Annotated in this window: 45 protein-coding genes (2 of these 45 only partly in view); 40 read left to right on the top strand and 5 right to left on the bottom strand. The window is 41.4% G+C overall.

The features are described from left to right. The 3 genes in view from BN6559_RS07750 to BN6559_RS07740 are tightly spaced (at most 1 nt apart) and all read left to right on the top strand, a layout consistent with a single transcriptional unit that may run on beyond the window. A protein-coding gene (locus BN6559_RS07750; protein WP_110954182.1) for a CpaF family protein crosses the window boundary here: on the top strand, positions 1 to 1,329 show its 3' portion. Its footprint begins 66 nt before the window's first position; only the last 1,329 of its 1,395 coding nucleotides appear in the window; the start codon falls outside the window, past its left edge; its stop codon occupies positions 1,327 to 1,329. A 1-nt stretch (position 1,330) separates the two neighbouring features. Further along, positions 1,331 to 2,278, top strand: coding sequence for a type II secretion system F family protein (locus BN6559_RS07745; RefSeq protein ID WP_110954181.1), 948 nt, complete (start codon positions 1,331 to 1,333; stop codon positions 2,276 to 2,278). Then, complete coding sequence (locus BN6559_RS07740; RefSeq protein ID WP_110954180.1) at positions 2,275 to 2,625, top strand: DUF192 domain-containing protein; 351 nt, start codon at positions 2,275 to 2,277, stop codon at positions 2,623 to 2,625. Before BN6559_RS07745 ends, BN6559_RS07740 begins: the two co-directional genes overlap by 4 nt. 294 nt (positions 2,626 to 2,919) lie before the next feature. Here the strand turns inward: BN6559_RS07740 and BN6559_RS07735 are convergent, their stop codons facing one another. Then, positions 2,920 to 4,044, bottom strand: a complete 1,125-nt coding sequence (locus tag BN6559_RS07735; RefSeq protein WP_110954179.1) for a Tad domain-containing protein — start codon at positions 4,042 to 4,044, stop codon at positions 2,920 to 2,922. A 354-nt stretch (positions 4,045 to 4,398) separates the two neighbouring features. On the opposite strand from BN6559_RS07735, the gene BN6559_RS07730 reads away from it, so the two are divergent. From BN6559_RS07730 to BN6559_RS07670, 13 genes are all read left to right on the top strand, one after another. Further along, positions 4,399 to 6,321 carry a BglG family transcription antiterminator gene (locus BN6559_RS07730; protein ID WP_110954178.1) on the top strand — a complete coding sequence of 641 codons (1,923 nt, stop codon included), beginning with the start codon at positions 4,399 to 4,401 and terminating at the stop codon, positions 6,319 to 6,321. Between the two features lie 21 nt (positions 6,322 to 6,342). After that, complete coding sequence (locus BN6559_RS07725; protein ID WP_110954177.1) at positions 6,343 to 6,999, top strand: class II aldolase/adducin family protein; 657 nt, start codon at positions 6,343 to 6,345, stop codon at positions 6,997 to 6,999. A 48-nt stretch (positions 7,000 to 7,047) separates the two neighbouring features. Further along, a complete protein-coding gene (locus BN6559_RS19810; RefSeq protein ID WP_199883839.1) occupies positions 7,048 to 8,127 on the top strand; it encodes a zinc-binding dehydrogenase in 1,080 nt (359 codons plus the stop codon). Between the two features lie 120 nt (positions 8,128 to 8,247). After that, positions 8,248 to 8,550: a PTS sugar transporter subunit IIB gene (locus BN6559_RS07715; protein WP_110954176.1), complete on the top strand. Its 303-nt coding sequence runs from the start codon at positions 8,248 to 8,250 to the stop codon at positions 8,548 to 8,550. 6 nt (positions 8,551 to 8,556) lie between these two features. After that, on the top strand, positions 8,557 to 9,813 hold the full coding sequence (locus BN6559_RS07710) for a PTS transporter subunit IIC (RefSeq protein WP_110954175.1): 1,257 nt from the start codon (positions 8,557 to 8,559) through the stop codon (positions 9,811 to 9,813). Positions 9,814 to 9,849: 36 nt separating this feature from the next. Then, positions 9,850 to 10,299: a PTS sugar transporter subunit IIA gene (locus BN6559_RS07705; protein ID WP_110954174.1), complete on the top strand. Its 450-nt coding sequence runs from the start codon at positions 9,850 to 9,852 to the stop codon at positions 10,297 to 10,299. Positions 10,300 to 10,377: 78 nt separating this feature from the next. Continuing rightward, a complete protein-coding gene (rpe, locus tag BN6559_RS07700) occupies positions 10,378 to 11,049 on the top strand; it encodes a ribulose-phosphate 3-epimerase (protein ID WP_110954173.1) in 672 nt (223 codons plus the stop codon). Then, positions 11,046 to 11,588 (top strand): 6-phospho-3-hexuloisomerase, encoded by a 543-nt coding sequence (gene hxlB / locus BN6559_RS07695; protein WP_199883838.1) that lies wholly within the window; start codon positions 11,046 to 11,048, stop codon positions 11,586 to 11,588. The genes rpe and hxlB overlap by 4 nt, the downstream gene beginning before the upstream one ends. A 23-nt stretch (positions 11,589 to 11,611) precedes the next feature. Next, positions 11,612 to 12,661 carry a galactitol-1-phosphate 5-dehydrogenase gene (locus BN6559_RS07690; RefSeq protein WP_110954172.1) on the top strand — a complete coding sequence of 350 codons (1,050 nt, stop codon included), beginning with the start codon at positions 11,612 to 11,614 and terminating at the stop codon, positions 12,659 to 12,661. Positions 12,662 to 12,667: 6 nt separating this feature from the next. Next, on the top strand, positions 12,668 to 13,342 hold the full coding sequence (locus tag BN6559_RS07685; RefSeq protein WP_199883837.1) for a ribulose-phosphate 3-epimerase: 675 nt from the start codon (positions 12,668 to 12,670) through the stop codon (positions 13,340 to 13,342). A 17-nt stretch (positions 13,343 to 13,359) separates the two neighbouring features. Next, a complete protein-coding gene (rpiB, locus tag BN6559_RS07680) occupies positions 13,360 to 13,821 on the top strand; it encodes a ribose 5-phosphate isomerase B (protein WP_110954171.1) in 462 nt (153 codons plus the stop codon). Positions 13,822 to 13,830: 9 nt separating this feature from the next. Next, on the top strand, positions 13,831 to 14,514 hold the full coding sequence (locus BN6559_RS07675; protein WP_110954170.1) for a ribulose-phosphate 3-epimerase: 684 nt from the start codon (positions 13,831 to 13,833) through the stop codon (positions 14,512 to 14,514). Between the two features lie 622 nt (positions 14,515 to 15,136). Continuing rightward, positions 15,137 to 16,210, top strand: a complete 1,074-nt coding sequence (locus BN6559_RS07670) for an iron-containing alcohol dehydrogenase family protein (RefSeq protein ID WP_110954169.1) — start codon at positions 15,137 to 15,139, stop codon at positions 16,208 to 16,210. 302 nt (positions 16,211 to 16,512) lie between these two features. Here BN6559_RS07670 and BN6559_RS07665 read toward each other — a convergent pair whose 3' ends face one another. After that, positions 16,513 to 17,562 carry a glycosyltransferase family 9 protein gene (locus tag BN6559_RS07665; protein WP_110954168.1) on the bottom strand — a complete coding sequence of 350 codons (1,050 nt, stop codon included), beginning with the start codon at positions 17,560 to 17,562 and terminating at the stop codon, positions 16,513 to 16,515. Positions 17,563 to 18,206: 644 nt separating this feature from the next. Here BN6559_RS07665 and sucC point away from each other — a divergent pair. After that, positions 18,207 to 19,367, top strand: coding sequence for an ADP-forming succinate--CoA ligase subunit beta (sucC, locus tag BN6559_RS07660; protein WP_110954167.1), 1,161 nt, complete (start codon positions 18,207 to 18,209; stop codon positions 19,365 to 19,367). Between the two features lie 18 nt (positions 19,368 to 19,385). Beyond that, complete coding sequence (gene sucD, locus BN6559_RS07655) at positions 19,386 to 20,288, top strand: succinate--CoA ligase subunit alpha (protein WP_110954166.1); 903 nt, start codon at positions 19,386 to 19,388, stop codon at positions 20,286 to 20,288. Between the two features lie 108 nt (positions 20,289 to 20,396). On the opposite strand, the gene BN6559_RS07650 is transcribed toward sucD, so the two are convergent. Further along, positions 20,397 to 21,269 (bottom strand): LysR family transcriptional regulator, encoded by an 873-nt coding sequence (locus BN6559_RS07650; protein ID WP_199883836.1) that lies wholly within the window; start codon positions 21,267 to 21,269, stop codon positions 20,397 to 20,399. Positions 21,270 to 21,410: 141 nt separating this feature from the next. On the opposite strand from BN6559_RS07650, the gene BN6559_RS07645 reads away from it, so the two are divergent. From BN6559_RS07645 to BN6559_RS07560, 17 genes are all read left to right on the top strand, one after another. Beyond that, a complete protein-coding gene (locus BN6559_RS07645; RefSeq protein WP_110954164.1) occupies positions 21,411 to 22,421 on the top strand; it encodes an HlyD family secretion protein in 1,011 nt (336 codons plus the stop codon). Between the two features lie 9 nt (positions 22,422 to 22,430). After that, complete coding sequence (locus BN6559_RS07640; RefSeq protein ID WP_110954163.1) at positions 22,431 to 23,597, top strand: ABC transporter permease; 1,167 nt, start codon at positions 22,431 to 22,433, stop codon at positions 23,595 to 23,597. Continuing rightward, the gene (locus tag BN6559_RS07635) at positions 23,594 to 24,739 is read left to right on the top strand and encodes an ABC transporter permease (RefSeq protein ID WP_110954162.1); all 1,146 of its coding nucleotides are present in this window, start codon (positions 23,594 to 23,596) and stop codon (positions 24,737 to 24,739) included. The genes BN6559_RS07640 and BN6559_RS07635 overlap by 4 nt, the downstream gene beginning before the upstream one ends. A gap of 557 nt (positions 24,740 to 25,296) precedes the next feature. Then, complete coding sequence (gene ltrA, locus BN6559_RS07630) at positions 25,297 to 26,577, top strand: group II intron reverse transcriptase/maturase (RefSeq protein WP_199883835.1); 1,281 nt, start codon at positions 25,297 to 25,299, stop codon at positions 26,575 to 26,577. Positions 26,578 to 26,901: 324 nt separating this feature from the next. Next, entirely contained in the window at positions 26,902 to 28,302 is a 1,401-nt protein-coding gene (locus BN6559_RS07625; protein ID WP_110954160.1) for a short-chain fatty acid transporter, read from the top strand. A gap of 74 nt (positions 28,303 to 28,376) precedes the next feature. Next, positions 28,377 to 29,330, top strand: a complete 954-nt coding sequence (locus BN6559_RS07620) for a 3-hydroxyacyl-CoA dehydrogenase family protein (RefSeq protein WP_110954159.1) — start codon at positions 28,377 to 28,379, stop codon at positions 29,328 to 29,330. Between the two features lie 237 nt (positions 29,331 to 29,567). Then, the gene (locus BN6559_RS07615) at positions 29,568 to 31,622 is read left to right on the top strand and encodes a sigma 54-interacting transcriptional regulator (RefSeq protein ID WP_110954158.1); all 2,055 of its coding nucleotides are present in this window, start codon (positions 29,568 to 29,570) and stop codon (positions 31,620 to 31,622) included. A 358-nt stretch (positions 31,623 to 31,980) separates the two neighbouring features. Continuing rightward, positions 31,981 to 33,120 (top strand): acyl-CoA dehydrogenase, encoded by a 1,140-nt coding sequence (locus BN6559_RS07610; protein ID WP_110956320.1) that lies wholly within the window; start codon positions 31,981 to 31,983, stop codon positions 33,118 to 33,120. 31 nt (positions 33,121 to 33,151) lie between these two features. Next, complete coding sequence (locus tag BN6559_RS07605) at positions 33,152 to 34,711, top strand: acyl CoA:acetate/3-ketoacid CoA transferase (protein WP_234407818.1); 1,560 nt, start codon at positions 33,152 to 33,154, stop codon at positions 34,709 to 34,711. 17 nt (positions 34,712 to 34,728) lie between these two features. Then, positions 34,729 to 35,526: a short-chain-enoyl-CoA hydratase gene (locus BN6559_RS07600; protein ID WP_110954156.1), complete on the top strand. Its 798-nt coding sequence runs from the start codon at positions 34,729 to 34,731 to the stop codon at positions 35,524 to 35,526. 58 nt (positions 35,527 to 35,584) lie between these two features. Beyond that, positions 35,585 to 36,361: an electron transfer flavoprotein subunit beta/FixA family protein gene (locus BN6559_RS07595; protein ID WP_110954155.1), complete on the top strand. Its 777-nt coding sequence runs from the start codon at positions 35,585 to 35,587 to the stop codon at positions 36,359 to 36,361. A gap of 20 nt (positions 36,362 to 36,381) precedes the next feature. Continuing rightward, positions 36,382 to 37,311 (top strand): electron transfer flavoprotein subunit alpha/FixB family protein, encoded by a 930-nt coding sequence (locus tag BN6559_RS07590; protein WP_110954154.1) that lies wholly within the window; start codon positions 36,382 to 36,384, stop codon positions 37,309 to 37,311. Between the two features lie 27 nt (positions 37,312 to 37,338). After that, positions 37,339 to 38,625: an FAD-dependent oxidoreductase gene (locus BN6559_RS07585; RefSeq protein WP_110954153.1), complete on the top strand. Its 1,287-nt coding sequence runs from the start codon at positions 37,339 to 37,341 to the stop codon at positions 38,623 to 38,625. Next, the gene (locus BN6559_RS07580) at positions 38,622 to 38,915 is read left to right on the top strand and encodes a ferredoxin family protein (protein WP_110954152.1); all 294 of its coding nucleotides are present in this window, start codon (positions 38,622 to 38,624) and stop codon (positions 38,913 to 38,915) included. Before BN6559_RS07585 ends, BN6559_RS07580 begins: the two co-directional genes overlap by 4 nt. 355 nt (positions 38,916 to 39,270) lie before the next feature. After that, positions 39,271 to 41,058 carry a methyl-accepting chemotaxis protein gene (locus BN6559_RS07575; RefSeq protein WP_199883834.1) on the top strand — a complete coding sequence of 596 codons (1,788 nt, stop codon included), beginning with the start codon at positions 39,271 to 39,273 and terminating at the stop codon, positions 41,056 to 41,058. Positions 41,059 to 41,437: 379 nt separating this feature from the next. Continuing rightward, positions 41,438 to 43,153, top strand: coding sequence for a methyl-accepting chemotaxis protein (locus BN6559_RS07565; RefSeq protein WP_110956318.1), 1,716 nt, complete (start codon positions 41,438 to 41,440; stop codon positions 43,151 to 43,153). A gap of 22 nt (positions 43,154 to 43,175) precedes the next feature. Continuing rightward, a complete protein-coding gene (locus BN6559_RS07560; RefSeq protein ID WP_110954150.1) occupies positions 43,176 to 43,613 on the top strand; it encodes a chemotaxis protein CheW in 438 nt (145 codons plus the stop codon). A 93-nt stretch (positions 43,614 to 43,706) separates the two neighbouring features. Here the strand turns inward: BN6559_RS07560 and BN6559_RS07555 are convergent, their stop codons facing one another. Further along, a complete protein-coding gene (locus BN6559_RS07555; protein ID WP_110954149.1) occupies positions 43,707 to 45,680 on the bottom strand; it encodes a methyl-accepting chemotaxis protein in 1,974 nt (657 codons plus the stop codon). Between the two features lie 959 nt (positions 45,681 to 46,639). After that, positions 46,640 to 47,065: a helix-turn-helix domain-containing protein gene (locus BN6559_RS07550; RefSeq protein ID WP_110954148.1), complete on the bottom strand. Its 426-nt coding sequence runs from the start codon at positions 47,063 to 47,065 to the stop codon at positions 46,640 to 46,642. 657 nt (positions 47,066 to 47,722) lie between these two features. Between BN6559_RS07550 and BN6559_RS07545 the strand changes: the two genes are divergently transcribed. The 5 genes from BN6559_RS07545 to BN6559_RS07515 all read left to right on the top strand — a co-directional run. Continuing rightward, complete coding sequence (locus BN6559_RS07545) at positions 47,723 to 49,291, top strand: PAS domain S-box protein (RefSeq protein WP_110954147.1); 1,569 nt, start codon at positions 47,723 to 47,725, stop codon at positions 49,289 to 49,291. 287 nt (positions 49,292 to 49,578) lie between these two features. Next, the gene (locus tag BN6559_RS07535; protein WP_110954145.1) at positions 49,579 to 52,380 is read left to right on the top strand and encodes an EAL domain-containing protein; all 2,802 of its coding nucleotides are present in this window, start codon (positions 49,579 to 49,581) and stop codon (positions 52,378 to 52,380) included. 458 nt (positions 52,381 to 52,838) lie between these two features. Further along, positions 52,839 to 54,833 (top strand): methyl-accepting chemotaxis protein, encoded by a 1,995-nt coding sequence (locus tag BN6559_RS07525; protein WP_110954143.1) that lies wholly within the window; start codon positions 52,839 to 52,841, stop codon positions 54,831 to 54,833. 208 nt (positions 54,834 to 55,041) lie between these two features. Then, positions 55,042 to 56,592 (top strand): spore germination protein, encoded by a 1,551-nt coding sequence (locus tag BN6559_RS07520; protein ID WP_199883832.1) that lies wholly within the window; start codon positions 55,042 to 55,044, stop codon positions 56,590 to 56,592. Then, a protein-coding gene (locus BN6559_RS07515; protein ID WP_110954142.1) for a Ger(x)C family spore germination protein crosses the window boundary here: on the top strand, positions 56,589 to 57,671 show its 5' portion. It continues 72 nt past the right edge of the window; 1,083 of the gene's 1,155 nt are visible here — the first part of the coding sequence; it begins with the start codon at positions 56,589 to 56,591; the stop codon falls past the right edge of the window. Before BN6559_RS07520 ends, BN6559_RS07515 begins: the two co-directional genes overlap by 4 nt.

Genomic DNA, 57,671 nt, shown 5'->3' with positions numbered 1-57,671 from the left:
AGAAAAAATAAGGCGACAGAGGATCAGTATCAGGAATTGAAGCTGGATATTCACCGTCGCATTGTGGATGAGATGAATCTGGAGCAACAGCAAATTTTAACGAATGGACAGCAAGATCGCCGAGAAGTGGAATTGATCATCACGGAATACTGTAACCGAGTGCTAGATGAAAATCCGTTTGCAGTGCCGCGCGGTGAGAGAAGTGCGATCGTCGCGGATGTGCTGGATGAAATGCTCGGTTTGGGACCGATTGAACCACTGTTGAAAGATGAAACAATTACAGAAATTATGGTGAATGGCCCTAAACATGTATTTGTTGAACGCATGGGGAAATTGCATCTTAGCAAAGTACAATTTCATGATGACGGACATTTGATGAATATCATTGAGCGCATTATTGCACCGATGGGCAGGCGGATTGATGAGAGTTCTCCATTGGTGGATGCACGTTTAGAGGATGGATCGCGTGTAAATATCATCATCCCCCCCCTTTCCTTGGTGGGGCCTTGTGTAACGATTCGCAAATTTACACGAGAACCGCTTACGGTAGAAAATTTGATTGGATTTGGCTCACTCAGTGAAGATATGGCGACTTTTTTACGAGCTTGTGTGGCAGCACGTGTCAATATACTTGTATCCGGTGGGACGGGTTCAGGGAAAACAACAACTTTGAATGTTTTATCTTCCTTTATTCCAACTGATGAGCGAATTGTTACGATTGAGGATGCGGCAGAGCTTAGACTGATGCAGGACCATGTGGTTACTTTAGAAAGTCGTCCGGCGAACATTGAAGGTACAGGAAGGATTACAATTCGTGATTTGGTACGCAATGCGCTTCGGATGCGGCCGGATCGAATTTTAGTCGGAGAAGTGCGTTCAGGTGAAGCACTGGATATGCTGCAGGCAATGAATACCGGACATGACGGATCGTTGACAACGGCACATGCCAATACGCCGCGGGATGCTTTAAGTCGTTTGGAGACGATGGTATTGATGGCTGGTATGGATCTGCCGGTCAGAGCAATTCGAGAACAGATCTCTTCGGCGGTGGATTTGATTATTCAACAGGCTAGACTGCGGGATGGCAGTCGAAAAATTACACATATCACTGAGGTACAGAATATGGAAGGTGATGTGATTATTTTGCAGGATATTTTCCAGTTCGTCCAAAGTGGTGTCGATGAAAAGGGTAAAATCATCGGACAGTTTAAGGCGTCCGGTATACAGCCAAAGTTTATCGAAAAATTTCAAACGAATGGAATTCATATTCCGATTCAATTGTTTGAACTTGGCGGCGAAGCTATGTTAAATGATGAATGGGGGCGTTAATATGGCATTATGGATTGCGCTTGCCTGCGGATTTTTCATATTTTTATTTTTCTATCTATTTATCATTACCAAGATTGCACCGAGAACGCAAGTGAAAGAGCGTGTACAACGTATGCAACGGGCGGCTTCATTAGATGAACAAGTACGGTTTGAAAGTGATAAATTGGATAAACCTTTTACAGAACGCATTGTCCTGCCGTTTTTTCATGGTATAGAGGAAAAGCTGATTCGCTTGGCGCCAAGCCGTATTTCTGAAATGTTGGCAGCTCGTATCCTACGTGCTGGAAAACAGCATATCTGGAGCGTGAATGCATTTGTCTGCTTCTGGATGTTGTCCTCTATTGCTTGTATGATCATCGCGGTATTTTTTGCTTTTTATGTGAAACATATGATTTTTATTCAGGGGTTTGCGATTACAGTTGCGGCTATTGTGATTGGTGCGGCACTGCCTCTTGTATTTTTGGATTCATTGATAGCTAAACGACGCAAGCTCATTCTGCGGCAACTGCCGGAGGTATTGGATTTGCTCTGTGTGAGTGTACAGGCTGGGTTATCTTTTGATGGTGCGATGTCAAAAGTTACCGATAAAATGAAAGGACCGCTGATTGATGAGTGCAGTAAAATGTTGCGTGATATTCGCATGGGGATGACAAGACGGATTGCGCTTACGAATATGGCAGAGCGTTGCCGGTTACAGGAAATGCATTTGTTTACCGCAGCAGTGATCCAATCAGATCGGCTTGGTGTGAGTATGGGAAAGACCTTGTTGGTGCAGTCTGAAAATATGCGCGAACGTCGTCGCCAGTCGATTAAGGAAGAAGCCTTGAAAGCACCGGTAAAAATGCTGTTTCCCTTGGTTTTATTTATTTTCCCAGCCTTATTTATCGTCGTACTCGTTCCCGTAATTCTCAGCTTGGCACGTAATTTAGGAGGCGTATTGGGTAAATGAAAATGCATTGTCTTGCTGTGGAATTGGAACGTAGACCCGTTGAGCTAAAAATCACGATCGCTGATACTTTTTGGACCCGTTTCATAGGCTTATTGGGAACCTCGGCTTTGGAGAATATTGAAGGGCTATTGCTTTGCAATTGCAATAGTGTACATATGATAGGTATGCGGTATGCCTTGGATATTGTGTATTTAGACAGAGATGGAAGGATTCTAAAAATTATTGAAAATTTACGGCCTTGGCAAGTGAGCTGGTGCTGGAAAGCCAAGGATACGTTGGAGATAAAGAGTGGAATGGTGAAACAGTTTAATTGGAAAGTGGGAGAACAATTAAATTTTCATAGATAAAGAGACCAGTGCATTAAAATTTTGTTTGTGAAAATCTTGATGTATTACTAAGCACGTAGATGTCCTTTTAGCATTGCCCAAAAGAACGAAAAGGCTAGGCCTAGAACCTCCAAAACACTTGAAAAAATGCCAACTTGCTAAAATCTGTAAACTCACTTCGTTCAAACAAACAGATTTTTTAACGCAAGTTGGCATTTTTTCATACTGCGGAACGTGTTTTTCCGGAAAAGGCCAGGAACGAAAATAATAGTGGTGTCGCATTTTAATGCGATACCACTATTGTTTATGTCTATTTTATTCGGTAAGACTGACTTTGGTTGTGCCGCCACTACCAGTGCCAATATCGAACGATTTACCATTTATCGTAGTATTTCCATAGCCTAAATCTAAGGTTTTACCAACGATACTTCCGTTAAAGGTACTTCCGCCCATATTTAAATTGATTTTACCGTTTGGCGCATATAGGATTCCATAGAATGATCCGTTGAAGGTAAAGTTGATATCACCGTTAAGCGAGCAAAAGATAATATGGTTATTAGAACTCATGGTTTTACCGTTATTGCCTGGAAAGACAATATCGCCTTCGGCGATTACGATTGTTGTTGTATCTAAACTTCCATCCCATTTTACATAGCCTGGTTTGAAATCGCCGGTTACATAGATTCCTTGACCGAATGAAGATAAATCTAAACCGTCTGTGTAGTCCTTCTTGTTGTAAGTATTTTTACTTTTTATTTCATTAATGCGCGAAGATAAGCCGGAGTTAGCAACAGAAATATCAATTGCGGCAGCACTTCCTGTAGCGGTTCCGTTTAGATGAAATGAATTTTGGGAGGTACTGGACCAGATATCTTTGTTTACAGCAGTGATTGTGCCTGTGGCAGTATTGTTTCCACCGCCTTGACTAATTTTGTAGTTGGAGTGAATCAAACCATTATATATATTTCCACCACCGGGTCCTAAGTTTAAAATACCATTATCAGAGCCAGAAATAATTGTGTAATCGAAGATGTTTTTTCCGCCTCCCTGATATGATGCCGTTGCATGTACTGCAAGATTCACAGTATTAAAATCAAAATACTTAAAAAAGAACAATGGAATATCTTTAGAGATATCAACGCGAAGTTTTTTTAAGGAATCCTCTGTAGGAAAAGAATAAGTCACCGTTTGATTTATATCAGTGTCATCTTTATTTTTATCAATATAGGTATTGGCAAAATTCTGTGCAGCGACATTACTTGTTCCAAGTTTGGAAGCACCTGCCAGGGCCGCTGCGTCGGCTACGTTTTGCATATGGGCGTGCTGTACATAGACATAGCCGATATCTACGGCGAGTCCAGTAAAGGCAAGAAAAATTGGTAATAGAACGGCTGTGAATACGAGTATTGAACCACGTTGGAACAGGTTGGTTTTACGCATTATAGTGTCTCCTTATCGGGTAAAATCCTTTACTATTATTATATAATAAATGGTAATTTTCTTTCAAGGAAAAAGAAGCATGTTATGTTAAAAGTTCGTAAAATTCCGTTCTGAAAACAAAGTTGGTCTGCATAAAATAGAGGCTGTTTTAAAAATAAAATGCGTGGAAGATAAGAAGTATTTAAGATATAATTTTCCAATGTGAAGTTATATGCGGAAAATAGTTTTAAATAATTATCGGAAGATTTCCTCAATTCAGGAAACTATATTGTCTATGCGCATGAAAAAAAGTCTGTTACAATGATATCAATTTAAGAAATGGAATGCACAGCGAGGGAAAAGGAGCTGGATTTAATGTGCAGGTTAAATCAACGATGTAGAAAAATATTTGAAATGTTGATACGATATCCGCAGGGCATTACGGGCGAAGAGCTTGCACAATTGTTACAGGTATCTTCCCGAACGATTCGTTCCGATATGAAAAAAATGCAAAGTGTACTTTCAGAAAGAAAAAGCAAAATTATCTCTGCACCCAATAAGGGATATAAACTTTGCTCTGCAGAAGAAGGAGAGGATCTTTTATCAGTATTATTTGATGAAAGCGGCAGTAGTTTGGATGACAGCGGAGGAAGAACTGAATTTATCATTTGCCGTTTACTTGCATGTACGTTTTCTGATGAAACGATTACGCAGATGGATTTGGCAGAAGAAATGTTTTTGGGACTTTCTACGTTTAAAATACAGTTGAATGATGTGAGGGAACAATTAAAAAGGTATGGTTTACATATTGTCCAGTACAAAACAGAGGGAATTTGTTTACAAGGGACAGAAGGAAATTTACGATATTGTATTTCTGAATTTTTGGCAAAAAATCAAGAGGGGATTTTATATCGAAAAGTTTTTTCTGATGTAAGTATGGACGATATGGATCGGATGCTGCAGCGTGTTTTAAATATGAGAAACCTTCAATTGACAGATTCAGCTAAGACGAATTTGTGCATACATGCAGCGCTTGCACTGCAGCGTTCTAAGTTAAATAAGATTGTATCGTATTCGGTAAGCGCGGCAAAAAATTTAGAGAGTAATTTTGAATATAGTATTGCCAAAGATATGATAGAAGAAATTTTCCATCAAACAGGAGTAGATGTATCCTTTAGTGAAGTCTATTACATTGCCCAATGTTTGTTGACCAGTAAACGAATTGCCAATGAAGGGAATTTTGTAAACAAAGCGCATGTGCGAGATCTGGTCAAAAAGATATTACAGGAAGTAAAAGATAAGATGTCTTTAGATTTTACAGAGGATAAATATTTAATTGATGGACTGTCTTTGCATTTAAGTATTGCGATGGCGCGTGTCGAATTTCATATGAATATAAGAAATGAACTTCTAAACACAATAAAGAAAGACTATCCGTTGGCTTTTCAGATGGGGATTTTGGCAGGAAAAGTGGTAAGAGAAATAGATCATATTGAATTTAATGAAAGTGAGATAGGATATATTGCGCTTCACTTTGGAGCCGCCATTAGCCGCAGTGGAATCAAAGAGGGAATACAACCGAAAAATGTGGTGATTGTTTGTTCAGCGGGTCTTGGCGTTGCTGTTTTGTTAAAGGCGAAGATTGAGGAATATTTTCATGAAAGAATTCAGGTGATGAAGATCATTCCTAAATATGAAGTGACACAGACTTTGCTTAATGAAGTAGATTTTGTTTTTACGACGGTTCCTTTGGAAAATATGAATTCTTTAAAGATCATACGCATCAATCATATGCTTAAACAAAATGACATTTCGAGAATCGAAGAGGTTGTATTTAGAAAGCCGACAATTCAAGTCGATGATATTAAACAATTTTTTGATGCCAGTAACTTTTACACCGGAAAATCCTTTGATACAAAAGAAATATGTTTGAATTTTTTAACCGATGCAGCGATACAAAAAGGGTTAATGAGTGAAGAAACCAAAAAATCTGTTTTTGAAAGGGAGAAGCTTTCTGCTACCGCAATCGGAGAATGGACGGCGATTCCCCATCCGATTTATAATGATATTGCTGTATCCTCTATTTCGATATTAATTTTGGATCGTCCAGTGAAATGGGATGAAACAAGTATGGTGCAGGTGGTTTTTCTTTTAAATATAGAAAAAGAAAAAGGCTCGCTTTGGGAAACTGTTTTTTTGAAATTATATCATTATATAAAAGAGCAGAATGGAATTCAGTCGCTGCTCCAGAAAAAATCGTATGAAAAGTTTTTAAATGAATTTTTAAAAACCTTTTAAATATAACAGTCATAGGAGGCCATGATGGATAAAGATTTGGAATTTAAGAAAGAGATTGTGTTTTATGCAAAGCTGTTGGATGAAAAGGGATTGGTGAATCCCTTGGAAGGAAATATTTCTATTTTCGATAGAGAATCAGGCAAATTATATATTACGCCTTCTGGGATGAGAAAATCATTGCTGACACCGGACATGATTGCGGTTATGAAGGATGGAGAGCAGATCGATGGAACAAAGAAGCGCTCTAGTGAGTACCTGCTGCATGAGGCTGCACTTCGTTCACGGCCAGATTGTAATGCCGTTGTTCATACACATGCACCGCATTTAACGGCGTTTGCTTATTGTAATAAACCGATTCAGCTTCGCTGTTCTGCAACCTTCGGATTATTATTTGAAGATATTCCATGCTTGCCATTTGGCCAGCCGTCAACAAAAGATATTGCCAATGGGCTGGAAGATGCGATGAAAGATCATGATATGGTTTTATTGGGAAATCATGGCTGTGTATGTGTTGGCAGTGAGTTAGAAAAAGCGGTTGCCTTTTTGGAAGCAGGCGAAGAAGTGATGAAGATTTATACGATTGCTAAATCTATCGGTGAGATTCATGATATTCCAGAAGAGGAATGGGAAAAAATGTGTAATACACATGCAGGAAGTAAAAGAAATCGTTATAAATAAGAACTTTGCTGTTTGTTACGCCCGCCCTAAAAGAGGGCGGGGTAATAGATGGACTATTCCAAAGGAAAAAAATATAGATGGGGTGAAAAAATGCAAGCAGCAATTATGTATGGACCCGATGACATTAGAGTTGAAGAGATACCAAAACCAACTTGTCCCTCAGGCGGTCTGATTTTAAAGGTTATGGCAGTCGGTTTGTGTGGTTCAGATATCCGCAATATGGGGACGGATTCTCGTATGGGACAGTATCCGCATATTTTTGGACATGAAATTGTCGGTGTAGTTGATGAGGTGGATGCAGACGTTGAAATTTACGCACTTGGTGATCGGCTTTATATTTATCCAGAGGATCATTGCTTAAAATGTGAACCTTGTCGCGGCGGGCATAGTGAAAATTGTCTGCATCCCGGCGATTATATCACAAGACAAGGAGGGTTTGCCGATTATGTGTCGGTGAGCAAGGCGCAGTTGGAAAGGGATGCTGTATTCAAGCTTCCGGCTGATGTAAGCTTTGAAAGTGCAACCTTAAGTGAGCCATTGTCTTCCGTATTCGCTTGTCAAGAAAATATCGGGATTACATTAGGTGATACAGTCGTTATTATTGGTGCAGGTCCGATTGGCTGTTTTCATGCACAACTGGCAAAATTGCGGGGGGCCCAGCAGGTGATCATGGTTGAAATTAATGACAACCGTCTGGAGATGACAAAACAGTTTGGTGCTGATTTTATTATCAATAGTATAAAGGAAGATCCAATTCAGCGCATAAAAGAAATTACCAAAGGTAAAGGGGCAGATAAAGTAATTTCCGCAAATCCATCGGTAAAGGCGCAGGCACAAAGTATTTATATGGCAAGACAGGGAGGTATTATTGTTTTCTTCGGTGGTGTTCCAAAAGGGAGTTTATGTGAATTGGATACGAATTATATCCACTATAACAATCTTTGGATTTATGGACATTTTGGTGCAAATAGTTTGCAAGTGCAAAAGGCCTTTGAACTCGCAATCTCAGAAAAGTTTCCAGCGAAAAAGTTTATTACACATATACTTCCACTTAAGGAGATTCAACAAGGGATTGATCTATCTCGTAATGGAACAGCGATTAAAGTTGTGTTACAGCCCAATTTATAAAAAAATCAATCTAATGCATTAGATATTACAATACAAAACTGAATATTAAAAATATTCTATATATTTATCTAGACAATAGAAGTATAGAGCTGAACATTAAATTTTGGGAGGGTTTATAAAATGATTAAAGGATTAGTTGCATGTGGGAGTGGGATTGCTACGTCAACCGTGGCGCAAGAGGCGGTTAAAAAAATTCTGGCAGAGGCAAATATTCAGGCGACGATTACCAAAGGAAACCTTACAGAAATTCCGGTGAAACAAGATGGCGTAGATATTATTTTTGTTACTTCAAACTACAATGAACCGACGAAAAAGCCGATTATTAAAGTATTTGGTTTGATTTCAGGGATAAATAAGGAAGGCATAAAAAAAGAAATTATTGAGACTTGCAGAAGCATTGAAAATCAAAAAGTAGAGGAGTGATAACTTATGGATATGCTGTTAAATATCGTACAAACGGTTTTAGGTATGGGCGCGGTTGTTATTCTGCCTATTATGATTTTTATTTTGGGATTGATTTTCAGAATGAAAGTTGGTGCATCCTTGCAGGCCGGTCTGATGATCGGTATTGGTTTCCAAGGTCTACTTTTGGTAATTGGTCTTTTGATGTCTGCGATTCAGCCAGTTGTTGCATATTATCAAGGAATGGGCAGTGGTTTTACTACAGTAGATATTGGCTGGGCAGCTTTGGGAGCTGCCTCCTGGACGGTTCCGTTTGCTCCAATTGCAGTTCCTTTGATTATTTTAGCGAACGTTATTTTGATTAAACTGGGCTGGACAAAAGTAATGAATGTGGATATGTGGAATTTTATCCATTTTCTGATTCCGGGTGCACTTGCTTATGTACTTTTTGATAGCGTAGTGCTTGGTATTGTCGTTACGGTTGGTCTTTCGATTGTCGCGTTGTTTATTTCGGAAAAAGTAGCACCTTACTGGGAAAAAACATATGGGCTAGAAGGTACCACGTGTACGTGTCTGTCTTTTATCAGCTATATGTGGCCATTGGCAATTATCGTCAATAAGATTATTGATTATATTCCCGGGCTGAACAAGATGGAAGTAGACTTAGGCAATTTGCAAGCAAAAGTTGGTTTCTTTGGCAATCCGGCCTTCATTGGTCTCGTGGTTGGTGTATTATTAGGTTTGATTACCCAACAGCCGTTTACGGTTGTTACAATGATCGGTATGGGGCTTGCCAGCGTACTATTATTAATTCCTCGTATGGTTGCCATTATGATGGAAGGTTTGACGCCGATTGGCAATGCGGCAAATGATTTTATGAAAAAACAAGTGGGTGAGGATACAAATATATACATCGGAATGGATGTTTGTCTTGGTTTAGGTCATCCAGCATGTATTGTTTGTACGGCGCTTTGTATTCCGTTCACAATACTGTTGGCATTTGTGATTCCTGGTATGTCTTACTTCCCGATAGGATTGCTCACATCTGTTTGCTATATTACGGTTATGTGTGTCATGGCAAGTGAAGGAAAATTGGTAAGATCTCTGATCTGCTGTATGGTAAGTATGGTGTTGATTACTTGGGGCGCGAATTTATTTGCTGTAGAAGCGACGGCGCTTGTTAATTCAACACAGATGCAGGTAAATGGTCTTGTTACAGATGGTTATTTCGGATTTAATCTGCCAGCGATTATTATCAGCTTATTATCAAGAGTGATGGGATAACGTTGCAATGAAAAAATTGTTCAAGGGGTTTTTATTATGAGTGAAAAAGAGCGGGCTTATATTGCCATTGAAGGTCATGCTGAGGATTGGGAAGAAGCCCTTCGGCTTTGCAGCGCGGAGTTGATGAAAAACGCTTGTATAGGCGGTGATTTTGCAAAAGCATGTGTGGAAAGAGAAAAAAAGTTTCCCACCGGTCTGCCGACTGCTATTCCGGTAGCAATACCACATGCGGCGTCTGAAGAGGTCTATAAGACAGCGGTCTGCGTACTGAAATTAGATAAGCCTGTAAAGTTTTATCGTATGGATGCAGCAGAAGAAGCCGTTGAAGTAAAACTCGTTTTTAATTTAGCAATTCAAGGGCGAGATGCGCATTTAGATTTCTTGCAGAAACTGATTGGTTTTGTGATGGATGAAAAGCAGTTAAAGAAATGCACAGAGTTGTCAGTGAAGGATATCCCGTCGTATTTGGCATCTGTGATCATTTAAAAAGATAAGATCGGTTATGCTGGCTGCAGAAGCATGCAGTTTGGGGTCAGTGTCACGGTTGAAGGGAGAATAATTACTATGAAAGAAGTAAAATTGTCACCGTCGATTTTTGCAGCGGATATTGTGAATTTAAAACAGCAGCTTGCTATATTAGAAAGAAATGATGTTGAGCTTTTGCATGTAGATGTGATGGATGGCATGTTTGTAAATCGTATCGCTTTTGGCGCAGATCACATTCGTATGCTGAAGCAGAGTACGCAAATTCCATTAGATGTGCATTTGATGGTAGTTCGCCCGGAACGTTATATTGAATCCGTAATTGATGCGGGAGCAGATATTGTTACTGTACATCAAGAATCTACAACGATGTTGTATCATTGTTTGGAACTGATCAAAAGAAGGGGGAAGAAAGCCGGTGTTGTCTTGAGCCCGGCAACTTCTCCTACGACGATTCAGTATGTAATGGATATAGTGGATATGGTTCTCGTGATGACAGTAAATCCGGGAGAGGGAAAGCAATGTTTTTTAAAAGATATGCTGCCGAAAATCCATGCTGTGAAAGATATGACCGAGGGCAAGTGTATTGATATTGAAGTTGACGGCAGCATTGATGATCATACGGCAATGCTTTGCCAACAGGCAGGCGCAAATATTTTTGTATCAGGTGGGTATATATTTGGTGATGAGATAGAAAAACGAATTCAAAGATTACAGCAAGTTTTAGGTGTGCAGCGAGGCGATTTATTGTGAAAGAGCTAAATTGCATTTTTGAGGAATTACACCAAGCGACAAAAAAACTTGAAGCAGTGAAAGCAGCGGATCTTGTTTTAAATATGAAAACGGCCAAAAGAATTTTTGTTTATGGAACCGGGCGAAGTGGTTTGATGCTAAAAGCCTTTGCAATGCGGCTTATGCAGCTTGGTTACGAAGTATATGTGATCGGTGAAACAATCACGCCCTCCGTGGGTGAAGGCGATTTATTGATTGTGGCATCGGCATCTGGAGAGACAGAAAGTGTTTGCAGTGCAGTGGAGGCGGCTCAAAAAAGTGGAGCCAGTGTAGTTACATTGACGGCGGAGCCGAAATCCAGGCTGGCAAACCTTCAAAGCCCATGGGTTGTCATTGCATCGGCTACAAAATTTTCTACATCTGATGCAAGTCTACAGCCACTTGGAAGTTTGTTTGAGCAAATGCTGTTGTTATTGTTGGATGGAATCAGTTTGTATATCAGTGAGCAAAATTATGCGGGAAGTGCTGGCATGGCAAAGCGACATGCCAGTATTGAGTAATGAAGAACAAGGGGATGGAGAAAATGAAAGCATTAAAGCTTTATGGAATAAGAGATATTCGGTTTGAAACGGCAGAAGATCCTGTGATTCAGAATCCCAAAGAGGTGAAAATTAAGGTAAAAGCGGTGGGAATCTGTGGATCTGATATTTCGCGTTATGCAAAACTGGGACCGTATGTTCCGGGAATGGTATGGGGGCATGAGTTTTCTGGCGAAGTTGTGGAGATCGGCAGTGAGGTAACAAAAGTAAAATTGGGACAAAAAGTAACTGCCTGTCCAGCACTTTACTGTGGCGTGTGTGATTCTTGTAAAAAGGCAAAATTCGCACAATGCGAGGAACTGGATGTGATTGGTGCGCATCGATATGGTGCATTTGCAGAATATATCGTAATGCCGGAAGAAAACATTGTTCCGGTACCGGATTCGGTAAGTTATGATCATGCCGCTGTGGTTGAACCATCTTGTGTAGTGGTGCATGGGTATTATAAAACCGGAATTCAGGCGGGGGATACGGTAGCGGTTATCGGCTGCGGGACGATTGGGCTCTTAGCGATTCAGTGGGCTAAGATTTTCGGTGCAAAATCGGTAATTGCCATTGATATTGATGATGCAAAACTTGGTATGGCGAAAGATGTTGGTGCTGATATCGTTATCAATTCTATGGGAAAAGAGCCTTCAGAAGAAGTTTATAAAGTTACCGGGAATAAAGGCGTAGATATCTCAGTCGAATCCGCTGGGACACCGATTACTTCGGCACAGGCATTTTCACTAACAGGGAAAGGCGGCAAGGTGTTATTTGTAGGAATCCCTTATGGTGATGTCATGGTAAAACGCCTTTATTTTGAAAAAATTGTTCGTAATGAATTAAAAATATTTGGTTCTTGGAATGCAATATCTGCACCGTTCCCGGGAAAGGAATGGGAGACCAGTGTACATTTTATAGAAAATGGTCAATTGAAAATTGAACCGTTTATTACGCATCGATATCCACTTCGCCAAGGTACGGAGGCCTTTGAAATGGTCGCCAATCGAAAAGAACATTTTGGTAAAATTATGTTTCATCCCGAGGAATAGGATGAAATGAAATCTGTTGGAGGGATTGTTGTGAAGCGACTGCTATGTCCATCGATGATGTGTGCTAAGTATGAAAATCTGGCAGATGAAGTACGTGAATTAGAAGCGGCAGGTATCGATATTTTTCATATTGATATTATGGATGGAAATTTTGTCCCCAATTTCGGTATGGGCCTGCAGGATACAAAATTAATATGTGAATTGGCAACGAAACCTGTGGATGTGCATTTGATGATTCAAGAACCTGCCCGCTATATTGATCAATTTGCACAACTTGGTGTATCGATTTTGTATATCCATCCGGAATCGGATAAGCAGCCAGTGCGGACGTTGCAACGTATACGTGAATTGGGCGTAAAGCCTGGCATTGCTGTGAGCCCTCAAATTCCGATAGAGTTTGTAAAACCGTTTTTCTCGTTGGTTGACTATATGATGATTATGACAGTGAATCCGGGATTTGCCGGACAAGCTTACTTGCCTTTTATTGATGAAAAAATCATACAATTTGCCGCGAAAAAAGAAAAATATCATTATCAATTGCTTGTGGATGGTGCATGTTCGCCGGAGCGTATAAAGTGCTTGAGCAGCCACGGAGTCGATGGTTTTATTTTGGGTACGTCAGCATTGTTTCATCAACCGGAATCGTATAAAGACATTGTTGCCAAACTACGTATAATATAAGAGAGGGGGGATTTACATTGAAACCAATTATTGTTATTGGATCTGATCACGCTGGATATGCAATGAAACAGTTCCTCATAAAAAATTTGGAGGAAGAAGGTTACCTTATAGAAGATAAGGGACCCTTTAGTGGTGAGGCTGTTGATTCAGGCAGTTATGCCGTGGCTGTCAGCGAAGAAGTGGCAGCGCATGCTGAAGAAAAGAAGGGAATTTTGATTTGCGGGACAGGCATCGGCATGTCTATGATGGCGAATAAAATTAAAGGAATTCGGGCATCACTTGTAGCAGATCTTTTTTCTGCAAAGATGACACGGGCGCATAATGACGCAAACGTTCTTTGCTTAGGAGCACGTATTATTTCAGAGTATATGGCATGGGAAATTGCAAAAATATGGCTTACCACTGCACCTCTAGGAGGAAAATACGCGAAACGTGTGCAATATATGATGGAGTATGAAATCAAAAAGGATGAAACATAGGAGGGTATTATGCGTATTGACTTTCCGCCTTTAGCGGTATCTGCATCAGTTTCTTGTATGGATCTAGGGTTTATGAAACATGACATAGAAAGAGTGGAGGCATCAGAAACAGCTTTTTTTCATTACGATGTAGTGGATGGAAAATTCAATCACTGTTATATACTGGGAGATGCAATGTTTCAATATATAAAAAAACACAGCAATCTGCCGGTGGAGGTTCATCTGGGGGTTGTGGAACCGGAACCTTATATTGATGTATTTGCAGCTTATGGTGCAGATTATATTGCCGTACATTATGAGTCACTTAAAGATCCTTGGAAGGTTTTTGAACAGATTAAAGCAAAAGGATCAGTTCCGGTATTGGCTTATCGGGCAGAAACAGCACCGGGTGAAGATTTTGTAGAATTGGCTGAAGCCTGTGCATGGGTATTAAAGCTCACGGTAAATCCGGGCTTTGCCGGACAGAAAATTCAACCGGCAGCTGTAGAACATATTCGTCAAATGCATGCGATGCTGCAAAAGAAAAACAGCTCGGTGCGGATTCAGGCTGACGGCAATGTGAATTGCCAAACCGTAAAAATGTTGAAAGACGCAGGTGCAACGATTTTTACGGGCGGAACTTCCGGGCTCTTTTTAAAAGAGCAAAGTGTACAAGAAAATCTGAAAAAGCTACTTGCGGCGGCTACTGTGTGAGGACAAACTAGGGACAGATAGGCCGCGGGCTGGCGATAAGCGCCCATCTGCGTCGTTGCAGCAAGGGGCTGCTCGTCGACGTACACGAGTACGACTCCTTCACATCCCCTTGCCGCGCCTAGCATCTAGGCACTTCTCGCCAACCGGCAACCTATCTTCGTACTAGTTAATAAGTGGAACGTATTTCAGCAACTCGTATTCACCTATGCGAATACGAGTTGCTTTTTTTATAGCTTGACTGTCGCATTTTAATGCGGCAGTTTTTTTCGTTCTCTGGCCTTTTCCGGAAAAATACGTTCCGAAGGATGAAAAAATAGTGGTTTGCGTGAAGAAATCCGTTTGTCTGAGCGAAGCGAGTTGAGGATTTTAGCAAGCCACTATTTTTTCAAGTATTTTGGAGGACGCAGGCCTAGACTTTTTGGTCCTTTTGTGTCGATGACAAAAGGACATCTATGTGTTTCATGCTGTATTAAGAATTTTATAAGTAAAATCTTAATGCGATAGTTGCTTTTCCAAACACATTGTAAACTTGTAAAGTTAAAACCTTGCTATTCGTTTTCGTCAATGGTAAACTTAAAAGATAATTCAGTAAAATAAAGTTGAAATAGGTGGGAGCTTTTAAATGAGTGAATATAGCGTGATTTTTCCTAGTTATACAATTGGCGAAGAGGCTTATGATAAGGTGAAAGATGTATGCCCGCGGTATGGTACAAAAGTCGTTGCAATTGGTGGTAAAACAGCAATTTCGAAGGTGAAGAATTTGATACTGCAGGCAATTGAAGGAACTTCACTTGATATTAGCGAGTTTCTTTGGTTTGGTGGCGAAGCTTCTTACGAAAATGTTGAGAAATTAAAAGCGCATACAAGTGTACAAGATGCAGATATGATTTTCGCGATTGGTGGCGGAAAAGCGATTGATACTTGTAAAATTTTGGCGCATGCATTGGGAAAACCATTTTTTACTTTTCCTACGATTTCCAGTAACTGTGCTTGTCTGACCAGCCTTGGTGTCGTATATCATCCAAATGGTACATATAGAGAGTTATCGTTTTCAAAAATTCCGCCAGTACATGCATTTATTTGCACAAAAATCGCTGCGGAGGCACCTAAACAGTTTTTATGGGCTGGTATGGGGGATACGGTTGCGAAGTTTTATGAGGCTGGTATTTCTGCGAGAAATGTAGAATTAGATCACTCCAATGCAATTGGTGTTGTACTGAGTCAAATGTGTGCTGACCCAATTGTAAAATATGGGGAAAAAGCTTTAAAAGATAATGAAGCAAAACATGTAAGTTATGAATTGGAACAAGTTATGCTTGCTATTGTTGTCAGCACTGGCATGGTTTCGAATTTTGTTGTGCAGGATTATAATGGGCACATTGCACATGCGTTGTTTGCAGCGATTACAATGTTGCCGCAGATTGAAGAAAAACACTTGCATGGTGAGGTTGTTGCTTATGGTGTGTTGGTTCTTTTAATGTGTGATAAACAGAAGGAAGAGCTTAAAAGAATTTTTGATTTCTTTAAGAGTGTTGGTCTGCCTACGAAGTTAGCTGATCTTGACGTTAGTTTGGATGAAATGGATGCTGTTCTTGCTAAGACAGAACAAAGTCCGGAACTTGTTAGGACTCCATATAAAGTGACGAAGCAAATGCTGCATGATGCAGTTGTGGCTTTGGAAGAGTATAATCATTGATTGCATTTGTAAAATCTTAATTTATTGATAAATATGTGGATGGACTTTTGGCATTACTCCAAAATATTTGAAAAAAGACCGACTTACTAAAATCCTCAGCTTGCTTCGCTCAAACAAATGGATTTTTTACGTAAGTCGGTTTTTCTTCATCCTTCGGAACGTATTTGCGTGCTTACTGTTAGCCTACGGTCTTTTGTCTATAGGTTGTCTATAAAGGTTCTATATGTAGTTACTTAATATATTGAGTGGATGATTTCGTTGCTTTTGTCAGCAACGGAAAATCATCCTTGAGAGATTTAATTTTATGCCCAGATTTTTCTTTGCATGTTCAATACATAGTTTGCTGCTTTTATCACTTCATCAGCTGTAATTTGTGTCATGCAACTATGGTCTTTGCACTCGAAATTGCAGTAGTTTTTGTAGAGTTGCCAACATGGTGCGCATGGGCATCTAAGAGAACGAAGGACGATGTCATAGCGATTACGAGGTCCCCAAACTCTTGAATGCGTGGGCCCCATTAAAACAATAACGGGTGTGTCAAAAGCTTGTGCGATATGCATAGGCCCAGTGTCTACTGTAATGAACAGGTTTGCAGCTTTGATTAAGGCTGCAGATTCACCTAAGGTTAACTTGCCTGCGGCAATGATTCCGGCATTGCCAGTCGCAGCATGAATTTTCTCTATTTCCGGTAGTTCTTTTTCGCTGCCAATCAAGATGCATTGTGCCTTTTTTGACAAGTAGTTTATGATGGCAATCCAATTTTCTGATGTCCAGTTTTTATGCTTATGGCTGCTGAAAGGACAAAGGACAATAAGCGGCTTTGTTGAAGATAAATCTAGTTTGTGATATAGATGCACCCTTTCACTTTCAAAAACTTTAAATTCAATACTGGAATCTTGTTCAATTCGTCCAAGTGGTTTTAGAATTTCTAAATATTTTTCCGATTGGTGTAAAAGCTTTGTTGGTGGTTTTACAGTGTGGGTGAAGAGGTTGGGTTGTAATTTATTTTCAAACCCGAGACGATAACGGGCACAACTTAGGCCAGTTAACATTGCTCCAATCAGATCATCATTTAGGGATAACGCAAGATCGTAAGTTTTATTCTGCAATTCTTGAATGAGTGGTCGTAATGCGGAGCTTTGTAAGTTATCCAGATCGTAGATAATTTGATGATCGACATATGGATTATGCATGGCGGCTTCTTTGGCAATCGGACTGATTAATAAATCAATTTCAGCTCCGGGAAAACGCCGTTTCAGTGCTCTTGTCAAGGGGGTCGCTAAGATTACATCTCCCATATGGGCAATCACAACAATTAATATTTTATGGATATTTTCAACGGGGGTATTCATAAATCACACTCCAGATTTAAAATTTTGCGGTTGTCGGTTAAAGCATATAAGGTAGGAACCCTGATACGTTCCTAATTTTGATATGCAAAATTGCCGCGGTATTCATACCTGACTAGAATAGTCTATTAGCAATGGACATTGGGTATGCCTAATTTATTCATATTAATACCCAAATTAATGCCCAAAAAAGAAATGACGATATAGCATATGATTTATGGATCAATGTGTTACTGAATGCCCAATTAAAAAAATTTGATAAAACTCAAAATAAGTACAAATTTCACTTTTATTTTTATCTATTTGCATATATTATATTAATATATGGAGCTTTAATCATAAATGATAATGAAGAAACGGAGGCGGAAGAGTTTTGACCAAATTACGAAGCGCATAAAAAACTTTTTAGAAGGCAACAATTTAATTGTAAAATTGTGTTTGTCAAAGCGGCAACGAAGAACTGTTTTTCTTATCAATTTGGCTGTATTTTATTTTAGGTTTTATTGGGTGAATTGCTAGACAAATATTTTGCTTGCATTGTACAATATAAGAGAAATGTGTTACGTTGCATAGGTTTTATTTAAGAAATATTTTAAAAATTTTGTCAATTGAACTCAAAAGATACAATTTTGATAGGGGGTTTAACTATGAATATCCATGAATATCAAGGCAAAGAAATCCTCAGAAAATATGGTGTAGAGGTGCCGAATGGCAAGCCAGCTTTTTCAGTGGAGGAAGCAGTAAAAGCAGCGCAAGAATTATCGACAAGTGTTTATGTTGTTAAGGCGCAAATCCATGCTGGCGGTCGTGGCAAGGCCGGTGGAGTGAAAGTTGCTAAAAGTCTCGATGAGGTTCGTCAATATGCCAGTGAAATCTTAGGAAAGACTTTAGTTACACACCAAACGGGGCCGCAAGGAAAAGTTGTAAAGCGTTTACTTATTGAAGAAGGTTGCGATATAAAGAAAGAATATTATGTTGGTTTCGTAATTGATCGAAGCACGTCTAAGGTTGTTTTGATGGCATCCGCGGAAGGTGGAACGGAGATTGAAACGGTAGCTGCAAATACACCGGAGAAGATTTTTAAAGAGTATATTGATCCTGTTGTTGGACTTTCGCCTTATCAAGCGAGACGGATTGCGTTTAAACTTCAGATACCTGCTGAACTGATTGGTAAAGCTGTGAGTTTTATGATCGGTCTTTATCGAGTCTTTATCGAAAATGACTGTTCAATTGCAGAAATTAATCCGCTAGTTGTAACTGGCGATGGGAAAGTTATGGCATTAGATGCAAAACTCAATTTCGATTCGAGTGGGCTTTATCGTCATCCAGACCTTTTAGCATATCGTGATGTGGATGAGGAAGATGCCAATGAGCTTGAAGGGGCAAAATATGGCTTGAATTACGTGACTTTAGACGGGGACATTGCTTGTATGGTAAACGGGGCAGGACTTGCGATGGCGACAGTGGATATTATTAAGCACTATGGTGGTGAGCCAGCAAACTTCTTGGATGTTGGTGGCAGCAGTACGGTTGAAACGGTGAAAGGTGCATTTGATATTATTCTTTCAGACAAAAAGGTAAAAGGTATCTTCGTCAATATTTTTGGCGGAATTAATAAATGTGATGTGATTGCCAAAGGAATCGTCGGTGCGGCACAGCAAGTGGGGATTCACGTACCCCTTGTGGTTCGGTTAGAGGGCACGAATGTAGAAGAAGGCAAGGCTATTCTAAAGGAATCAGGGATTAATATCGTAGTGGCGGATTCATTAGACACTGGTGCTAAACAAATTGTTTCTTTAGTAGGTTAATTGTGGGGAGGAAGAAAAATGAGTATTTTAGTGAATAAAGATACTAAAGTTGTTGTGCAGGGTATTACAGGATCGACAGCAAAATTTCATACGAAGCAAATGATCGAATATGGAACAAAAATAGTTGGCGGTGTTACTCCTGGTAAGGGTGGAACGGAAGTTGAAGGTGTTCCGGTATTTAATACGTTGAGTGAAGCTATTGAAACAACTGGTGCTACAGTTTCGGTTATTTATGTACCGGCGAAGTTTGCCGCGGATGCGATTTTAGAAGCGGTCGATGCAGAACTGGAATTGGTAATTTGTATTTCAGAGCATATTCCTGTAATGGACATGGTTAAAGTGAAACGTTATATGGAAGGTAAGAAAACTCGCTTGATTGGTCCAAATTGTCCGGGGATTACGACAGCAAAAGAATGTAAAATTGGTTTGATGCCAGGATACATTCATGAAAAGGGACATGTTGGCGTTGTGTCGCGTTCCGGAACTTTGACGTATGAAGCAGTGTATCAATTATCACAAGCAGGCATAGGACAAAGTTCTGCTGTCGGTATTGGTGGTGATCCAATTAAAGGGATGGATTTTATTGATGTATTAAAAGCATTTAATGAAGATGAGGATACTTATGCAGTCATTATGATCGGTGAAATCGGCGGTACGGCTGAAGAAGAAGCTGCTGTTTGGGTAAAAGAACATATGAAGAAGCCTGTAGTCGGCTTCATCAGCGGGCGTATGGCACCTCCCGGGAAACGTATGGGACACGCCGGAGCGATTATCTCTGGCGGTAAAGGTACGGCGGCAGAAAAAATTCGGACCATGAATGCCTGCGGTATTGAAGTGGCAGAAACGCCTGCGGGTATGGGAGACGTGCTGATTAAAGTACTGAAAGAAAAAGGCTTGTACGATGCTTGCCATACACATTGAGATAATTTCATAGGGTAAGAATATAAAACTGATATAAATTGAACAAGTTATAGTTCAATTTATATCAGTTTTTTTTTATTGAAAGATAAAAGTATTTTGTAAATTAATTTATAAAGTTGTGTTAAACATTTCTAGAAAGTTACGGGCGATTGTTGATAGATAATGATTACGTTTCCAAATGATCATAGCAGATAAAGGTAATTGTGGTTCTGTAATTTCCTTATAGATTAAGGTGCTGTCCTGTCTTAGCGAAGCGCTTGATTTCGATACAATCGTTACGCCAAGCCCTGTACTTGCTAAGGCAAGCATGGAGCGAATATCTGTATGAATGCAGATAATATTAGGGGTTATATTTTCTTCCTGGTAATAGGCTTTAATGCGTTCGTGCAATCGGTGTAAAATCAGCGGCTTACTGCTCAACTCTTTAAGACCAATCGAGCTTTTTTCCGGATGATCATCCCATTTTGGATGCATTGCGGCAAACATAGGTTCATTCGGCAGGCGGATGGATTCATAGAGTGAGGTATCGATGGGGAAAAATATGACACCCACTTCGATAACTCCATTGCTTAGAAGATTTGTGATCTTGTGATTATCGCCCTCATAAATACGAAAGCGTATTTTGGGGTATTGCAAGCTGTAATTATAAATTTGATCAGGTAAGACGGTGGCGCCCCAAGTAGTTACTGAACCAATGGATAAAGTGCCGGTTTCACCTTGGTCGATATCTTTCAGTTCTTTTTGTGCTTTATTCACTAACTCCAGTATTTGTTCGCCGCGGTCACGCAATGCGTAGCCGGCAGAGGTCAATTGTATATTACGGCCGACTTTTTTGATTAATTGTACACCGAGCTCCGCTTCTAAAGTTTTTAATTGATGCGTTAATGGGGGTTGCGCAATGCATAATTTTTTAGCGGCGCGGGTAATTTGTCCTTCTTCAGCTACAGTGAGAAAATATTGTAATTTTTTTAAGTTGATCAATTGAAACCCTCCACAAGAATTCAATCTATACATTTTTTGTATTAATCATTATTTTTTTATGTATTATACATATGAATTATTTTTTATTATAATATTGCAATGGTTTAAAAACAAGAAAAGTATTCACTAGGGGGAAAGTTTGTGTTTGTTCAGTATCAGAAATATCGATGTTTGCAGGGGATAGTGGCATTGGTCATTATACTAATTGGTATAGTATTAGATGGTTGTAGTTTCAAGCAATCACAAACTGAAGTATGGGGGAGAACCGAGGCAAAAGAAGTTGATATCAATTCTAAAATTGCAGGACGAGTTGTTGAGCTGTTGGTTAAAGAAGGTGATGTCGTAAAAAAAGGACAAGTATTAGCGCGTATAGATAATCGTTCTATCATTGCTGAAGTAAATCAAGCGAAGGCAGGAGAACAATCGCTTATCGCGCAGTTAAATCAGGCGGCCACAACGACAAAGCAGCAAGATCAGACTGTCCAAGCGGCACTTGCTGTAGCGCAAGCCAATTTGGTAAAGGCGCAAGCCGATCTAGAATTAGCAAAGTCGGATTTTGCTAGATTTTCAAAGTTAGTAGATTCAGGAGCTGTTTCTCAGCAAACGTTTGAAAGTTATAAATCTAAATATCAGGTGGCAATGGCCGCGTGTGAAGAAGCGAAAGCTTCGGTGGATTCAGCGGAAGCAAATCTTCTGCAAATGGAATCGAACCGTGAAAATGAAACAGTGCTGCGTAGTAAAATCGCGCAGTCTGCGGCACAGTTAGAGCAAACACAAGTCAGTTTAGATGAGACAGAGATTAGAGCCCCTTTTGATGGGATTATCACAGCAAAATATGTTGAAATTGGGGCAATGATTTCCACAGGGATTCCAATTGTAAGTATTCAGGATCCGCAAGATAATTGGATAAATATAAAAGTAGCGGAGACGGAGCTATCAAACTATCAAATTGGGCAGCATGTTGCTTTAGAAGGAAGAGATAAACAATTAAAAGTAGAGGGCGATATCATTGATATCAGTAAAAAAGCGGAGTATGCAACATATCGGGCAACGAATGAACGTGATAAACAAGATATTATTACCTTCAACGTCAAGATCCAAGTGAATTCAGAGAAACTTCGTCCGGGCATGCGATTTCGGTTGATTGGATGATGCTGACAAATGAGAGATAGTTATTTTATTTTCATGCAAGAATTAAACTTTATTTTCCGCAAGAGTAAAGCCGCATGTTTTTTATTTGGACTTCCGTTTGTGTTTACATTATTATGTGGTTTTGTGTATAGTCAGAATACTTTAAAGGCGATTCCAACCGTGTTTTATGATCAAGATCAAAGTTCGGCTAGTCGATCACTCCTCATGGCATTCGCTGACTCGGAACGTTTTGAGATTGTTGGAGTGGTTGATACAGAAGAAGATATGGAAAAATATTTGCAGAATGAACAGGCACTTGTTGCGATTGGTGTTCCAGTAGATTTTGCGGCAAATATTAAGAAAGGATTGGGTACGGAGGTTCTACTGAGCGTGAATGCGGAAAATCTAATGTATCCAAATTCAGCGATAAATTTTGCCAGAGAAATTCTTACGACCTATAATATTGGTTTAGGAAAAAAATTAGTGGAAGCAATCGGGCAAGTACCAAATCAAGCCATATATACCGTACAACCAATTGCAACGAGAATGCGTATTCTTTATAATCCAACGGATTCTTATAACCCTTTTATGCTGCCAGGACTAGCAACCAATGGTTTGCAAATCGGTATTATTTTATCTATTTGTTTAGCAATTGTTAGGGAGTATAAACAGCAAGTATTGTGGCAGAAGTATTCGACATTATGTATCGTTGCAGGAAAGCTTGCAGCTTACTGGGTTTGCACTGTTTTTGCCGCTGTTTTAGCATGCGGTATGTATATTTATTTTTATGCAGTGCCGTTTCATGGAGAGTGGGGCGGTTTATTGTTAATTTATGGTGCGTTTACATTTGCAGTTACGAGCTTAGGTCTGTTGTTTTCTGCGGCTGCCACCAGTGAAATCATACCATTTCATCCAATCGAATTTCTTTATTTTATGCCAGCTTTTTTATATAGTGGTTACTCGTGGCCGCATATTGCAAAAAATAGTTTTACTTATTTGTACTCCTATATTTTACCGATGAATTATGCTGTGGATACGATTCGAGATCTTTTGCTTATTGGCTATTCAGCGGATTTATGGCAAAACGTCGTAATTTTAGGAACTGGCGGAGTGAGTGTTTTCATTGCTACAGTCGGTGTGTGCAGATATAGAGTCGCAAAAATGAACGCAGCTAACGCAATGGAGGCTAAGGGATGACATGTGTAGAAATCGCAATGCGTGAATTTAAAGGTATACTTAAAAATCGTCCTAAATTGTTATTAAGTATGTTTGTAATTCCGTTACTGTATTTGTTCTTATTTGGTAATTTATTCAGTCAAAATTCAATTGGCAATATTCCATTGGTGGTTTGTGATGAAAGCCAGACGTATTTTAGTCGGCAGCTTGTACAAAAATTTGAGGATTCTGATCGGTTTTCTTTGATTGCGTTTGTAGATTCAGAAGAAAAACTGGCAGAATGTCTGAATAAAAAAGAAGCAGCTATTGGTATTGGGATACCTGCAGATTTTAACCAAAATATAAAAATAGGGCAGGCAAGTGAGGTTTTAATTGAAGTAAGTGGAATAAATTTAATGTTGGTCAATGTCGTTATTACGGCGGCAGAAGAAATATTAGAAGATTTTTCAAAGCAGGTAGCAGTAACACGGCTGGAAAATCAAGAAGGATATTTGCAGACAGCAGCAATTCATAAAATCTTCCCAGTTAACTTACAAACAAGAATTTTGCATAATCCCATGCTGGATTATCAATTATTTTTCTTGTTCGGTTTATTAGCAACTTCTTTCCAGATGTCTCTTTTTATTCCGAATGCAATTTCAATGATGATTGAGTATAAAAGCGGTCAATATATCAAATGTAAACCATGGCAGGTGGTGCTAGGAAAAATACTGCCTTTTTGGTTGACGGGTACCTTAGCGTATGGAATACTCTTGACAATCGCAGTTCAGACTTTCAACTTGCCGGCACGCGGTAATTTTTTTGAAGTCATAGTATTGGGTTGTGGATTTGTTTTTGCAATGGTAGGCTTGGGCAGTTTTTTAATTTCTTTTTTTGGAAAACTGCTTGTATTTTATCAGTTGGCGCTTGCAAGTTCAGTGCCGATTTTTATTCTTTCGGGGTTTACTTGGCCATTGCATGCGATGCCTTTACTTGCCCAAGGTATTGCTGGGGTATTGCCATTGACTTATCTGGTTACGAATTTACGCAGTTTAATGCTTGCAGGGTATGCAGTGAATTTGTATAAAGATATTACAATTCTTTTTCTTTATGGAATTGTAATGCTGTGTTTAGCGATATATCGTTATAAAAAAATGCGTTTTGTACGGTTGGTTAAATCGTAGGCCGGATCATAAGATTTTTGGTGAAAATTCATAATCTAGACAGGATGAAAAAGCATCCTGTCTTTTTTGTTCGCCCGACATGGGCGAACTCTTGAGGGTGAAAGTCCCTAATACGCCCGGATAGTGGGAAGTGTATAGCTGAACAGCAAGGGTGACAATCGTGAGGTTGAATCTGAAGGAAGCTGTAGGCAAACCTTTGGTCCGACGGACAGAAATCGCATAGAAGGCTGGGTTCCGAGAGATAAGCTTGCAAGACAAAGCGAAGTCTAATTACTATCACATTTGTAGGAACGAAGTAAATGCGGCGGATATATGAAGGGAAAGAGTTCGCACCTTAATCGGGGAGATCTCACAGCGGTTCCATTAACCGAGTAACAACAAACTGTGAGAAGTCAGCATAAGCCGTAGTAGTGAAGAAATTTCTGTAATGGAAATGGAGCAAAGGGCTGAACAATCAATCAGTTGAAGTAGAGTCCCCACTGTAAATGAGACAACATCTGCCGTAACCAATCGGGATAAGGATGGTCAAAACTAACGGGACGGAAAGGAAACAACGCATGAACACAAATAGCCTAATGGAACAAATATTAAGCAAAGATAATCTCAATCAGGCATATCTGCAAGTCATACAAAATAAAGGTGCAGAAGGAATGGATGGAATGAAGTACACCGAACTTGGAAAACACCTTGAAAAGAATGGCGAAATCATCCAAGAACAACTGCGAACAAGAGCTTACAAACCGCAACCAGTAAAAAGGGTTGAAATACCAAAAGCAGACGGAGGAATAAGAAATCTTGGAGTACCAACAGTCACAGACCGATTTGTACAACAGGCAGTGGCGCAGGTGCTAACACCGATATTTGAGAAACAGTTTCATGAACACAGCTATGGATTCCGACCAAATCGATGTGCACAACAGGCAATTGTAAAGGCATTAGAAATGATGAATGAAGGAAATGACTGGATTGTGGATATAGATCTTGAAAAGTTCTTTGACACAGTAAATCATGACAAGCTGATGACGATAATAGGAAGAACGATTAAAGATGGGGAGGTAAGCTCTATTGTAAGAAAGTTTTTAGCCAGCGGAATCATGATTGATGATGAATATAAGAAATCGGTAATCGGAACACCACAGGGGGGAAATATCTCTCCCCTGCTAGCAAATATCGTGCTCAATGAATTGGACAAGGAAATGGAAAAGCGAGGATTGAATTTTGTGAGATACGCAGATGACTGTATTATTATGGTTGGAAGCGAAATGGCGGCAAGACGAGTGATGAGAAATCTCACAGCATTTATAGAAGAAAAGCTCGGACTAAAAGTCAATATGACAAAAAGCAAGACAGACAAACCAAAAGGAATAAAATATTTGGGATTTGGCTTTTACTTCGATATATATGCTAAACAATACAAAGCAAAGCCCCATACAAAATCGGTAGAAAAGTTCAAGAAGAAAATGAAAACACTAACAAGCCGGAGTTGGGGAGTTAGTAATAAGGTGAAAGTAGAAAAGCTGAATCAGTTGATAAGAGGATGGATTAATTATTTCCGAATAGGCAATATGAAATATCTGTGTCGAGAGACAGATAAAGCGATACGATACCGACTTCGAATGTGCATTTGGAAACATTGGAAAACACCGAAAAATAAAATCAAGAATCTTAGAAAATTGGGGATTAACAAAGAGCTTGCTAGAGCCACGGCGTATAGCCGAAAAGGGTACGCCAGAGTGTGTGGGGGATATACATTACACTTTGCAATAACCAAGAAGAGACTAACTCAGTTCGGGTTAATCTCCATGCTAGACTACCACACAAAACAGTGTACTTGTTAAGTTGATTGAACCGCCGCTTGCGGAACCGCTTGAGCGGTGGTGTGAGAGGTCGAAAGTTTTCGTAACTTATGAAAACTTTCTCCTACTCGATTATCTATTGTTATGTATGACGTTTTTGGCATTGTATCGTAGGCTTGGAAAAAGGTGTAGGAGCGTCTGGAAAAAGTGTCGGATACTACACTTCATATTTCAATATATTTAAGTACACCCTTGAATTTATTGTATTGAAGGGTTGGCATGGATTTTGCAATTATATTTTACAGTTATATTAAAATAATTTAAAATTATTAAATATGACAAATAATTTAAGAAAGGGGATTTTTCATGAGTGCAAATATAGGTGCAAATGTAGTAAAAAATCCTAAGGAAAGAAAGCGGTTAACTGATTACTTTACGGAATTTGCAGAACGTTGGGTGCCCGATTCCTATGTTATTTCACTGGTATTGAGTGTTTGTGCATTCTTACTAGCAGCTGTTTTTACGCCGTCAAATCCTTATGAAATTGTGCAGGCATGGGGAAAGGGATTTTGGATTTTGCTTGAATTTTCAATGCAAATGGCGTTAATTGTAGTAACTGGTTATGCATTGGCAACGACTCCGCTTTGTAAAAGTCTAATGAGAAATATCTGTAGTAAGCCGCAGACGGCTCCACAAGTATATGTATGGGGGGTGATTATTTCAGCTATTGGCTATTACTTAAATTGGGGATTTGGATTGGTATTTGCTGCTTTGATTACAAAAGAACTGGCGATACAGGCTGGCAATAAGGGCATTAAAGTGGATTATCGGTTACTTTGTGGTGCAACTTGGACAACTTTTTATATCTGGCATATGGGATTGTCTGGGTCAGCGCCGTTATTGGTTGCAACTGCTAATCATTTTATGGTAAAAGAAATTGGTGTTATTCCTGTTTCACAAACATTGTTTCATCCTTATAATTTAATTCTGACGGCCATTTCTATGCTTGCGATTATCGTTTTATTTTGGAAGGTATTTCCCAATAACGATGAATCAAAAATAAAAACGCTGGCGGATTTAAGACCAGATTTAGCTACGCCGGTCAATACAGAAGATACAAATAAGAAAATAGTAATTACAACCCCGAGCGAATGGTTTACTTATACGCCTTGGTTTTCCTATTTTATAGGAGCGATGTTTATGATTTATTTGTATTATCATTTTGTACAGGCAGGTAAATCATTGGATATCAATGTACTTAACTTTATTTTTCTAATGTTAATTATTCTGCTATATAAAACACCAGCAAACTTATTAAAGGCAGTAAAATCGTCTACTTCGGCTTCATGGGGGATTATTTTACAGTTTCCATTTTATGCTGGTATCTTTGGTATTATGAAATTTACAGGTTTGGTAGACATTTTGGCACAATGGGTGATTAGTTTTAGTACACAGACTACTTTTCCGGCAATTGCAGCAATCCTTAGCAGTATTATTGGTTATTTTATTCCATCCGGTGGAAGCAAATGGGCAATTGAGGCACCATTTCTTATTCCGGCAGGTCAGGCTTTGGGTGTTCCCGATGCAAAAACGATTATTGCCTACATCTTTGGGTGTGACTTAGTCTGTTTGATTCAACCATTTTTTGCAGTGCCATTCATTGCTGTAGCAGGTTTGGAATTTAAAGATTTTGTTGGCTATACATTTATTGCCTTTCTTGTTTTGGGCGTAATTATGATTGCTGGGCTTACGTGGATTCCATTTTAAATTTAAAGTAATTTTTATGAGTTGTACGGAGAATTTAGTCGCTATTCTAATTAAGATATGAGGAGTGGATTTTTGTGAAGGTCGAAGAAATCAAAAATATTTGTAATTTAGGTACAGGAACTATGGGATTTGGGACAGCTTTATTCTTTGCAATGAAGGGATATAACGTTCGTATGTATGGGCGTTCAGAAGCCAGTATAGAACGTGGTTTTAATAGTATAAAACAAGCTTTAGAGACTTATAAAGAAAACAACTTGGTTACGGATAAAGAAATTCCAGAGACTTTGTCAAAAATTATTGGCTGTACAACTTTGGAAGATGCAGCGAAAGATGCCGATTTTGTGATTGAATCAATTGCAGAAGATTTAGAAATAAAAAAAGAGGTTTGGGCCAAAATTGAAAGATTGACAAAACCAGAAACTATTTTTGCAACCAATTCTTCAGGATTGAGTCCTACTGCAATTGCTGAAGCATTGACTAGAAAAGAAAAATTCGTTGTTGCGCATTTTTGGAATCCGCCACATTTAGTTCCTTTGGTAGAAGTCGTTCCTGGTAAATTTACTTCAGAAGAAACCGTTAAGATCACATGGGAATTAATTGAAAAAATCGGTAAAAAGCCAGTGGCGCTGAAGCGTGAAGCATTAGGCTTTATAGGAAACCGTCTGCAATTAGCCTTATTAAGGGAAGCTTTATACATCGTTGAATCCGGCATTGCTACTCAAGAAGCCGTAGATACAGCGGTAAAATATAGCATTGGTCGTCGATTGTCAACAACAGGACCTTTAGAGACGGCGGATTTAGGTGGACTTGATATTTTTCATAACATTGCGGCGTATCTTTATGAAGATCTTTGTGATCGTAAAGATCCATCCGATGTATTGAAAAAAGCAGTGGCGGAGGGAAATCTAGGTTCAAAAACTGGTACAGGACTTTATCAATGGACGCCAGATGCTTTAGCAAAAATAAAAAAGACCAGAGAGAATATTTTAATCGAATGGCTGCAGAAGGATGTAACCACCAAATTTTAAAGTGCAAATTTAATTTTTAGTATTAAAAATTTATGAGAAAGGGGAGAGCAAAATGCGGGAAGTTATTTTTGTTCTCCCCTTCTTTTTGTGTATTGGTGTAAATTACCTAATGGGAGGAATGTAGATTTAAATGTCGAAATATACAGAAAAATGCGGTTTTAATATTCACCTCTTGAAGGATGGTTCGTTTACTTAGAATAAATTGAAAATTTTTGCTATGAAACGGGAGGGAATACTTTGCTGGTTCGTGATTTTATGTCGTATAATCCCAAAACGCTAAAGGTAAGTGACACCATAAAAGATGTTGCAAATTTGTTTTATAAATATAAAGTAGATGTTGCTCCAGTAGTGGATGAGATGGATGCATTGTGTGGCTTAGTTACACGAACTAATATACTTGAAGCACTGGTGAATGATCTAGCCATGTCTTGCAGTATTGATAAAATTATGACGAAGGGTGTTATTTTGATTCATCCTGATAACACATTGGATGAAGCGTGGCAAATACCAGTGAATCATTTACCTGTTGTTGATTATCAAAATAAGATTGTTGGTATGCTGAATCGATGTATTTTTACTGATATTTTTTATCATAGAATGTGTAAAACTGCGAATCATGCAAGTGAGCTGATTAAGACTTCGTATGATGGAATTATCATTGTGAATTGGTATGGGATCATCAAGGAAATAAATCAAATTGCTGGAAGATTGATCGGGATTAAACCAGAGGAAGCAAAAGGCAGATTTATTTATGATATTGTACCGAATAGTAAGTTAATGCAGGTGATAGAAAAGGGCGAAAAAGATCTTAATAATTCTATTGAAATAAACGGTCAAAGGTTAAGCGTAAATCGTTCTCCGATTTGTGAGGATTATAAAGTTGTAGGTGCAGTTTCGGTACTTAAAGATGTTTCTTTGCAGGATGATCTTGTTGAGCGAGTAAAGGTAAATGAGCGTAAGGTCGAAGCTTTGGAATGTATTCTTGAAAGCTTAAAACAAGGAATTATTGTGGTTGATACAAACAATGTTATCAATTTCGTGAATCATTCTTATGAAGATGTGATGGGCATCGCTCGTGAGGATCTTATTGGGCATACTGCAGACAGTACAATTGAAAATTCTCGGATGCATATTGTTTTAAAAACTGGTGTACCTGAATTGGCAGAACTGCAGCGCGTAAAAGGACGGCAAGTTGTAGTTAACCGGGTTCCGATGTTTAAAGATGGAACGATTATTGGAGCAATTGGCGAAGCTGTTTTTAAAGATATTAGAGAAGTAGATATGCTGATAGAACGCGGTAAAAATATGACGCGCGGTTTTTCTTTAGAGAGAGTAAGAAATAATAAAAGTGCTGAGAAACGAATTACGTTTGAAAATATTATTGGTCGGTCAAGGAATATTGTCCATGTAAAAAATTTAGCAGCAAAGGTTGCATTAACGGATACAACTGTACTGATTCAAGGCGAAAGTGGGACAGGTAAGGACTTGTTTGCGCAAGCAATTCATAACAATAGCAATCGCCGGAATAAAAGCTTAGTCTCAATTAACTGTGCAGCTATACCAAGTGATTTATTGGAGGCAGAACTTTTTGGCTATGATGAAGGTGCTTTCACCGGTGCTAAAAAGGGTGGGAAAAAAGGAAAGTTTGAAATTGCTGAAGGCGGTACTCTATTTTTGGATGAAATCGGTGATATGCCGCTTCCCATGCAGGCGAAGCTGTTGCGTGTTATGCAAAATAAAACCTTTGAACATGTGGGCGGCGAACAACAGATTTATTGTGATGTCAGGATTATTGCTGCTACAAATAAAAATTTACAAGATATGGTGAGGCGTGGCTTGTTTAGAGAAGATCTATATTATCGGTTAAATGTTGTTTGTTTAGAAGTACCGGCTTTGCGAGAACGGCAAGAAGATATTGGAGAATTAGTAGAGATGTTGATGCCGGGAATATGCCATACGCTGGGGGTGCCAGTCAAACATTTTTCTCCTGAAGCTTTGGCATTATTGCGTTCCTGCCATTGGCAAGGAAATGTACGGGAACTTATTAATGTTTTAGAACAAATTGGGGCGACCGTCAACAGTATGCTGATTACGCCCAAACAATTGCCTGGCTCTGTAGTTAAGCAGACCGTCTATTGTGCTAAGACTGCGGTAAAGGATGTTGGCGATGAAGCAAAACATATAGAGGATGTTTTGCGTGAAACAAGAGGGAATAAAGTTTTAGCCGCTAAAATTTTAGGGATACATCGTTCAACCCTATATGAAAAAATTAAAAAATATAATTTAAGATAAGAATTCGAATCGAAGTGTCGGTATGTAGGAATTAGATGTGCATACCGACACTTTTTTTTTGCTTTTTCAGAAAGAATCTGTAGGATCTGTTACTGAATTTATGATTTAATAATTTATTTTTATTTTAATATTTACCTTACATATAAACTCTGTGTGTGAGATAGGTGCGCTTTAATTTAATAAATTTCAGCGGGGGTTGGCATAGAAAATGCAATATGATACTTGCGTATATAGAAAACCAATCCGACACGTTTGAGAAGAAGTGCCGATGATTATATTGTTTGGTTGGCTTTCGATAGAAAAGTTATTTTGGTAAATCACTTTTCTATAAATAAAGATGAAGGGGATGTTTGAAGCGATGAATTTTAATTTAACAGAAGAACAACAGTTGATACAACAAAGTGCGCATGAATTTGCATTGGAGCATGTTGCCCCATTGGCAGCAGAACTGGATCAAACGGGACGCTATCCGGAGGAAACAATAAAAAAATTGACTGCATTAGATTTTATGGGAATGCCATATCCTGCGGAATACGGTGGTGCAGGTGCGGATTATATGACCTATATTTTGGTTGTAGAAGAGTTATCAAAATATTGTGCTTCCACCGGAATTATTTATTCGGCACATTGTTCTTTGGCAGCATGGCCGATTTTTAAATGGGGTAGTGAAGAGTTGAAACAAAAGTATTTAGTGCCAATGTGTAAAGGTGAAAAACTAGGAGCCTTTGCGTTAACAGAACCAGGTGCAGGTACGGATGCTGCCGCAGGGCAGTGTACAGCAGTGCTGGATGGGGACCAATATGTACTCAATGGAACGAAATGTTTCATCACCAATGGTGGGGTGGCTGAAGTATATATTATTTTCGCGCTTACAGATCCTTCGTTAGGTACAAAAGGAATAAGTGCCTTCGTTGTTGATGGTGGATTGCCTGGTTTTGAAATTGGCAAACATGAAGATAAAATGGGCATTCGCGGTTCGCAAACTACGGAACTGATTTTCAAAAATTGTCGTATACCAAAGGAAAATTTAATAGGTAAAGAGGGAAAAGGATTTGGAATTGCGATGGGGACTCTGGATGGCGGACGCATTGGTGTAGCAGCGCAGGCGCTAGGGATTGCCCAAGCAGCATTAGAAGAAGCAATTGAATTTGCTAAAGAAAGAGTACAATTTCATAAACCGATTGCGACAAAACAAGCGATTCAGTGGATGCTTGCAGATATGGAGACAAGGATTCAGGCGGCTCGGTTGTTGACATATCAGGCAGCGTCAGCAAAAGATCAAGGACAAGTTTTTAGTAAAGAAGCTGCGATGGCGAAATTATTTGCTTCAGAAACAGCGGATTACGTATGCAATAAAGCGATTCAGATTCACGGTGGTTATGGATATATTAAAGATTTTAAAGTAGAACGTTTATATCGCGATGCAAAAATTTGCACGCTTTATGAAGGTACCAATGAAGTGCAGCGTATGGTGATAGCAGGAAATTTGCTGCGTTAAAGTATTTAACATCGTAAAGGAGTAAATGCAAATGAAAGTGATTACAAAAGAAGAAGCCATTGCATTGATTCAGGATGGTTCTTTTGTGGGGCTCGGTGGCTTTGTTGGCTGCAATCATCCAGAGACGCTTACAGCTGCTTGCGAAGAAAGTTTTTTAGCGAGTGGACACCCCAAAGATTTAACCATTCAGTTCAGTGCAGGCATTGGTGATAATAAATCCAAAGGTTCAAACCATTTTGGTAATGTTGGCATGTTAAAACGTATTATTGGTGGTCATTATGGGCTGGCACCACGGTTGGGTGCGTTGGTTACGAACAATCAAGTGGAAGCTTATAATCTTCCACAAGGCATCGTGTCGCATTTATATCGGGCAGCTGCCGGTAAAAAACCAGGTGTAATCAGTAAAGTCGGTTTAAGAACTTTTATTGACCCAAGATTAGAAGGCGGTAAATTAAATCCAAAGACGACAGAAGATATTGTTAAATTGATGAAAATTGAGAATGAAGAGTATTTATTTTATAGAGCGCATCCACTTGATGTAGCGTTAATACGTGCTAGTTCAGCGGATGAAAATGGTAATCTGACAATGGAAAGAGAAGCTGTTTATGGTGAAACGATTGCGATTGCTGGTGCGGCTAAGGCAAATGATGGCATTGTCATCGCAGAGGTAGAAAGAATTGCAGCTAAAGGCAGTTTAGACCCTAGAGAGATTAAAATACCAGGTGTTTTGGTGGATTATGTTGTGATTGGCGATCACGATAAATTTAACCAAACTTATGGAGAATATTATAACCCGGCGTATAATGGGGAACTCAAAATACCGTTGGATGCAGTAAAACCATTGCCGTTAAATGAGCGCAAAGTTATTGCACGGCGTACAGCGATGGAACTTGTTCCACACTGCAAAGCGAATTTAGGGATTGGTATGCCGGAAGGTGTGGCCTCTGTAGCGGCGGAGGAAGGGTTTGGTGATACGCTTACACTGACCGTAGAATCTGGCGGCATTGGTGGGGTACCGGCTGCAGGCTTGAGTTTTGGCGCAACGATTAATCCGGAGGCGATCATTGGGCAGGCTGAAATGTTTGATTTTTACGATGGCGGAAATTTAGATATCACTTGTTTGGGAATCGCGCAAGTCGACAGTGAAGGTAATTTGAATGTAAGCAAATTTGGACCTAAAATTCCGGGCTGCGGTGGCTTTATTAATATTTCTCAAAATGCAAAAAAAATTGTTTTTTGCGGAACGTTGACTGCTGGTGGATTAAAAACCAAAGTGATAGATGGAAAATTGGTCATTGAACAAGAGGGGCGGGCAAAGAAGTTTATACAAAAGGTCGAACAGGTTACATTTAGTGCTGCGTATGCTAAATCGATCAATCAGCCGGTATTATATATTACGGAGAGAGCGGTATTTACGTTAGATAAAGAAGCAGGGTTGGTTCTTACTGAAATCGCGCCAGGCGTAGAGTTGGAACGAGATGTACTTGCACAAATTGATGCGAAAGTTACGGTTTCTTCTGATCTTAAATTTATGGATGCCAGAATCTTTCAAGATGAACCGATGGGATTGGCATCGGATATATTCAAATAAAAAGGAGCTGTTGAAAAATGACAATGTATAACAATCTATTGTTGACAGAAGAAAGTGGACTGGCAATTGTGACGATGAATCGTCCTAAAGCATTGAATGCTTTAAATTCGGAGTTGCTGGACGAGATTTCTCAGGTCTTTGAGGTGCTAAGTGCAAAAGAAAGTGTAAAAGTGATCATTGTTACTGGGGCAGGTGAAAAATCTTTTATTGCCGGAGCGGATATTACGGAAATGCAAAATATGAATATTGCAGAAGGGAAAAAATTTGCTGAAAAAGGGCAAGCTGTATTTTTGCAAATTGAACAATGTCCAAAACCAGTCATAGCAGCTGTCAACGGGTTTGCTTTAGGTGGGGGATGTGAACTGGCTATGGCTTGTGATTTTAGAATTGCCTCTGAGACTGCAAGATTTGGACAGCCTGAAGTGGGATTAGGAATAGTTCCGGGGTTTGGCGGCACGCAACGCTTGGCGAGGTTAATTGGTCGAGGCATGGCAAAATATCTCATTTATTCAGCAGATATGGTCAAGGCACCAGAGGCACTGCGCATTGGTTTAGTACAAAGAGTAGTGCCTTTGGAAGGTTTGCTTGAAGAAGCAAAGAACATTGCGAAAAAAATCATGAGTAAAAGCCCGATTGCAGTAAGTTTGGCAAAAGATGCAATCAATCGTGGATTGGAAATGGATATACCAAATGCAATGCAATATGAAGCTTGTATTTTTGGTATTTGTTTTGCGGGTGAAGACCAGAAAGATGGTATGAGAGCCTTTGTCAAAAAAGAAAACGCTGTATTTACCGGTAATTTTCCTAAAAATTAAGTAAGAAATAAGAGGGGCAGTTTTACTGCTCCTCAGCGAATAAAGAGGTGCAGATAGGATGAACATGATTGCCTGTTATAAATGGGTTTTAGATGAACAAGATATCAAAGTAACGCCCGGAAGTCTGGCACTCGACACGAGCAGAGCAAAGAGTAAAATCAGTGACTATGACAGAAACGCGATCGAGGAGGCGGTACTGCAGGCGGAAAAATGCGATGCCACGGTAATCAGCCTGACCTTTGGGAATAGTAAAGCAAAACAATCTTTAAAAGATGTTTTATCGCGTGGTCCTTCCAGTGCTTATTGGGTAAATAGTGCAGCAGCTGATATTGCGGATGGATTTGTAACAGCAAACGTACTGACTGCAGCGATAAAAAAAATAGGTGCTTATGATGTAATTTTATTTGGAGAAGGATCATCAGACACGTATGGGCAGCAAGTAGGGCCGCGTGTGGCAGCCTTATTAGGAATTCCGGTGCTTACCTTCGTATCGGAAATAATAATAACCGGCAATCGTGTAAGGGCGACTAGAAAAATTGGCAATTGCAGTGAAGTGGTGACAGCGGAGTTTCCTGTGGTCGTTACTGTACTGCCGGAAATAAATAAACCACGTATTCCAAGCTTGAAGCAAGTGTTAGGAGCAGCAAAAAAATCAGTTACAGAGTTTAGAATTGAGGATTTAGGGCTGGATGAAGAAGCAATTACACCTAAAAATAAAGTGAAATCTATACGCGGTTTTGTGATGCAGCGGAAAAATAGGATTTATAAAGAAGGTACGCCGGAAGAGAAAGTCAACGAATTGTTTACCAGCCTGAAAAAAGAAGGCGCATTATAGAAAGGAAAGAAGGAAAAATTATGGCAGGAATTTTAGTGTATTCGGAAGATCATGCCGTTGCGCAGCAGTTACTGACAATCGGTCGAACGTTAGCAGATGCAGTAAAAGTGTCACTGGTTGCAGTGACACTTGAAGAAGAAAATGTCGTCCATCTTATTACAAAAGGTGCTGATAAAGCAATTGTACTTGAAGGGAAAAATATGTATCCGGAAAGTTATGCAAAACCAATTGCAGAAGTGATTGAGAAAGAAAAACCAACGGTAATTTTAATTGGCGGTACACTTCGAGGAAAAGAAGCTGCTGCTAAAATTGCTGCATATTTAAATACAGCGCTCGTAAATAGTGCATGCAGCATTAAAGTAAGCGAAGGCAATATCGAGACAGAACGAATCATGTATGGTGGGCTCGCCGTGTGCACAGAAATAGTGGCATCCGGCAGTCTTGTAACAATAGAGCCGCTTACCTATGAAGCGGCAATGGCTGATGCAAGTCATACCGGAACAATAGAAAAGATGGCTGTTCAAGCTGAAGCGCTTGTGACGATTGAGCGTGTATGCCCAATGATAAAACAGTGTGCGGACATTAGAATGGCTGAAAAATTAATTTGTGTTGGACGCGGATTATCAAAACAAGAAGATATGAAACTAGCACAAGACTTGGCAGAGCAATTAGGTGCAGAAATTGGCTGTACGAGAAGTATCGCTGAAGATTATCATTGGTTACCGAACGGGACTTATATCGGTTTATCCGGGCAAAAAGTAAGACCAAACCTTTATATTTCTATGGGGGTATCCGGACAAGTGCAACATGTGTCCGGTATACGTGATGCTAAATTAATTGTAGCAATTGACCGTAATGAAAATGCACCAATTTTTCAGTCGGCAGATTATGGGATTGTCGGAGATTTACAAGAGATTGTGCCATTATTAACCGAAAAAATATCGAAATAAAATTCCTAGAAGCAAGGCGGTGAGTGGATGGGAGACGAAGAGAAGTTTGATGCCATTATTGTAGGGGCTGGACCGGCTGGCACTGCTTGTGCTTATATCCTAGCGCGCGAGGGGAAAAGCGTTCTCGTCATCGAACGGGGCGATGTGCCGGGCAGTAAAAACGTAACAGGTGGACGCCTTTATACGTATGCTTTAGAACTAGTAGAACCCGGGCTTCATAAAGAAGCGGTACTCGAGCGGAAAGTCGTTAGAGAACAAATTATGTTGCTTGGGGAAAAAACAGGGATAACCATCGATTATTTTGATGCTGACCTAGCTAGAGCTGAAGTGCCACAAGCCTATACTGTATTACGTGCACCATTTGATGAATGGTTTGCTGGTAAAGCAGAAGAGCAAGGCGCGATGATTGCAAACGGAATATTGGTCAATGATCTCATCATCAAAGATAATAAAGTGGTTGGCGTAATTGCTGGTGAGGATGAAATGTATGCAGATGTGGTGATTGCCGCTGATGGTTTAAATTCCTTTATGGCACAAAAGGCCGGTCTCAAAATGGATTGGACGTCGCATGAAGTTGGAGTCGGTGTAAAAGAAATCATTGATTTACCTGCCGATATCATCCAAGAAAGATTTAATGTTGGTTCTGATGAAGGTGCGGCTAGAGCTATTCTAGGACAAACAAATGGTGTACAAGGCGGAGGCTTTTTGTACACCAATAAAGAGAGTATATCCTTAGGCATCGTTCTTAGCCCAGCAGCACTTGTTAAGCAAAAAAAGCAGATTGCCGATATTTATCAAGATTTTAAAATGCATCCGGCAATTTATCAAATGATTGGTGATGGTACAACGAGTGAATATAGTGCACATTTAGTCCCGGAAAATGGATGGAAAAGTGTGCCGAAACAATTATATCGCGACGGATTCTTAATTGTTGGTGATGCTGCAGGGTTTTGTGTGAATACTGGTACGATGATTAGAGGGATCGATCTGGCGATTGTGAGTGGAGTTGCTGCCGCGCAAGGTGTGTTAAGTGCAAAATCAAGACAAGAAGTCGGGCCGGGTTATGTTAGAGAATTACATGAATTGTTACTAATTCCGACAATGCAGCTATTTTCTGGTTGGCCGGAGATTACAAGTATTCCGCGTATGGCTAAACAGTATCCGGATATGATGAATGAAATGATGAAGTTTATGTTTACAGTAGATGGAAAGCTACCAGAAAAAATGACAAGTGCCATGAGAAAAATCATGCAAAGACATATCAGCTTACGTCAGATCATTGCCGATAGCTGGAAAGGATTTAGAGCGATATGACAATCAAACGACAAAATACGGATGAACTCTTGGGTTTAAATAAATTTGAAGTTGATGAAGAAAATACCCATATCCAGCTGGATAAGAATCTATGTGCAAAGTGCCAAGCAAAAGCATGCATACTCGTATGCCCGGCTTCTTTATATCGTTTGAATGAAAAGGGTGAGATCACCTTTGATTATGCCGGGTGTCTGGAATGTGGTACTTGCCGGATTATGTGTAAGGATAAGGGCATAAAACAATGGAAATATCCTGCAGGGACTTTCGGTGTATCGTTTCGTTGTGGATGATGATCTTTACCAAAACTGCTTTTGACGTAGGGCATCAATTAGGAAGAGTTTCGGTTCCTGAATTGATGCTCTATTTTTGGGCGTACAAGTTACCATGCTTGAATAGCGCACAAGATACAGGAAGGGAGGATAAAATGTATGCGAAGTATTCGCTCTCATGTATGTGCATTGTTCTTAAATCTGTATGATATTTTAAGAAAAAATACGTTGCAGCTATTTATTTTATGATTGCATTATATTTATAATAGATAAAAGCTGTAAGAATTGTTATCAGATAACAATAGAATCAAGTTAATTTTTATGTTATCATATACGAATATAGATGATAATCAGAGAATGGAAAAGGAGTATGCTTATGTTTTCTAAGCTCAATCGCGATATTGCTATTGTTATTTTGGTTATGTCAATTGTCACAATATTACTTGGTACTTACGAAGCGTATGCAATCAATCAGCAAAAAGAGGCGCGATTGGCGAGTTACCGGCAACTACTTTTTGCTGATTATGATGATAGCATAAAAAAACAGGTGCAAACGGTGATCAATCAAATTCATGCGTACTATGAACGGGCGCAGAAAGGGTTGATGACGGAGGAAGAAGCGAAAAAATTGGCATTGAATGTCGTTCGTGATGCCCGCTATGGTGAGGATAAAAGCGGTGTGTTCTGGGCGGATTCGTTTGACGGTGTCCTGCTGTCGTCCGGTGCCGGAAATGCCGTCATAGGCAAGGTACGTACAGGTGCGAAGGATGCAAAGGGAAATCTTTTTGTTCAGACATTTATTGAGAATGCAAAGCAGGCAGAAGGTGGATTTTCCGAATATTATTATCCTCGGCCGAAAGATGTTGATCCGACGCAGACGCCTTTACCGAAACGTTCTTATAGTGCGGGGTTTACGCCGTGGCAATGGTCAATCGGGACCGGGAATTATGTCGATGATTTAGAGGCAATGGTACAGGTATATCAAAAGCAGTTGGATGAAGAACAAATCAATCAATTGACGTATTCGATTTCAACGTATTTGTTTATTTTAATTCTGGCAATGCTGACGTCGCTGTTTCTCAATAGTAAAATCACCAAACGCATTCGTCCGATGGCGCAGGTTGCGCAGAAGGTCACTGCCGGCAATCTGAGCGTGGAACGGATCGATTCAGGTGCGCAGGATAGTATTGGCGATTTGGCGCAGGCGTTTAACGAAATGGTGCAAAACTTAAGTTCTGTGGTTAAGCAGACCAAGTCCTATGCCGGACAGGTTGCCCAGACTGCTGAACAGCTGCAGGCGGGGATGGAGCAATCTGCGCATGCGTCAGATTTGATCGTGACCTCTATCGGAAGTGTGGACAACGGTACAGGAAGACAACTGACGCTTGTAAAGGATGCAGCGGCGGCGGTTTTAAAAACTTCGGAAGCCATGACGACGATGATGACCAATTCTCAGGAGATGGTCGATCAATCCGGGGAGGTAGTCAAGGCCGCGCAGGTGGGCGAACAAAATATCGACCGTACGATTCAGCAGATGGCGCAGATTGAACATACCGTTATGGATTCCGGGACTGTTGTTAAAAATTTGGGCGAAAGATCAAAGCAAATTTCTATTATGGCGGAAACTATTTCCAAAATTGCCTCCCAGACGAATTTGTTGGCCTTAAATGCGGCGATTGAAGCGGCGCGCGCCGGTGAACATGGAAAAGGCTTTGCCGTTGTTGCCGATGAGGTACGCCTGCTTGCCGAGCAGTCGAATGAGGCATCCAAGCAGATTACGGAGCTGATTCAAGACATTCATATTGATGCGGGAAAAGCGATTGAGGCAATGGATGTCGGTGCAAAAGAGGTAAAAACAGGCACTGCGGTTGTACAGGAAGCAGGGGCGTCTTTTAAAAAGATATCACTGCTTATTACACAGATGCTTACGGAGATACATCATACCATTGCGCAGATGAAAAATACGGCTGAGGTTAGCCAAAGTGCGGAGAAGGCTGTGCAGGAAGTCGAGGCGATTTCAAGAGATATTTCACTTGAAACGACACAGATCTCCTCGGCGATTGATGAACAGTCCGCTTCTCTGGAAGAGATTACTGCGTCAAGTGCCGTTTTGACAGATATGGCAGAGGAATTGAATCGGTGGGTGGATAAGTTTAAAATTTAACTTCTTTTCATTTCGCGGATACTGGCATTATGCCGAAACAACCGGACCATAGAGAAACAGGTAAAGCCCCAACTGATGATATGAATCGGGTGGGGCTTTTTTTAATCAAGGGAAATTTTTATGCAATATCGGCTGAATGCACGCGTAACTGTGGTATTGCTTGTGTTACACCGGTACATTTCCTGCAGCTGTCTGCGGAGGAAATTTGTAATTGGGTTACAATATACAGACGAAGAGCAGTCAGGTAAAATAAAGTTAATGGAAGTAATAGTCTGAGTTTTGCAGCCCAACCCGTGAACGGAGATGATGCGTGTTTTGGTGTGGCGACGGTAATGGGTGTATTTTTGGGCGAGAATTTATCGAATTGGAGGAAGAAAAATTGGATTATTTTGATAATTTAAACGTTGCAAAAAAATTAGGTGTATTTGTATCCGCTGCTTTGCTGCTTTTGGCCGTGGTTGGCGGTATGGGATATTATTATCTCGAAGATTCTGATGCCAAAATAGACGATATGTATCATAATCGCCTGATACCGGTGAAAATCACCAATGATATCCGTGGAGATGTTGGTAAGGCGAATGCTGCTGTTGTAGAACTGATGCTCACAAAAGATGAGAAAAGGAGTAAAGAGCTGAGCGCTGTGATTCAATCCGTTACCCAGGACACGGATGAGGATTATGCAGAACTTCATAAAATCGGGTATTCATCGGAGGGGCAGGCACTGCTAAGCAAGGTGGATGAGGCGAAGGAGAAATACCGTGATGCGCGAAAGGCGGTACTGGCGTTATCTATGCAGAACAAGGATGCGGAGGCCTATTCCTTGTATCTTTCACATGCCTATCCATTATCCGTTGAATTTATGACTTCGCTGGAAACTCTGTCGCAGTATTTTTCCAAGCGTGCCGATGAAATAAACGAAGCGAATCAGATTGCTTTTCATCGAGCGAATCAGATTACGCTGTTTATTTTAGCGGCGGCTTTTTTTATTCTTTTGGGAATCGGTTATTATATTTCAAAGACGATTACGAAACCGTTAGGTATCATGGTAACGGCTGCACAGCAGTTCGCAGCCGGAGACTTCATCGGACAGGGACGCAGCTTTAAGCGAAAGGATGAACTTGGGAAACTGGCGGATGCCCTTGCGGCTATGCGGGATAATCTGCGCAGTCTGATCCAAAAAATTGCCGAATCAACAGAAATGGTGTCGGCGTCGTCGGAAGAACTGACTGCCAGTTCACAGCAGTCGGCACAGGCGGCCAATCAGGTTGCAACCTCGATTGCAAATGTGGCAAGTGGCGCCAGCGAGCAACTGACGGCTGCGGCAGAAGCTTCGGAGATTGTGGAGCAAATGTCGGCAGGGATTCAGCAGGTCGCGGCCAATACGAATCAGGTGGCGGAGCAGTCCGCAGTGGCCGCTGAACAAGCGCAGGAGGGCGGCAAAAAGATTGATGAAGCGGTAGAGCAAATGCGGCAGGTGGAACGTACGGTGAACAGTTCGGCCGTGGTCGTTACAAAACTTGGTGAACGTTCCAAAGAGATTGGGCAAATTGTCGATACGATTTCCGGGATCGCCGGACAGACAAATTTGCTGGCCTTAAATGCGGCGATTGAGGCAGCCAGAGCCGGAGAGCAGGGCAGAGGTTTCGCCGTTGTTGCAGAGGAGGTCAGAAAGCTGGCGGAGCAGTCACAGGAAGCCGCAAAGAAAATTGCCGCATTGATCTATGAAATTCAGCAAGAGACAGACCAGGCGGTTATCGCGATGAATGAGGGGACGCGTGAAGTAAAGACCGGTACAGAGGTTGTCAATCATGCCGGTACCGCTTTTGGCGAGATCGTTCGGCTGGTGTCGCAGGGATCGGATCGGGTGCAGGAAATTTCAGCGGCAGTTCAGCAAATGGCCGGCGGCAGTCAGCAGATCGTAGATGCAGCGGCAAAAATCGATGCCCTGAGCAAACAGTCATCCGGCGAAGCGCAGAGTGTTTCGGCGGCTACACAGGAGCAATTGGCATCCGTGGAAGAGATCGCTTCTTCCAGCCAGGCCTTGTCTAATCTGGCACAGGAACTCCAGACAGCGGTCGCAAAATTCAGGATATAAATGCATAGGGGGATGTTCAGTGATGGCAGAGGAACAGTTTGTACTTTTTAAGCTTGCACAGGAAGAATATGCAATTACGATTACGCAGGTGAGGGAAATCATTCAGTACAGCGGCGCAACACGGCTGCCGAATGTACCGGAATATATGGAAGGTGTTATCAATTTACGCGGCAATACAATACCGGTGCTTAATCTCGCGCAGCGTCTGGCGATTGATGGAAAAATCGCCGATGGCGGTAAAAAAGCATTGATTGTGGAGACAAATAAACAAAATTTTGGTGTTGTCGTTGATGAGGTTACGGAGGTACTGATGCTGGCACAGAGTGCGATAGAGGGACCGCCGCCGAATGTTGGTGAGGGAATCCGCGGGATTGGCAAAGCCGGGGAACGGCTGCTTATTTTACTCGATATGGATCGTTTGTTTAAGGAGGAAGCGATAGATCTGTATCCGACGAATTAATTAAAAAAACTATCCGGGTACAGAAAAAACCGGCTTGCGAATGTTCGTAAGCCGGTTTTTCAGTGCACCGATGTCGGTGTCTGCCGCTTATTTTTATAAGCGAAATTTTGCTACTGCGGTTTGCAGATCCTGTGCCATTTTTGCGAGAACTTCGCTGGAAGAAGAAATTTCTTCTGCTGATGCGAGCTGTTCTTCTGTTGACGAGGATGCGCCTTGTGCTTCGGTGGAAAAAGTTTTGCTCAGCGCATCAATCTTTTCCACCGCATCTACAATTTGCTGATTTCCGGCAACCAATTCCTGTACAGTGCCGGAAACTTCATTGACCTGATCGGATACACCGGTTACCAGTTCGGCAATTTCGCGGAAGGCCTGCCCGGCTTCTGTCACCATTGCTGAACCAGTTCCGACATCGCTTGCGCCCTGCTCCATCATGTTGACGGCATGGCTGGTATCCGACTGAATCTCGCCGACTAAAGCGGCAATCTGCTTGGTCGCTGATTCTGATTCTTCTGCCAGTTTGCGGACTTCTTCAGCAACGACGGCGAAACCACGCCCTTGTTCGCCGGCTCTGGCGGCTTCAATCGCCGCATTTAAGGCCAGTAAATTCGTTTGTCCGGCAATTCCGGCAATGGTACCTACAATCTGGCCGATTTCTTTGGATTTATTGTTGAGCTTGGTGATTGCGTCATTTACGGCCTGCGCAGAGGCGGCAATTGCCTGCATTTGTGCAACAACCTTTTCGACCGAATCGTTGCCGGCATTGGCCCGATCAGCAGCCTGCACCGAAGCGTGGGTCATTTCATCGGCGTTTTTTGCCATGGTTTGCAGTCCGGCGGTGATCTGTGCAACAAGTTTGGCGGCATCGTTGGCGGCAGTGAATTGTTCATCTGCACCTTCGGCCACATGGGTGATCGTGGAAGAAACCTGTGTGGCTGCCTGTGCTGCCTGCGATGCGCTGGCTGTCAGCTCTTCAGAGGATGCGGCAACATGCTGGCTCATCAGCGTGGTATCTTTGACCAGCTTGCGCAGGTTTTCCAGCATGAGGGTAAAGCTCTGCCCCAATCGGCCGATTTCGTCATCGGTTTGTGTATCGAGCTTCACTTGCGACAGATCGCCGGCTGCGATTTGACTTGCGGCCGCTTCCAGCACAATCAGCGGTTTGACCATGCGGCGGACATACCACATCACTAGAATACCGGTTGCCAGCAGTACGATTAGGCTGACGATCACAGTGATGATGGTTAATTCGTTTACTTCCGACAGCACTTCCTCTATCGGAACGCTTATCGCAAGTGACCAGTCGGTTCCCACGACAGGGGCGAAGGCAACATAGCGGTCGATGCCTTCTATCGTTGATTCCACGGTGCCGGTCTCGGCGTTTTGCATCTTTGAACTTAGCAGTTTGCGGCCGGCATCGGCGTTGGCATCTTTCAACGGATTGACTTTCATTGCAACATTCTTATCGGGGTGAATGATGAAGAGACCATCTTTTTGTGTAACGACGGCAAAGCCTGTTTTTGCCACTTTAATAGCCAAAATATTTTCCTGAAGTTCATCTATGGGAACCGTTGCAAAGACTACGCCGATGGTTTTGTTATCCCGCAGGATCGGTGTAGAAATAAAAACAACGGTTTTTCCTGTGGCAAGCGAGGTGCCGGGATCGGAGATAAAGGGTTTTCCGCTCATGGCCGTTTTGAAGAAGATTTCATTTGCTACGCTGCCTTCAAAGCGGCTTTCATTGATCGAATCCCCTTTCGCATCCACATATACAACGGAATCGTATTTGGGATTTGTGTGTTTGGTGCTGATTAACGCCGGGACGATTTGTTCTATATTGCCGCTGTGCAGCGCGGGCGTTGCAGCCAGGATGGCTAATTCTGCCTGATAGGTTGTTAACCAGTCACTTGCCATGGCAGCAGCGCCGGTCGTTCGTTGCTGTAAATCCTCATGTACACCGTTCATCACGATGCTTCTGGCTTTCCAATAGCTGATTCCGCCCAAGGCGGCAAGCGATATCAGAAAGATCGATAAAATGATGACTGTCATTTTTGTTTGGATACTTTTCATATTAACCTATCCTTTTCTACGTAATTGTGCATGGATTTTCTTCTGGACTATAGTATGAAACGTGATGAAGTCCGGTAGGGCGGCAGTGCAATTCGAGCATTTTTTAGCTATTTGCACAGGCTGCATGATTTGCTCCATATTTTAAAACTATACTACAGAAGAAAATTCTCTGTTAAAATTATAGCACACCTGCTTAGTTAAAAATATTGTTACCAGATAACAATATTACTGTGTATATTTGCAAGGCTACTAGTGTGTCATCATACCCTGGTAAATAAGAATGACGCGTGGAAAGTTACAATTGTAATAATAAAAATAACAATCAATAAATAAGTTAACAAATTTTCTTTTGGGATAAAATTTTTAGACAAATTAGTAAGTAATGAGAATGGAGAAGGCGGAGCGATTAACATAAAAGAACTGCAGTGCGTTCTTTACGATTTGTGCCGATGGGTGCAGCTTGTAGATGAGCGGGATGGCAGAACTGATTTGCCGTCCGCGTGCTTGCGGTCAGGGGCTATGTTGTAGTGCTACATTTTAGAGATGCCTATATAACAAATATTTGTCATTGGGTAATAATGCAGTTTGACAAAATGTATGATATTATTTGTTGTAATAAGGTAGGACTTTTAATAACAGCATTATAGAATGATATAGGCGATCTTATGGTGACTTGGTTTCGATGTGATGATATCCGCTGCTCTTTTTGAGATACAATCGGGATGCAGCCGACACTTCCAGCGCTGATTGTAGCGAAAAATGGTTGGGCAATAGTATTGGGAAAGGGTATAGTCACGCGGGGAAGGTTTCTTGGGTGACTTTTTGCCATAAGCATGATGCCTGTCCTTCCCCAAGGATCTGAGCATAACAAAAAAGCAGGTGTCAAGCAGAACGACGTGGAAGGTCTACTGACACATACTTCAAATTGAGCAGGTTTTTGCCGATCGGGGCAGAGCTGCTTAGCTTTTTGTTTTGTATGAGGACAACAATTTTATGAACTCAATAACCAATCCCTGCTCATCTGGCATGAGATTTCTGAAAATCTGCATAATCTCCGGTGAAAGTTCAGTGCACGCAGGTTCCGGTTTTGCTGCTTTTGTGCCCCGGCACAGTAAAGCGTTCGGCGGGTCAGCCTGTTGTCCGCGCACTTTGGGCACGAGAATCGTACAGCTGTCTCCGTAAATCAGCCAATCGAGCGAGCTGCGGTACTGTTTTGCGATATTGATTAGAATTTCCAGACTTGGTGCAGTGAGGCCCTGCTCAATGTTGCTGATGTAGCTTCGGCTGACACCGATGGCCGAAGCTAGTTCTTTTTGCGTATGGTTACCGCGTATCATTGCAACGCGTCTGCCAAGTTCTTGTTTTGAGAAAGATGAATCTAACATCAGTTTCGGCTCCTTGAATGAAAAATTGAGATAAGTTTAAATTACGACACAAATAACAACATAAGTGTTGACGAGATGTTATTTGTGTCATATAATAAATAACATAGACGATTGACGAAGCATCGGGATCGTAGTTGAAAATTGCATATTTATGCAAGCGAAAACGACAGAAGGACAGAAAATAATGACTTGCAGCAGTACATTTACGTTTAGAAGTAAATGATCGGGTACGGCGTTAAGCATCGTTCACTTGCAATGTGCTTATATTCATTAATTATATCCGATTCATTTCAAGACGTAAATGCGTGAAGTATTCTTTGAAATATTTGATTGCATATTCATTTATTTCTGTGGCAGGGATGCATAGATGACAAGGTGGACGGCGTTAGATATAGTTTTACATAGTAAACATAGCAAGAGCGTATCAGTTCAACGTTTCATGATGAAACGTTGAGTGGCATGCTCTTTTTTGCATGGCTTTTGCCGGAAGTCATGCCGGAGGGATCGTCACGGCTAGTATTTACATAAATGATACGTAAACATGCAATTCGACATAAATTATATCATATCATGCTTTTAAATGGATATAGGGAAGAGGGGGGGATTATTTTTTACGAGGGTGCAACGATTGGTTCAAAATAATGCAGCTGGAAGGTGATGGAAATAAACGAGGGGAAATATGGGTACAAGGCAGATGACTTTTTTAAGAAACTGATTGAGAGTATGAATGATATCGTCGCTATTTTTCGTTTTGGCGGTATTTGTCGTTTTGCTTCTCCAGCTGTAGAGGATATATTGGGCTATGCGGTGGAAGAGGTTGTAGGGCATTCGGTCTATGAATTTCTTGAACAGGAGGATATGCGGGCGGTTAAAAAACTTTATCGGCCGACCAAGGCTGGTGTTTTGCCTGAGAAGCGACGCGTGGAGTGCCGGCTGCGAAAAAAGGATGGAATTTTTGTGTGGCTGCAGGTTGAAACGACGAGAATTTCTGATCCCGATAATGGGTGTACTGAATTTTTGACAGTGGCAAGAGATATTACGCAGCAAAAGGAAAAGGAGTTATACCAGGATTTACTGAAAGATTATTGTCATTATTTTTGCAAAGCGGTAAAAACCGTTGGGCTGATTATCAATGAGGATGGCCGCGTCATTGATTTTATCAGTGAATATACCGCATTTCCTCATATTAAAGGGCGGTGCTTGCATGAGTTTTTAGTCAAGAGTCAGGCCGATATGATTTTACGTAAAATAAAACATGCGATCCATACCGGAGAAATGCAGCATTCTATCTATAAATTAACCACACCGAACGGTGATTACTGGGTTGAGGGCAAATCGACGCCGCTGGAGGTTCAGCTCAATGGGAAAAAACTGGTGGCCAGTCTGATCCTGGATGTAACCGGCAAGGAACGGGATCGAAAGAAAACGGAATTGATGTATCTGTTTAAACAGCGTACTGAATTATTTCAGGCGATCATTACGGGCAGTGAAGAAGAATTCACGAAAAATTCTATTCTTTCGAATATTCAGGAATTAAATTTTAGCGAGGATTATTTTTGCTGCATTGTGCATTTGGAGGCGGGAAAGCGGACGCATCGCAATAAAAATTTATTTTTTAGTGTTGTGGAACTTTTAAGCAGTGATCCGCTGTTGTTTATTTACAATTGCCATGGGGATATTGGGGTGTTTTTCCGTTCAAAGCATTTTCAGGAGACTTTGCAGGCCGGTGAGTGGCTTCGGGAACGTATTTTGGCATACGATGCCAATTTTAAAATCAAAATTGGCATCGGCGGAGTTTACAATGACATAGAAGGTCTGAAACGGAGTTATCGTCAGGCGCAGAGTGCGCTTGTCATTGCCTGTAGTGAGGCAGAGGAAGCCGTTATTAGTGAATTTAAGAATATTGGAATTTATCAACTGCTGGAGCGGCTTTTGCATGATGAGGATTCGTCGGATTTTGTAGAACGCTATCTGGGACCGCTGATTGCCTATGATCGGGAAAAGGATAGTCAGTTGTTGTATACGCTGGAGGAAATATTAAAGAGTGTGCATTTGAAGGATGTTGCCAACAAGTTGTACCTGCATTATAATACCGTAATTGTGCGCAAACGTCGGATTGAGGGGATTTTGGATGTCAATCTGGAACAATATGAAGTCAGGCTCACTTTGTCGCTGGCACTGAAGCTTTACCGATTAAATTATCGCCGGCAAGGGAGCAGAAAATGAGAAGTCGTACTGCCGAACAGTGTTACGTAGCACCATTTTTGGGTTGTTTTTATAAAAATAATTGTAAAGAAATCACAGTGTATTTATTTCCTATTTATGCTATATTCAAAGCAGATAGGTATGCAGCAGATTTCAGTTTAGGAGTTGTTTGCTGCAGAGACATGAAACAGACACTGCCAAAGTCAAGCGTCGGTTTAAAAAATCTGGTGAGAAGTGTACAGTTGTGAGCAAGGAGAAAAATTTTAGAGTATTGGTTGAGATGAAATCGTTGAAATGAGGTGGCGGATTTGTCATACGATGTGCCGGCGGGCGCGGTGAGAAGTGCTGCGGATGAGAGGTTAAATAGAATCCTTTATATGACAATGGTGCTGAGCGGTACGGAGCATGTTTTTTTATATTTGTCGAAGAAGCAGGAGCGGAAATCTGTACTTCATGGCGCGTGCGGGGCTTTTCGCCAGCTTAGTGAGGTTCATTTATTAGGTGAGCTGGTCAAGGGGGTTTATGCGACCGGCGAGATCAAGGTGATGTTCAATTACAGCACGTTTAAGTATCGTTTGCCGGATTCGGTATTTGGCGGAGTCTACTATTTAGCGATGATCCCGATGCAGTACAAGAAGCGGCTGATCGGTGTAATCGGTATAGCGTATTCCAGTCCGGGGCAGTTTCTGACCGAGGAGAAGCTAAGCTTGCTGCAGCGGTTTGCAAATTTCTCGGCGATCGCTGTGTGTAAACAAATCCATCGCCGACATCCTGTATGCGTGCCTGTAAAGGAAGCGGGAGCTGCCGTATCAAATGAGCTCAGAAGCTATGCCGGACATGACAGACGCCGGGTTAAATTTTATTGCAGAAACAGCAGGAAGCACTATGGTCTTTTTTCGGCCGGCAATGTGTTCGACTATAATCAGCAAGGCTTTTTGGCAAACACGCAGGGGCTGTTGCGGCAAAGAAAGACGGAAAAAATGCGCAGAGTATTTGAAACGAAGTTTACGCGGTTGTTTTCGATGCTGCCGGATGCGGTTATCATTATCCGTCAGGATAAGGTATGCATGGAGGTTAACGAAGGTTTTACGCATATGAGCGGTTTTTCGAGCGAAGAGGTGGTCGGCAAAAAGTGTGCGGAGTTGAAGCTCTGGCTGAATGCCGAGGAGCAGCAAAGGTTTGAGCGGGCTTTGTGTAATTATGGTGAGTTTCGTGATATGCTGGTCAGGTTTCGTCATAAGAACGGATATATTGTGCATACGCAGGTGTCGGCTGGCAGTATGTTTTTGAATGCACAGTATTTTTATATGATGTTTATCCGGGATATTACGGAGCAGGTACAGGCCGAAAAAGCGCATAAGCAGCAGGAAGAGGCGCTGATGGTCAGCCGAAATAAGCTGTCTGCGGCTGCGGCGTTGGTTGGGCTGGGACCGTGGGAGTATGATCCCGAAACGGATTTGTTTGATTTTGATGATGAATTTTATGCTTTATGCGGTACAAATGCTGCGCGTGAGGGGCGGTATATGTCATTTGAGTGTTATGTCAGAGAATTTGTTCATCCTGAGGATTGGCGGATGTTTAAAAACGAGCGTGCGGTTCTTGCGGCGCGGCATGAGGATGCTCCTGCGGATATTATGCACCGGATTATTCAGCGCAGCGGCGAGGTGCGCTGTGTACTCGTCAGGCGAAGGTTTGCCCGAAACGGCGAAGGCCAGGTCATTCGGGTGCATGGGATCAATCAGGATATTACGGAATGGGAGCGCGGTGAGGCGGATCGGCAGCAAAAGACGGAGCTGATCCGGCAGATGGCCTATTTTGATCCGTTGACGAAGCTGGCAAATCGGCATAATTTGAATGAATACTTGGATAAAGAGATGGAAGCGGCGCGCCGGAAAAATGCAGTCGGAACGATTTTGTTTGTGGATGTGGATGATTTAAAACTGGTTAATGATACCTGCGGGCATTCGGCGGGAGATGCGGTGATCGTTTTACTTGCAGCTCGTTTGCAAAGGGCGGTGCCGGAGGCGGCTTTTGTAGCAAGAATTGGCGGCGATGAGTTTGTTGTGGTACTGAAAGGGCTTCATGAGCGCGACAGAATTGAGAAAATCGTACATGAAATCAGCCGGAAGCTGGAGTGGAATCAAGAGATTTCCGGGGCGCGTTTTCAACTGACGGTCAGTATCGGTATCGCGCTTTATCCAAAGGATGGGGATACGAGAGAGGAAATCATTAAAAATGCGGATAATGCGATGTATACCGCGAAGGAGAGCGGCAAAAGAGGACAGAGCGACTGGCGGTTTTATACGGAAGAAATGCAGCGGGATGCATACAGAAAAATACGGCTGACCGAGGGGCTGCGATGCGCGGTGGAACGCGGCGAATGTTCCTTGGTTTATCAGCCGCAAGTTTTGATCAATACAAGGCGGGTTGTTGGATTTGAAGCGCTTTTGCGCTGGAACAGCCTGACGCATGGCAATGTACCGCCGGGTCAATTTATTCCGCTTGCCGAGCAGTCCGGGCTGATACAGGGGATTGGAAAGTGGGTGCTGGAGAGGGCCTGCTTGTTTGCACGCCGTCTGGCGGAGCAGGGGCAGAGGGATATTCGCATTGCGGTGAATGTATCGCCCAAACAGGTGGAGTCGGAGGAGTTTATTGCCAATGTGCGCGAGGCTATTGAGACGGCGGGGATTGAGCCGCAGATGCTTGAACTTGAACTTACGGAAAGCGTGTTTATGTCATCGCTTGAAAAAGCAAATGATAAACTGATTGAGCTTAAGCAATTAGGGGTGCACTTGTCTTTGGATGATTTCGGTACGGGATTTTCTTCTTTATCTTATCTGATCAATTTGCCGTTTAAAACACTTAAAATTGATAAATCCTTTATCGATGTGATCACTACCGATCTTAAGCGAGCTGAAATTATCAGTTCAATTATCTGTATGGGCCATGCCATGGAGATGAAGGTTATTGCCGAAGGGGCTGAAACCGAGCATCAGGTAAACTATCTTTCGGCTCATGGGTGTGACTGCGTGCAGGGGTATGTATTCAGCAAACCGCTAACGGAGGCGGAGGCGGTTGCATGGTTAAGACGGCAGACGCAATGCAGTTGAAGCGCTCCGTTCAACCGGGCTGAAGATAAACTGCCGATTGGTGAAAAGTACCTGTCTATGCGTTGATTTAGTCCTGCATATGTGATATTATCACATATGCAGGACTTTTTTATGGAGGATTATTGTGCTTGAATTATAATGCGTTATATATCATGATTATGGTATCATTTTCATGGATAGAAAACTTGCGTAACAATAGAGGCTATTGTTCAATACGCAGGTTTTTTGAGTATGTTTTTAGCGAGCCCAATTGCAATGCACGAGTACCTGCTGTTTGCCGAAGAGGGAGGCAGCCAGCCGGGTGTTCGTTTTGAAAGGAGAGGCGTGTGTTTGGATGGTAAGATAAGGCAGAGAAGGGGTATCGTGATTGTGCTGTATAGGCGCAATGATCATCTGCCGGTGGTAAAAATAAATCCATGAATAAAGAAGTGGTAGCAATCAGATAGGAGGCGTAGTTTATGTTTAAATCTAATATAAGTCTGAGTATTAAGACGAAATTAATTCTTTCTTCGTGTATCATACTGATCTTGTCTATTAGCTGTGCTGTTTTCTTTAATTGGAGAAGCAGTCGGGAAGCATTAAGGGAAAAAATCGATGAGAATATGATTGCCAATGCAGAGGCAGCCGCTGCGGGAATTGGGAAGGAAGTTGAAGCGATCAGAACGGCAGTCAATTTTATTGCCGCTGATCCGGATGTGCGGTCAGGGGATTCGGCAACGATCTCAGCGCGTCTGGCTGAGATTAAGCAAAGTATGGGAGAGATCGATTCGGTGGTGTTCACGGATCAGAATGGGAAATACCAAAAACCGGACGGTACGACAGCTTCCGTTGGCGAGCGTGCATATTTTAAGGATGCGGTGCAAAAGAAGCAGACGATCATCTCTGGAGATCCGGTTGTTTCGCAAATTACCAAAAATCTGGTGGCGGTACTGGTAGCGCCGGTCAAAGATGGCCAAGGCGAGTTGAAAGGGTATTTGGTAGCCGGGATCAATATGGATAAGATTACGCAGTATGTGATTAATCGAAAGATGGGGAAGACCGGATATGCGTATGCTTTTGGCAGTTCAGGTACTTTTTTTGCTCATCCAATGGCGGAGATGGTGATGAAAAGAAGTATGCTGGATAAAGACAGCAGCCTGGAACTTCGGGATTTGGCAGAGACGGTGCTGCGCGGCGAAGTCAGTGTGAAAAAATATGAATTTAATGGTGCGATGAAGTATGGCGGCGGTGCACCTATACCGGGAACGTCCTGGGGGATCGGAACGACTATGAATAGTGATGAGGCCATGGAAAAACTGGCTGCGATCAGACAGCAGGCGCTGATTATTATGCTTGTTTCGTTGCTTATCGGCGGCGGTCTGATGTATTTGGTAGCGATTCGGATCAGCAAACCGATTATCGGTCTGGTTGGCATGGCCAATCAAATGGCGGAGGGCGATTTTACGCAAACAGCACAAGTGGAATCGCAAGATGAAATAGGACAGCTTTCTGTTGCTTTTAATCAGATGAGTGATAATTTGCAGAAATTGATTCGGCATGTGCAGCAAAATGCGGAGCAGGTTGCCGCTTCATCTGAAGAATTGACGGCGAGTGCGGAGCAGTCAGCGCAGGCGGCAACGCAGGTGGCGGGCTCAATCAATCAGGTGGCGGATGGTGCCGAAATGCAGTTGAAGAAGATTGATGAGGCTTCGACTGTCGTGCAGCAGATGTCGTCTGGCATAGAGCGGATTGAAGTGACGGCCAATCAGGTCACGGACAGGTCCGCAGAGGCAGTGGACGCGGCCCATGACGGCGGCAGGTCGGTAGATCGGGCCATTCATCAAATGGCATTTATTGAAGAGACCGTGGATCATTCGGCGCAGATTATTGCGCAGTTGGGTGATCGGTCGAAGGAAATCGGGCAGATTGTCGATACGATAGCGGGGATTGCCGGACAGACCAATTTGCTCGCGCTCAATGCGGCGATTGAAGCTGCCAGAGCCGGGGAGCAGGGCCGAGGTTTTGCTGTTGTGGCTGAGGAGGTGCGCAAGCTTGCGGAGCAGTCCCAGGAAGCTGCCAAGCAAATCGCCGAGCTGATCAATGGGATTCAGACGGATACGGATAAGGCTGTTACGGCGATGAGCGATGGGACGCGCGAGGTTAAAGTCGGTACCGAGGTTGTTAAGGATGCGGGTGAAAAATTGCAGAAGATCGCATCGACGATAGAATTTGCGGCGCAACAAATGAAAGATATTTCCGCTGCAATTCCGCAGATTGCCGGGGGGAGTCAGCAGGTTGTTAGTGCGGTGAAAGAGATTGCTGATCGCAGTAAGGATGCGGTAGATCAGTCCCAGACGGTTTCGGCTGCTACGGAAGAACAATCTGCTTCTATGGAAGAGATCGCATCTTCCAGCCAGAGTCTTGCGAAATTTGCGCAGGAATTGCAGAGCGCAGTCGGACGTTTTCGCGTGTAGCTCGTTTTAAAATTTTTATTACGGATGTATAAAAACCGGACAGCATCGGGGATTAGCCGATGTTGTTCGGTTTTTTTAGGTTTATTAAGTGGTTTTTGTCTGCCGCGCCGTTCTGACAAAATAAGATCGTTGTTGTTTCGTATGCATATTTCGGCTTAAAAACGGATACGATAGCCAGAGATGAAGTTTTATGTCGGGGAGGAATTTGATGCTAAGGCATAAGAGTGAGATGAAAGAAGGTAAAGAAAAACCGGAAATTTACAGTACCTGGCTGAATCCGCTGAATGCGGTGGAATTTCTTTCGGCATCGTTAGAGGAAAATATTGAAAATTTAAATAAGATATTTATAGATGATGACACGATTACAACGCGGTGGATTGCCAATAGTCATAATGAAGATTTGCGGTATTGTCTGGTGCAAAATGATGGAATGGTCAATGCAGCCATTACCAATGAAAATATCATCAAGCCGCTGATGCTTTCCAAAGCGCCGTTGGCAAAAGGCAGTCAGATGGAAACGCTGCTGCATCAGGTGGTTTTTATTAATCAGGTAAAAAAAACAAACCAATGGCAGCAGATTATTGAATCGGTAACGTATGGTGATACGGTGCTTTTTATCGACGGAGAGGCGGAGGCACTGCTTTTAAACAGTAAGGGCTTTAATACAAGAGGTATCGACGAACCTTCTGGAGAAAAAATTCTCAGTGGGCCTAGAGAAGGTTTTTGTGAAGCACTTATGATTAACCTTTCGATGATTCGGCGTCGTTTGAGGACGAATGAACTAAAAATAAAATTTCAAAGCTTTGGTGTGAGGACGCATACACAGGCCTGTATTTGCTATATTGACGGCATTGTGAATAAAAAAGTTCTTGCAGAGCTTTATCGGCGGCTTGAAACAATTGATATGGATGGTGTTTTGGATACAAATTATATTACGGAATGCATCCGTGATTCACGTTTTTCTCCTTTTCGGACGACTGGGTATACGGAGAGACCAGACGTGGTCGTTGGTAAACTTCTGGAAGGGCGTATTGCACTTTTGGTGGATGGATCCCCGGTCGTATTAACACTGCCCTATTTATTTATTGAAAATTTTCAAAGTAGTGAAGATTATTATCTGAGTTTTTATTACACTTCTTTTGAACGCATACTTAGAATTATAGGATTTTTTATGAGTATAACAATACCGGCGCTTTTTATTGTAATTGGCGCATTTCATCATGAAATACTGCCCACGACGCTTTTGACAAACATTGCGAGAGAACGTTTAGGTGTACCTTTGCCAGCAGGTTTGGAAGCTTTTGTGATGTTAATTTTGTTTGATATTTTAAAAGAGACTGGGATACGAATGCCGTCAGGTATTGGTCAGGCTTTAAGCATCGTCGGGGCATTGGTCGTTGGACAAGCTGCGGTGGAGGCGAAACTTGTAGCTGCGCCTATGGTGATCGTTGTTGCAATTACTGCGATTACTGGATTATTGGTACCCAAAATGAATGCTTCTATCTTTTTCGTGCGATTGATTTTCCTGTTTTTAGCGACTTCACTTGGTTTATTAGGTTTAATTCTCGGAATTGCAGGCTTGTTTATTCATGTATTCAGTCTTCATTCTTTTGGTGTGCCGCAGATCATGCCGGTGGATCGATTGCAATATCAGGAAGTCAAAGATACGTTTATTAGAGGTCCATGGTGGAAGATGATTCGCCGTCCAGAAAACTTGACGGAAAATAGATATCGAATGAAGCGTGGTGATCAAGAATGAGCGTGATGAAGAAATTGGTCAGCATAGTATGTATCGTTGCGTTTTGTACTGTACTAAGCGGTTGTTGGAATTATCAAGGGTTAAATAAAATTTCTATTGTTTCAGGTGTTGCCATTGATAGAAAAGAAGAAGAAAACAAATATCACCTAACAATAGAAGTATTTGATTTATCTGGTGGAGGCAAAGAGAGTTCTATTAAATCGCAGATCGTCGAGACTGAAGGAGAAACAATTTACGAAGCGGTTAGAAACGCAAAAAAAAGATTAGCCAAAAATTTATACTTTGGTGATATACAACTTGTTGTGGTCAACGAGAAAATTGCCAGAGAAGAGGGAATACAATTTATTTTAGATTGGTTTATACGCAATGAGAAGCCAAGAGAGACCTTTATAACAGCAGTTTCTCAGGAAAAGACAGCAAAAGATATTATTACCGCAAGTGGTGTGGATCACAAGATTGTTTCAGAAGAAGTCGAACGTATTTTAGATGAGGATAATAAAATTACGGCTTCTTCGATCAATATCGATACTTATAAGGCATTAAATATCATACAGGGAGAAAAGGAAACAGCCCTTGTTCTACCGGCGGTGCACTGTGTAGATAACCAGGATAAAAAAGTAGTTGAAGTAAATGGTGTTGCTATTTTTAAGGGTGATCGATTACAAGGCTATTTATCCCCTGAGGAAACGCAATATTACCTTTTTGCAATTGATGAAGTTAAAGGGGGAATTTTTACGTTTCCGTTTACTGAACAAAACCCTATAGAACAAGACAATTTTTCATTTGAAGTAAGCAGTAATAAGACAAAAGCATCTTACAGCTATGATGGAGATCGGTTAAAGGTATTATTGCATACAAAAACTACTGTTGCACTGAGTGAAGCCGCGGGAGATTTAGATTTAGCAAACAAAAATACCTTAGAAAAGGTCAAAGAAACTGCAACTGCTGTATTTGGACAACGATTACAAACTGTGATAAAGAAAATACAAACGGAATTCGGCAGTGATGTTTTTCGGTTTAATAGAATGATTTATAAAAAGGATCCTGCATTATGGCTGAAATTAAAAGACAATTGGGAC

The sequence above is a fragment of the Massilibacillus massiliensis genome, assembly GCF_900086705.1.
Classification (GTDB): Bacteria; Bacillota; Negativicutes; order FLKF01; family FLKF01; genus Massilibacillus; species Massilibacillus massiliensis.
Note: the sequence above shows the minus strand (reverse complement) of the source record. Positions and strands in the feature narration are given on the sequence as shown.

What these genes read in the sequence shown, in the direction of transcription:
- BN6559_RS07545 (WP_110954147.1), top strand. Translation starts at nt 47,723, where the DNA reads ATGGAAATAAACGAGGGGAAATATGGGTACAAGGCAGATGACTTTTTT.
- BN6559_RS07590 (WP_110954154.1), top strand. Translation starts at nt 36,382, where the DNA reads ATGGCAGGAATTTTAGTGTATTCGGAAGATCATGCCGTTGCGCAGCAG.
- BN6559_RS07685 (WP_199883837.1), top strand. Translation starts at nt 12,668, where the DNA reads ATGAAATCTGTTGGAGGGATTGTTGTGAAGCGACTGCTATGTCCATCG.
- BN6559_RS07690 (WP_110954172.1), top strand. Translation starts at nt 11,612, where the DNA reads ATGAAAGCATTAAAGCTTTATGGAATAAGAGATATTCGGTTTGAAACG.
- BN6559_RS07525 (WP_110954143.1), top strand. Translation starts at nt 52,839, where the DNA reads ATGTTTAAATCTAATATAAGTCTGAGTATTAAGACGAAATTAATTCTT.
- BN6559_RS07730 (WP_110954178.1), top strand. Translation starts at nt 4,399, where the DNA reads ATGTGCAGGTTAAATCAACGATGTAGAAAAATATTTGAAATGTTGATA.
- BN6559_RS07605 (WP_234407818.1), top strand. Translation starts at nt 33,152, where the DNA reads ATGAAAGTGATTACAAAAGAAGAAGCCATTGCATTGATTCAGGATGGT.
- BN6559_RS07585 (WP_110954153.1), top strand. Translation starts at nt 37,339, where the DNA reads ATGGGAGACGAAGAGAAGTTTGATGCCATTATTGTAGGGGCTGGACCG.
- BN6559_RS07635 (WP_110954162.1), top strand. Translation starts at nt 23,594, where the DNA reads ATGACATGTGTAGAAATCGCAATGCGTGAATTTAAAGGTATACTTAAA.
- BN6559_RS07555 (WP_110954149.1), bottom strand. Translation starts at nt 45,680, where the DNA reads ATGAAAAGTATCCAAACAAAAATGACAGTCATCATTTTATCGATCTTT.
- BN6559_RS07550 (WP_110954148.1), bottom strand. Translation starts at nt 47,065, where the DNA reads ATGTTAGATTCATCTTTCTCAAAACAAGAACTTGGCAGACGCGTTGCA.
- sucD (WP_110954166.1), top strand. Translation starts at nt 19,386, where the DNA reads ATGAGTATTTTAGTGAATAAAGATACTAAAGTTGTTGTGCAGGGTATT.
- BN6559_RS07725 (WP_110954177.1), top strand. Translation starts at nt 6,343, where the DNA reads ATGATGGATAAAGATTTGGAATTTAAGAAAGAGATTGTGTTTTATGCA.
- BN6559_RS07710 (WP_110954175.1), top strand. Translation starts at nt 8,557, where the DNA reads ATGGATATGCTGTTAAATATCGTACAAACGGTTTTAGGTATGGGCGCG.
- rpe (WP_110954173.1), top strand. Translation starts at nt 10,378, where the DNA reads ATGAAAGAAGTAAAATTGTCACCGTCGATTTTTGCAGCGGATATTGTG.
- BN6559_RS07595 (WP_110954155.1), top strand. Translation starts at nt 35,585, where the DNA reads ATGAACATGATTGCCTGTTATAAATGGGTTTTAGATGAACAAGATATC.
- ltrA (WP_199883835.1), top strand. Translation starts at nt 25,297, where the DNA reads ATGAACACAAATAGCCTAATGGAACAAATATTAAGCAAAGATAATCTC.
- BN6559_RS07740 (WP_110954180.1), top strand. Translation starts at nt 2,275, where the DNA reads ATGAAAATGCATTGTCTTGCTGTGGAATTGGAACGTAGACCCGTTGAG.
- BN6559_RS19810 (WP_199883839.1), top strand. Translation starts at nt 7,048, where the DNA reads ATGGACTATTCCAAAGGAAAAAAATATAGATGGGGTGAAAAAATGCAA.
- BN6559_RS07560 (WP_110954150.1), top strand. Translation starts at nt 43,176, where the DNA reads ATGGCAGAGGAACAGTTTGTACTTTTTAAGCTTGCACAGGAAGAATAT.
- BN6559_RS07640 (WP_110954163.1), top strand. Translation starts at nt 22,431, where the DNA reads ATGAGAGATAGTTATTTTATTTTCATGCAAGAATTAAACTTTATTTTC.
- BN6559_RS07670 (WP_110954169.1), top strand. Translation starts at nt 15,137, where the DNA reads ATGAGTGAATATAGCGTGATTTTTCCTAGTTATACAATTGGCGAAGAG.
- BN6559_RS07735 (WP_110954179.1), bottom strand. Translation starts at nt 4,044, where the DNA reads ATGCGTAAAACCAACCTGTTCCAACGTGGTTCAATACTCGTATTCACA.
- BN6559_RS07705 (WP_110954174.1), top strand. Translation starts at nt 9,850, where the DNA reads ATGAGTGAAAAAGAGCGGGCTTATATTGCCATTGAAGGTCATGCTGAG.
- BN6559_RS07715 (WP_110954176.1), top strand. Translation starts at nt 8,248, where the DNA reads ATGATTAAAGGATTAGTTGCATGTGGGAGTGGGATTGCTACGTCAACC.
- BN6559_RS07675 (WP_110954170.1), top strand. Translation starts at nt 13,831, where the DNA reads ATGCGTATTGACTTTCCGCCTTTAGCGGTATCTGCATCAGTTTCTTGT.
- BN6559_RS07575 (WP_199883834.1), top strand. Translation starts at nt 39,271, where the DNA reads ATGTTTTCTAAGCTCAATCGCGATATTGCTATTGTTATTTTGGTTATG.
- BN6559_RS07580 (WP_110954152.1), top strand. Translation starts at nt 38,622, where the DNA reads ATGACAATCAAACGACAAAATACGGATGAACTCTTGGGTTTAAATAAA.
- BN6559_RS07745 (WP_110954181.1), top strand. Translation starts at nt 1,331, where the DNA reads ATGGCATTATGGATTGCGCTTGCCTGCGGATTTTTCATATTTTTATTT.
- BN6559_RS07610 (WP_110956320.1), top strand. Translation starts at nt 31,981, where the DNA reads ATGAATTTTAATTTAACAGAAGAACAACAGTTGATACAACAAAGTGCG.
- sucC (WP_110954167.1), top strand. Translation starts at nt 18,207, where the DNA reads ATGAATATCCATGAATATCAAGGCAAAGAAATCCTCAGAAAATATGGT.
- BN6559_RS07600 (WP_110954156.1), top strand. Translation starts at nt 34,729, where the DNA reads ATGACAATGTATAACAATCTATTGTTGACAGAAGAAAGTGGACTGGCA.
- BN6559_RS07665 (WP_110954168.1), bottom strand. Translation starts at nt 17,562, where the DNA reads ATGAATACCCCCGTTGAAAATATCCATAAAATATTAATTGTTGTGATT.
- BN6559_RS07625 (WP_110954160.1), top strand. Translation starts at nt 26,902, where the DNA reads ATGAGTGCAAATATAGGTGCAAATGTAGTAAAAAATCCTAAGGAAAGA.
- BN6559_RS07520 (WP_199883832.1), top strand. Translation starts at nt 55,042, where the DNA reads ATGCTAAGGCATAAGAGTGAGATGAAAGAAGGTAAAGAAAAACCGGAA.